The following is a 55,676-nucleotide window of genomic DNA, read 5'->3' as shown; positions in this document are numbered from 1 at the left end:
CAGGCCCTCGGACATTGTGTCCGAGGGCCTGATTTACTTCTCAACCGCCGTGGTGCGGGGGCCGCTGACTGCGCAGCCAGTCGTCGTCCGAGGATCGCGAGGAACCTTCAGGCCCCCGCTCGTCCGACGTCGTCTCGGGAAAGACGTCCCCGAAGATGCGTGCCAGGCGCTTCTTGTCGACTGGCGGCTTCTTCGGGGTATCTGGTTGCTCCGACAAGCTGTCTCAGCCCTCGAGGCTGGACAGCTCGGCGATGACGTGACTCGCCAAAGCCGTCAGGGTTGCCATGCCGTCGCGAATTGCCGGCCTGGTCGACGCCAGATTGGCGACCACGGTGCTTCCCGAAACCCCGACGAGGCCGCGGGACAATCCTGCTTCGAGCGATCCGGCCGACAGACCGGAAGCGCGAAGTGCTTCGGCAATTCCCGGGATCTCGCGATCGAGAACCTCTGCGGTCACGTCGGGAGTGACGTCACGCGGGGATACCCCGGTACCGCCGACCGAGATGACGAGGTCGACGCCACCGATGACTGCGGTGTTGAGAGCGTTGCGGATCTCCACTTCGTCGGCGGCGACGGCGACCGTCGCATCGACGAGAAAACCCGCTTCGTTCAGCAGTTCCGTAACCAGTGGACCGATGGAGTCGGTGTTGTCGCCGTGGGCTGTGCGATCGTCGACGATGACGACCAGAGCGCGGCCGGCCGATGTGGCTTCGAGTTCCATGACACCTACCGTAGTGTCCGATCCCGACGCCGTTGCGATCTGGCCGAAGATCGGGTCGATCGTCTGCTGATCGCCGAACATCATCGGCCGCCCTGCGCTGCCGCGGTTCCCAACGTGACGTCGACGGTTTTGGTCTGCCCGCCGTCGCTGTACGTGATCGAGACCTTGTCGCCGGGAGCATGTGAACGCACTGCCGCGATCAGCGAATCACCATCTGCGACAACACGATCGTCGACTTTGGTGATGACTGCACCCTTCGGGATACCGGCCTTGGCGGCCGGCCCGTCAGCAGTGACATCCATGACGGTTGCGCCGTCGGCGTTGTCCTGCGACGGTACGGTCACGCCGATCATGGCTTGAGTCGCCTTGCCGGTCTTGATCAGTTCGTCGGCGACGCGGCGTGCCTGATCGATCGGGATGGCGAAACCGAGGCCGATGGAACCGCCCTGGGTACCCGACGACGCTCCGAGCGAGGCGATCGCCGTGTTGATGCCGATCAGCTGGCCGTCCATGTTGACGAGGGCGCCGCCGGAGTTGCCGGGGTTGATCGCTGCGTCGGTCTGCAGAGCGTCGATGACGGTGTTCTGGTTGCCGGACTCGCCGCTCGTGGACACCGGGCGATCGAGTGCGGAGATGATGCCTTCGGTGACCGTGCCGGCAAGGCCGAGCGGGGACCCGACGGCCACAACCTGCTGTCCGACCTGAACGTCGCCGGAGTTCCCGAGATCGATGGGGGTGAGGTCGTTGCGGCCGTCGACCTTGATGACGGCGATGTCCGAGACGGGATCGGCACCGACAAGGGTGGCCGAGGCCTTGGTTCCGTCGGAGAACGCGACGCGAAGTTGCGCTCCCTGAGCACCGGCAACGTGGTTGTTGGTCAGGATCAGACCGTCGGAGGACAGGATGACACCGGAACCCTCACCGCCCTGTCCCTGCGCGGTGGCCACCTCGATCTGCACGACGCTCGGCACCACCTTCGAGGCAACGGCCTGAACCGAGCCGGCGGGAGCGTTCGACGTGTTGGTCGCAGTGGGCTTCGGAGCGTTCAGAGAGTTGGTGACCGTCGCGGTTCCACCGTTGCGGTCCGCGACGACGGCACCGACCACGCCACCGACACCACCACTGACCAGGACCAGGGCGAGAGCGCCGGCAACCAGCGCCATGCGTCCCGACTTCGGCTTTGTGGTGGTCGAACCGGAGTTCGGCCCCTGTAGCGGTGCGGGGATCTGGTTGTGGCCGCCCGGGCCGTTCGGACCGCCGGGGCCACCAGGGTTGGGTGCGCCGTACGGGGCGCTCTGCTGGTACGCGGCCTCATGGGCACCGTGCGGGTGGCCGAAAGCCTGCGTGGGCTGCTGCGGCGCCTGCCCGAAGGCTTCGGTGGGTCGGCCTTCGGTGGGTCGGCCTTCAGTGGGTCGGGCAAAGGATTCGGTCGGCTGGTACGGCTGCTGAGGCGCCTGCCCCTGAGGCTGCTGCGGCGGCACGGGAGGCTGCGCCTGAGGTGCTGTCGGCTGCGCTTGGGTGGTGGGCTCGCTGTTGGGCTGCTCGGGCCGGGTCGGCCCGACGTTACGGTCCTCGGTCATCGGCTCGCTTTCGTCTACGGTGACCACCGGACGGGCAGTCACAACTGTTCTGCCGACAATGCTGCCTTGCGCTGCTGAGAAGGCGCTGAGACGTGCCTGTCACTTTACCCAGAGTTCGACGTGAAAATCCGGTGTTGTCGGCTCGGCCCGAAAGACTCTCGGGCCGAACGCATTAACTCGTGACGTCAGTCACCGAAGCACGGGACCAACGGGTCTACAGAACACGCTACTCGGCGCTCGGCCCTGGTTCGCCGGGAAGCACGATACGAACAAGCGCTCCCCCACGATCGGATTCGTCGATCGCGATGGTGCCGCCGTGCTTGACGACGACCTGACGCACAATCGCAAGTCCCAGACCCGATCCCGGCATCGAACGTGCCGCGGTCGACCGGTAGAAACGATCGAACACCAACTCCCGATCCTCCTCCGGAATGCCGGGTCCCGCATCACTTACGGTCAATTCCAACAATCCTTGGCCGACCGGACGCATTTCGACGCGTACCTGTTCGCCCTTCGGACTCCATTTCGCAGCGTTGTCGAGGACGTTCAGCACCGCACGCGACAGGCCCGCTTGATCTCCGTAGACGTACCACGGAGTGGTGACCGCTTCGAACTCGATTTCGTTGCGCCTGCGCCGCGCTCGTTCGAGCGCACGCTCGACGACGTCGCTGACGTCTACGCGCTCGTACACGGTTTCGGGCGCGTCTTCGCGGGCCAGATCGACAAGGTCACCTACCAGAGTCGACAGTTCCTCGATCTGCGCGACGACGTCGGCACGAAGTTCCGCCATGTCCTCGTCGGGAATCTGCGGCGCACCTGGGCGACTGGACGCGATCAGCAATTCCATGTTGGTACGCAACGAAGTCAACGGTGTGCGCAACTCGTGTCCGGCGTCCGCGACGAGGCGCGACTGACGCTCACGGGACTCGGCGAGCGCCCGCAGCATCGTGTTGAAACTCTCTGTCAGGCGCGCTAATTCGTCGCTGCCGGTAACGGGGATCTGCGTCAGATCGTCAGTCCGGGCGACTCGTTCGGTGGCGGCAGTCAGCCTGGCGATGGGCCGTAAACCGGTGCGGCCCACGGTAGTACCCGCCACCGCAGCAAGTATGACGCCACACCCGCCGACCACGAAGAGTACCCAGGCCAGTCGGTCCAGTACCGCAACGGTCGGCGCGAGCCGCTGACCGATCACCAAAGTGCTTCCGTCATGGGTTCGTTGAGCAAGCACTCGCTGACCGTCGACGGTTCGCAGCGAAGAATCCGATTCGCCACGCGCTACGGCATCTTCGGCTTCACCGATCGGCACGTCGGAACCGGGCGGCTGGTACGTGCTCAGGTCCGAGAAGATCAGGGCCACACTGATGTCGGTGGTGTACAGCGTCGCACCGGAGATGTAGCGAGGATCGAAGCGCACGACATTGCTGTCGATGAGCACCGCCGCCCTGGTACGCAACTGGTGATCGACGTCCGCGTAGAGCGCACGCGAAACCACCGCGTACGCCGCGATCGCCATGACTGCGACGGCAATGGCCACCACCGACGCAGCGAGGAGCGTCACACGCCAACGCAATGACACCGAACGGGTCAGTGGCATCGGCGGGCGCATTTCGACGGACGCTTGGGTGGTGGAGGATTTCTTCGGTTCGGCATTCTTGCCGAACGGAGCGGTGATCACGGAGGCGTCTCCCGCAGGACGTAGCCGACTCCGCGGACGGTGTGGATCAACCTCGGTTCGCCGTCGGCTTCCGTCTTGCGACGCAGGTAGCCGACGTACACCTCGAGCGCATTGCCGGACGTCGGGAAGTCGTACCCCCACACCTCTTCGAGAATGCGTCCACGGGTGAGCACGCGGCGCGGGTTGGCCATGAGCATTTCGAGGAGGGAGAACTCGGTGCGGGTCAGGCTGATCGATCGCTCTCCGCGCTTGACCTCACGGGTGACCGGGTCGAGGGTGAGGTCCTCGAAGGCCATCATTTCGGAATCGGCGTCCAGATCGGGCGCGGTGCGACGCAGTAGTGCACGCAACCTGGCAAGCAACTCTTCCAAAGCGAAGGGCTTGGGCAGGTAGTCGTCCGCTCCGGCATCGAGGCCGGCGACTCGCTCGCTGACCGAATCGCGGGCGGTGAGCACGAGGATGGGCAGGTCGTCGCCGGCACTGCGAAGACGACGGCACACTTCGAGTCCGTCGAGTCGCGGCATCATGACGTCGAGCACGACGGCGTCCGGCCGGTTGGCGAGGATCTTCTCGAGTGCATCGAGCCCGTCGACCGCGAGCTCGACCGTGTAGCCGTTGAAGCTGAGCGACCGCCGAAGCGACTCGCGAACCGCCCGGTCGTCGTCGACCACCAAAATACGCATACCGACAGTTTGGACTGAAGTGCTGAGATGCGGCTGAGAGGGTCCGATTCCGGCCTCCGGCGTGTCGCGGTCAGTCCCGGGTTCGCCTGGGCCCGGGCAGGCTCCAATGACGCCATAACGCAAGCAGTCTGAACACCGCGGCGAACGCCGTGCCGCACACCAGCGCGGCGTTGGTGGACAGTCCGGCTTGCGAGACTGTGACCACCAACGCAGCGCCGAGCAGTGCGGGAACCGCGTACAGGTCTTTGTGCAGGAGCAGCGGCACCTCGTTGACGAGGACGTCACGGATCACTCCGCCGCCGATCGCCGCGGTCGCACCGATCAACGTCGCCGCCAGTGAACTGGCGTTGTTGTCCAGCGCGATGACGGCGCCGGTACTCGCGAACAAGCCCATCCCCAGTGCGTCGAGCGCCAGGATTTCACGACGCAGCCGATTGAGCGGCTCGTGTAGGTAGAACACGGCAAGTGAGGTGGCGGCGGCCGTTCCGAAGTACGGCCAACTGCTCAGCGAGCTGGGCGGATGGACGCCGAGGAGGACGTCGCGGACGATACCGCCGCCGATGCCGGTGAACACTCCCACCGAGCACACCCCGAAGATGTCGAGTCGCTTGGTGACGCCCACCAGGGCACCCGAGGCCGCGAACGCCACGATGCCCACCAGTTCGAGGATCCTCAGCAGCACCGGCCAAGGATCGCACGGTCAGATGCGGCTCGGGTCGATCACCCCGAGTCGAACTGCTTTGACCAGTCGCCGAGGAACCCGGTGGGTCTGGCCGAAGGCCGTGACCTCGACCAGATCGGGCGCAATCGCCTTCCACTGGGCGCGGCGACTGCGTGTGTTGGAACGCGACATCTTCCGCTTGGGAACGGCCATCAGAGTGCCTTGCGCTTTCCGTAGCGACGCTCGAACTTCTCGACGCGTCCGGCGGTGTCCATCACTCGTTGTGCTCCGGTCCAGAACGGGTGCGAGTCGCTCGTGACGTCGACGACCAACAGCGGGTATGTGCCGCCGTCTTCCCATTCGACGGTGCGGTCACTCGTCACGGTCGACCGGGTCAGGAAGCTCTTGCCGGTGCTGGCGTCCTGGAACACCACGGGGTGGTAGTCGGGGTGCATCTGCTTCTTCATTCGTTTCCCTCTCGCGTTGATTCGGTTTCGGCATAAGGTGATTCGGATTCGTCGCACGGGTCTTCGTGGAACTCTCCGAACGGGTCTTCCCAGGTGGTCCACGACGCTTCGTCGGCCAACTCCTCGTCGGTGACCAGGGCGTGCTGCAGTGTTCGGTCGATCTCGAGCGGGTTCGCACCGCACGTCAGAACGACCATCGAGGTGTCACGGTCGCCGAAACGCTCGTCCCATTTCAGGGCCGCGAGCGCACGGCGCTCGGCTGGAACGCGCTCGCGTTGCTGCGGCGTCATCGCGGCCAGCCAGGTGTCCGCGCTGGCAACTCGCAGGCCACCGCCCGCCGATTCGAGCCAGAGCGCTTCGCCCGGTTGCGTCGCCACCCAGACGCGCCCGCGGGAATAGACGACACCTTCGAGCAGGACGTCGATCGCCTCGTGCAGACGCTCGGGGTGGAACGGCCGGTTCGCGGTGAACTCGACGAGCATCACTCCGCCGTCGTCGTCGAGCGGCGGCTGACGACGCAACAGCGGTGAGTGAGCGTCGGCCAGCTCACCGCGTCGCGCATCCGCAGGCACCTCGAGGAGCAGTGCCTCGATGTCGTCTCCCTCATCGAAGACGGGTACCCGCGGAGCAATGCGCGCGAGAACCGCGTTCAAGCGGGACCGCTGCCAGCCGTCGAGTCCATCGGACCCGCGCAGTACGAGAGCGTCGGCGAAGTCGACCTGCCCGACGATGACCTGAGCCAGGGTGCGGTCGTCGTCGAGGGCTTCGTCGCCGGTGGCGTCGGCAAGCCACGTCTGGGCGTCGATGCATGTCACGACGGCGTCGACGCGGACGTCACGCTGCGCCGGTCCGTCCACTTGGCCGACGACGCCCGTCACGACGACATGCTCGATCGCCCAGCACAGCGCTTCGGGTTCGAGTTGGCGGTCAAGCAGCAAGACGATCCGCTGGACCGAACTGTGCGAGTGAAGGCGACGCAGCAGCGGCAGCAAGTCTTCGCGCAGGGTGCAGGAGACGCAGCCGTGCGCGAGCTCGAGGATCGTCTCGCGTTCGGACACCGTGCCGGCAGACCCGGTGCCCCCGGTCATCGAGGTGACCGTCCGCCGGACCACCCCTTCACGGACGTGGCTCAGGTCGTGGTGAACCAGAACAGTTCCGGTTCGCAGCAACGCTCGTGCGGTGTGTGGAGTGGATTCGCTCATGCCGGCGACCAGGACCAGCGGAGTCCTGCCGTCCAGGATCGTGTTCACAGCGGGCCTTTCTGGGAATGATTGTCATTACCGAGGTTGAACGCTACATTGATCTCACCGCATTGTCGAAAACGATTGTCATCTGCAAGTTGAAAGGAACACCCATGTCGGCTCACTGCCAAGTGACCGGACGTGTGCCGGGGTTCGGAAAATCCGTCTCGCACTCCCACAAGCGTTCGAATCGTCGCTGGAACCCGAACATCCAGCGCAAGACATACGTATTGCCCAGCGAGGGTCGTCGCATCACGCTCACCCTCTCGACCAAGGGCATCAAGACGATCGACCGCGACGGCATCGAATCCGTCGTCGCCCGGATCCGCGCGCGCGGCGGGAAGGTCTGAGCAGATGGCACGCAACGAGATCCGCCCGATCGTGAAACTCAAGTCCACGGCGGGCACCGGGTACACGTACGTGACCCGCAAGAACCGTCGCAACGACCCCGATCGACTCGTACTGAAGAAGTACGACCCCGTGGTGCGCAAGCACGTCGATTTCCGAGAAGAGAAGTAGGCATGGCCAAGAAGTCCAAGATCGCCAAGAACAACCAGCGACGGGTCATCGTCGAGCGATACGCGGAGCAGCGATCGGCGCTCAAGGAGGCAATCCGCTCCCCGAAAAGCTCACCCGAGGAGCGCGCGAAGGCCCAAGCGACCCTGCAACGTCTACCACGCGACGCCAGTCCGGTACGATTGCGCAATCGAGACGCTGCGGATGGACGTCCGCGCGGCCACCTGCGGAAGTTCGGGCTCTCCCGGATTCGCGTGCGAGAAATGGCGCACCGTGGGGAACTGCCTGGCGTACACAAGTCGAGCTGGTAAGGAAGTCGGATGGCAGTCAAGCGTTCACCGTCGAAGAAGCCACGCCCCGTAGAGGGTCGTAAGCCCAAGAAGAACCCGTTGTTCGCAGCGAAGATCACGCATGTCGATTACAAGGACATCAACTTGCTTCGCACGTTCATCTCGGACCGCGGCAAGATCCGCAGCCGTCGCGTCACGGGCCTGACCCCGCAGCAGCAGCGTCAGGTCGCCGTTGCAGTGAAGAACGCACGCGAAATGGCGTTGCTCCCCTTCACCGCCGCACGGTAATCATACGTGCTCGGTAGTCACACGTAGAAGTACCGAAGAGGTCGCGCAGTCACTCGACTGCGCGGCCTTTTTGTTGCCCGGACTAAGATTTCCCGAAGTCGTTCATTCCAGTCGAGAGGTGCCCGCAGCGTGTCGGGAGTTGTTGCGGGTTTCACCGTCATTTTTGTTGTCATCGCGGTCGGGTATCTGCTCGGCCGTCTCGGCACCCTCGGTAGCCAAGGACAGTTCGTTCTCGGTCGACTCGTCTTCTTCGTCGCGACCCCCGCCCTGCTGTTCACCACCCTCGCGTCGTCCGATCTGTCGGTGATCTTCTCGCCGACGCTCGCGGTTGCGTCGGCTACTGCCTTTGCCGTCGGCGCTCTGTACGTCGTCGTTGCAAAGATCTGGCTCAACCGGCCGCTGCCCGAACTGACCATCGGCGCACTGTCGGCGTCGTACGTGAATTCGGCCAACCTCGGGATCCCGATCGCGGTGTTCGTGCTCGGCGATGCCACGTTCGTCGCGCCGCTCCTGCTCTTCCAGATCGTCGTGTACTCCCCGATCGCCTTGACGATCCTCGATCTCACGGCATTGCGGGGCGAAGCCGAAAAACTGTCACTGATCGACACTGTCACCGCTCCGTTCAAGAATCCGATCGTGCTCGCGGGCGCTGCGGGGTTGATCGTGGCGTTGATCGGTTGGGTACCGCCGAGACCCTTGATGCAGCCTTTCGAATTGATCGGCGCCACTTCGGTCCCCGGCGCACTGCTGGCATTCGGGCTCTCGTTGTACGGCGTACGAGTGCTCGAGAAGGGCTCCAGTCCGCGCCGCGACGTCGCGCTTGCGTCGACCCTCAAGATCGTCGTCCAACCAGTGCTGGCTTACCTGATGGCGCACTTCCTCCTCGGCATCGACGGCCATCAGTTGTTCGCCATCGTGGTCGTCTCGACGCTGCCGACGGCACAGAACGTCTTCATCTATGCAAGCCGATATCGGCGCGGGATGGTCCTCGCCCGAGACAGTGCCTTTGTCACCACTTTGGCGTCGATACCGGCGATTGCGCTGGTCACGGCGCTACTCGCTTGAGCAGGGTTACGGTGGATTCATGCGTGTACTAACCCTCGCCGTTCTGGCCTGCCTTGCTGTGGCCGGATGCTCCGTCGGGGCCCAGACAACGGGGCCGGTTGCTGCGCCGAATCCGATGGCGGCCAACGAAGCAAGTCCCGCCGACTGGTCGCTCGGAACCCCCGTTCCCGACGAGGTCGACGACAGCGAGATGGGCACTGAGTTCGACAGCCGCACCGACATCGTGGGTGCGACGGCCACCATGTTCGAATCGTGGTCCGAGGTCGACGATCACACGGTGGCAGTCCACTTCGTGACCGGCACTCCGGAGTGCTACGGCGCGTACGCAACCGTCGAAGAGACTGATACGACGGTGATCGTCACGCTGCGAACCGGAGCATTGCCGGAGGCCGCGGACAAGATGTGCATCTTGGTTGCCGTGTTCGGCAGCCTGGACGTTCCGCTGAGCCGACCGCTCGGCGATCGTCACGTCATCAACGGCTAGCCGCGCCTAAACGGCACAAGATCAACGATCGAACACTCCGTTTCGTCAGGTGTGGTGTGCGTCTCGTCGGGACAGACTGAAAACCGACACCCGTGCACTCGCTCGTCGGCAGCTTTCGACTCGAGCGGTGCTCAACATGAAGGAGCTCGCAAGTGCCTACTCTCCAGAGAGACGTTGCAATCGTCGGCGCCGGCCCCTCTGGCCTGGCAGCTGCAACCGCGCTGCGCAAGGCCGGTTTGACCGTCGCTGTGATCGAAGCGCGCGACCGCGTCGGCGGCCGCACGTGGACCGACACCATCGACGGAGCAGTTCTGGAAATCGGCGGCCAGTGGGTCTCCCCCGACCAGACCGCGCTGATCTCCTTGCTCGACGAACTCGGCCTGAAAACTTTCGAGCGCTACCGCGAGGGCGAGTCCGTCTACATCTCGTCGGCAGGTGAGCGGACGCAGTACACGGGTGATTCCTTCCCCACGAACGACACCACGAAGAAGGAGATGGACCGTCTCATCGACGAGATGGACGATCTCGCAGCACAGATCGGCGCCGAGGAACCGTGGGCACATCCCCTCGCCCGCGATCTCGACACAGTCTCCTTCAAGCAGTGGCTGATCAATCAGTCCGACGACGCCGAGGCACGTGACAACATCGGCCTCTTCATCGCCGGTGGCATGCTCACCAAGCCCGCCCACTCGTTCTCTGCCCTGCAGGCCGTACTCATGGCCGCTTCGGCAGGCTCGTTCTCCCACCTCGTCGACGAGGACTTCATCCTCGACAAGCGAGTGATCGGCGGAATGCAGCAGGTATCGATCCGCATGGCGGAGGCCCTCGGTGACGACGTCTTCCTCAACGCACCCGTGCGAACGGTGAAGTGGAACGAATCCGGTGCAACGGTGTTGGCGGACGGCGATGTTCGCGTCGAGGCAAGCCGAGTGATCCTGGCCGTACCGCCCAACCTCTACTCCCGGATCTCGTACGATCCCCCGCTGCCGCGTCGTCAGCACCAGATGCACCAGCACCAGTCCCTCGGCCTCGTCATCAAGGTGCACGCGGTGTACGAGACGCCTTTCTGGCGCGAAGCCGGCCTCTCCGGCACCGGCTTCGGCGCGTCCGAGGTAGTACAGGAGGTGTACGACAACACCAACCACGAGGACGATCGCGGCACACTGGTCGCTTTCGTCTCCGACGAGAAGGCCGACGCGATGTTCGAGCTTTCCGTCGAGGAGCGTAAGGCCACGATTCTGGCCTCACTTGCCCGCTACCTGGGCCCGAAGGCCGAAGAACCGGTTGTGTACTACGAATCCGACTGGGGCTCGGAGGAATGGACCCGCGGCGCGTACGCGGCCAGCTTCGACCTCGGTGGCCTGCACCGATACGGCGCGGATTCCCGCACACCCGTCGGCCCGATCCACTTCTCGTGCTCCGACATCGCGGCCGAGGGATACCAGCACGTCGACGGTGCTGTTCGGATGGGGCAGCGAACCGCCGCCGACATCATCGCCCGCAGCAAGGCCTGACGGCCACTTTGCCAAGTCTCGATCATTGCCCGGCAGTCACGACTGCCGGGCAATGATCGAGAGCAGCAGTTCCGCACGAACTCTCGCTACCTCGAGTCGACAGTCGATCAAGCTCTCCACCTTCGCCATTCGGCTTCGCAGCGTGTGCCGGTGGACGCCCATCGTGATGGCTGCCGCTTCCCAGTGCCCGTTGGCCTCGAGAAATGCCCGCAACGACGCCAGCAGTTCGGTGCCGCTGTCACGGTCGTAGTCCTCGATCGGCGTGATCATCGTTTCCGCCAGCGTGTTGAGCACTTCACGCGTCGAATCGAAAGACAGCAGCACACTTCCGGTCAGCGCCGCGAATTCCAAAGGCTCGCCGCCGATTTCCGCCGCAGACGCACACAGCTGGGACTGTTCGACGGCGACCGCCAGCGCTGCGACCACGCGCCGCGCACTCAGGCCCACACGAAGCGCGCGAAGATCCGACCTCGATACCCCGCCCAGTAGCTCTCGGGCGAACTCGACGTCGTCGGTTCCACGCAGCAGCACCGTGACGCGAGTGTCGTTGATCCGCGAGAACAACTGCCGCCCTGCCTTGTTCATGAACTCGGCAATCTCGACTCCGACGCGTCCCGCTACGTCGGACGTGTCGGCAAGAACTGTCAACCCTCGGATCATTCCCTCGCCGTCGGCGGCCTGCCGGATCTGTTGCCACGCCGGTGCCGGGTCGCGGTCTTCGGTGAGCAGCAGCCCGAGGGCATGCGAATTCAACTGATCCTGAGTGGCGCGCAGGCGCGCAGGTTTCTCGAAGTCCAACGCCAGCAACGAGTTCGCGTGACCGAGCAGTATCTGATCGACGTAGCTGAGCGCCGAAGCACTGATCACCGCCAGGTATCCGTACGGCGTTCGCCCGACGCTGATCTGCTGCACCGCGATCGACGCTCCAGACCTTGCAAGCGTCACGCTGCTGGATGCGCCGCCCCCGAGAGTTGCTCGCAGTTCGTCGATCACGTCGTCCGTCGGCAGTTGAGGTGAGCTCTCGAGAACTCGTCCGGCGACGTCGAGAAGAAGCACCGTCGCCGAGGTTGCGATCGCCAGTTCACGCACGGTTGCGGCAGTTCCGCCGGAAATGACGGCACGCGTCATCCGCGGTTGCGCCCGCGACGCCCGGAGGACAGCTTCGTATTCCTGCTCTGCCAACCGGCTCATCACACGCTTGACGACGGCAGCAAACGGCGTCGGCAGCGGCACCTCGATCAGCGGGAGTCCGATCTCGTCGGCGACGGCCACCAGATCGGCCGGGACCTCGGGGTACGACAGCCCGGTTCCGAATCCCACCGCCGCCACACCCGCCGCATCGAGCATCCGGAGATAGCGGCCGCGCTTTTGCTGAGTGGACGGCAATCGGATGCCGGTGGTGAGGATGAATTCGCCGCCCGTCAACCATCGAAACGGGTCGAGCAGCTCCGTGGCGTGCGCAAATGTGATCTCGCGACCGACACCCTGCGCCCCACCTTTGAGTTCCAGCGCGAGATCCGGCTGCGCCAACATCCACCGCACAGCGATCGTCATGGGCAGGACTGTACAACTCGGCGCGTCGGGGATCAAAGATTTCACCTTTTTGGCAGCTGCCTTTACTTGTGAGTCAGCGCACACTTGCTCACACACGCCCCACAAAGTGCGAGTTCCGTGCTGATCACCTCGGCCGGAACTCGTTCGACCTCGAGAGGAACCGGTACCGATGTCGATCGTCGTACTCGAGAACTACATCAACGGTGAATTCGTCGCCTCGGCCGCGACGGAAACACTCGACCTGATCAACCCCGTGGACGAGAGTGTGGTCGGGCGTACGCCGGTCTCCACCAAGGAAGACGTCGACGCCGCCGTCGAAGCAGCACAGCGCGCATTCGAGACCTGGGGTAAGACGACACCAAGCGTGCGGCAGGCCGCACTCCTCAAACTCGCCGACGCCATCGAAGCGCACAGCGACGAAATCGTCGCAGCCGAAAGCGCCAACACCGGCCAGGCCCACCAGATGATCGCCGACGAAGAGGTCAAGGTCGGAGCCGATCAGATGCGGTTCTTCGCCGGAGCCGCACGACTTCTCGAGGGCAAGGCGGCCGGAGAGTACATGGAGGGTTTCACCTCGTACGTCCGTCGTGAGCCGATCGGCGTCGTCGGTCAGGTCACTCCGTGGAACTACCCGTTCATGATGGCGCTGTGGAAGATCGGGCCCGCCCTCGCAGCCGGCAACACGATCGTCCTCAAGCCCAGCGACACCACACCGGGCAGCACGCTGGTCCTGGCGAAGCTCTCGAAGGGCATCCTGCCGGACGGCGTGTTCAACGTCGTGCTCGGCAACGGCGGAACCGGCGCGACGTTGGTGGAGAACCCGGCCCTCGGTCTCGTCTCGATCACCGGTTCGGTGCGGGCGGGCATCGCTGTCGCCGTGTCCGCAGCGCAGCAACTCAAGCGCGCGCACCTCGAACTGGGCGGCAAAGCGCCGGCGATCGTCTTCGGCGACGTCGACATCGAGAAGACCGCCACCGGTATTGCCGAGGCAGCGTTCTTCAACGGTGGCCAGGATTGCACCGCGGCCACTCGCGTGATCGTTCACGAGTCCATCCACGATCAGCTCGTCGAAGCCCTCGTCCGGAACGCCGAGAAGCTGCGCCCCGGCGCGCCTTCCGATCCTGATGCTTTCTACGGCCCGCTCAACAACATCAACCACTTCAACGCCGTGAGCGACAAGATCGCGAACCTGCCGGCGTCGGCCAAGATCGTTACCGGCGGAAAGCGTTCGGGCGAAACCGGATTCTTCTTCGAGCCGACCGTCATCACCGGCGTCGCGCAATCGGACGACATCGTGCAGGAAGAGACTTTCGGTCCCATCCTCACAGTCCAGAGCTTCTCCGACGAGAAGGAGGCGATCACGCTTGCCAACGACGTTCGGTTCGGCCTGGCCTCGAGCATCTGGACCAAGGATCACGGTGTCACGCAACGCGTCTCCGCCGCTCTCGACTTCGGTGCGGTGTGGATCAACTGCCACATCCCGCTCGTTGCCGAGATGCCGCACGGCGGCTTCAAGTACTCCGGCTACGGCAAAGATCTCTCGGCATACGGAGTCGAGGACTACACCCGCCTCAAGCACGTCATGAGTTCGCACGACTGAGTTGCCGCCCCTCCTGCTGTGCGCCTTTATTAACCCCCCGCGGTTAATAAAGGCGCACAGCAGATTCCTCCAATCCGGAAAAGAGCCACCATGCGCCTTATCGTCGGATACCTCGCCACACCCAGCGGTAAAGACGGGCTGGTCCTCGGGGCCCAGCTCGCGCGCAGTCTCGGCGCGCAACTCGACATCTGCATGGTCCTCCCACCGGATCGGACACTGCCGGCCAAGGTTCCCTCGGAAGCCGGCTACGACGACATTCTCGCCGCACGTGCACACGACTGGCTCGCCGAGGCGAAAGCATCTGTGCCCGAGGACATCCAGGTGAAAGTACACCTGAGCTTCCACGAGTCGTTTGCTCAGGGACTGCTCGACGAGGTTGACCGATTGAGCGCGCTGGCGATCGTGGTGGGTGCTTCCGGCGACGGTCTGCTCGGCCGTCACGCGATAGGTTCGGTCTCGACCGAACTGCTGCACTCCGCCCACGTCCCGGTAGCACTGGCGCCTCGGGGAACGCGGCATTCGGCGGCTACCGCAATACGAGAGGTCACCTGCGCGCTCGGTACCCGCGTCGGCGCCGACGTCGTCTTGAGCACCGCCGTACGTACCAGTGAACTGATGCAGGTTCCGCTGCGACTGGTCTCGCTCGTGGCACTCGACCCCCAGAACGATCTGCGCGATCACCGCGACACCGCCGAGTCCGCCAGGGAGCGTGCACGAAATCACGCTCAGGACACGCTTGACATCGCAAGAGCGGCGCTCCCCGCCGAGTTCCCCATCGAGGTCATAATCGCCGACGGTTCAACGGTGGAATCCGCAGTGCGTCAACTGGACTGGCAGGACGGCGACCTCGTGATGGTCGGTTCCAGCCGTCTCGCGCAGCCCCGCAAACTTTTCCTGGGCTCCACCGCCGCCAAGATGCTGCGCGTGCTGCCCGTTCCCATGGTCGTAGTGCCCAAGCACGAATTCACCCAGCCGGAGGCACTGTCATGACCAGCACCGAACTGAGTTCCAAAGGACTCGCTACCGGCAAGATCGGCATGATCTCCGGCGCCGTACTCGGAATCTCCTCCGTGGCACCGGGTTACACCCTGACCGCCAGTATCGGATTGATCGTCGCCGCGGTCGGCCTCAAGATGCCCGCCATCTTCATCGCCGGCTTCATCCCGATGTTCCTCACCGCGTACGCGTACCGCGAATTGAACTCCGACACACCTGACTGCGGCGCGTCATTCACGTGGTCCACCAAGGCATTCGGGCCGTACGTCGGTTGGATGTGCGGCTGGGGCATGGTCATCGCCACCATCATCGTGCTCTCGAACCTTGCTGCCATTGCCGTCGACTTCTTCTATCTGTTCATCGCGCGGGTGGTCGACAATCCCTCGATCGCCGATCTGCCGGGCAACAAATTTGTCAATGTCGGCACCACACTCGTCTTCATCGCCCTGGCCACGTGGATAGCGAGTAGAGGAATCACTACCAGCGAGCGGGTACAGTTCGCGCTCGTCGGCTTCCAGATGGTGCTGCTGGTCGTCTTCGCCGTCGTTGCACTGGTTCACGTTGGCGCCGGCGATGCCCCGGCCGGCTTGTCCTTCGACCTGAGTTGGTTCAACCCGTTCAGCGGACTCGCCATCGGTGCGTTTGTCATCGGACTCACCGGATCGATCTTCGCGTTCTGGGGCTGGGATACCTGTCTCACGCTGGGCGAGGAGTCGAAGAACCCCAAGAAGACCCCGGGCCGCGCCGGTTTGCTCTGTGTCGCAACCATTCTCCTGACCTACCTGTTGGTCGCCGTTGCCGCGATGATGTACGCCGGCGTCGGCGAGGAAGGCCTCGGTCTCGGCAATCCCGACAACTCCGAGAACGTTTTCGGCGCTCTGGCCGACCCGGTCTTGGGCAACTGGGGCGGAATGCTCCTCTTCCTCGCTGTCTTCGTGTCTTCCGTTGCGAGCCTGCAGACCACGTTCCTGCCCGCCGCCCGAACCATGCTCGCCATGGGCGCATACGGAGCTTTCCCCAAGAAGCTCGCCGAGGTCTCGCCTCGGTTCCTGGTGCCGTCGTACGCCACCGTCGTGGCCGGCGCGGTGACGGCAGTGTTCTACAGCGTCGTCACGTTCCTCTCCGAAAGTGCGCTGCTCGACACAATCGCCGCCCTCGGTATCATGATCTGCTGGTACTACGGCATCACGGCATTCGCGTGCGTGTGGTACTTCCGCAAGACGCTCTTCGAGAGCGTACGAAACTTCGTCTTCCGGCTCGCGTTCCCACTCATCGGTGGTCTCATGCTGCTTGCGGTGTTCGTCATTTCGGTTCAGGAGAGTATGAATCCGGACAACGCCAGCGGAGCATCCATCGGCGGAATCGGCCTGGTCTTCTTCCTCGGCTTCGGAATCCTCATCCTCGGCGCGGTACTGATGATGGTCATGCGAGTGCGCAATCCCGAGTTCTTCGAGGGCAAAACCCTCAACCGCGACACAGAGGCTCTGCGCGACGAGAACGACCTCAGCGTGTCTTAGGAGACAGTAGGTTCGGGGGCCTGAGCGATCAGGCCCGCCATCAATACGCGCAGGCCGAATTCGAAGGCGGCGTCGGCACGTTCGGGATTTTTCCCGGATGTTGCCAACGCCGCCTTCATCGCGTCGTTGGCCTCGGGCCCCGATGCCCACTGGACATCCGGCGCCGCCAGATCCAACGCCGAACCGAGAACAAAACTGTCGACGGTTGTGATTGCGTGCAGCGTTTGAGCCGGGTCGAAGCCACCATCGGCGAATGCCTGCGCCAACGCGTTGTACAGGGTGAACGCCACACCGGCCTGCACCGTCTGGGCGGTGAAGAGCGGAATCAGGCGAGGATGTGCTGCGTAGCTTCGCCGGTACTCGGCTGCCAGCGCAGAGACGGTCTCGCTCCAGGATCCCGAGGCCGACTCCACGTCGATTCCCGCCATCAGCTGAGCCCTCATCAGTTCGACGATCTCGGCCCGTCCGGAAACGTGGTTGTAGAGCGACGACGGTCGCACCTTCAGTCGTGCAGCGAGTCCCGGCATGGTGAAGTCGCCGGATTCGTCCACCGACTCGATCGCTGCCTCGGTGATGATCGCCGGTGAGAGCAGTCGTTGCGATGGCCGCGGCATATGTCCTCCTGTAGTGATCCACACCGTTCGGGGCGCCGCAAAAAACAATTCCTCGAAAGTCCTTGATCAATCAGCGCTCACCCACCATACTTAACGAATCACATTCGTTTTACGTTGAACGTCGAATACCCGAGCACCGAGGAAACCCCATGCTGACGATCACCGCCCTCACCCCACCCGAGTCTCTGGCCGCGACTACGCCGTCCACGTCCACACCTCTGCGTGTAGGTCTCGTGCAACATCGCTGGCACGAGGACCAAGACGACCTCTACACCGAATTGAGCGAGGGCATTGCGTCCGCAGCGAAGCTGGGCGCTTCCGTGGTCTTTCTTCCGGAGCTGACGCTCAGCCGCTACCCCGCCTCCACCCCGGCCGGCGACAATCCCGGACGCGAAGCGGAAGACCTGCTCACCGGACCCACTCTCGCCTTCGCCGCCAAAGCCGCCGCCGAGAACCAGGTCCTCGTCCACGCATCGCTGTACGAGCGCAGTGAGGCCGAGGACGGACTGGGATTCAACACCGCGATCCTCGTCTCGCCCGAAGGTGAGCTTCTCGCCAGAACCCGCAAGCTCCACATTCCGGTGACGGCCGGATACTACGAGGACACGTACTTCCGCGGCGGTCCGGCGCAGGACGCATACCCCGTCCACGAAGCACTCGGCGCGAAGTTCGGCCTCCCGACATGCTGGGACGAGTGGTTCCCGGAGGTCGCACGTGCATACTCCCTCGCCGGCGCCCAGGTTCTGGTCTACCCGACGGCGATCGGCTCCGAGCCCGATCACCCGAACTTCGACACCCAACCGCTGTGGCAGCAGGTGATCGTCGGAAACGGTATCGCCAACGGCACCTTCATGGTTGTTCCCAATCGCCACGGCAGTGAAGGTCTCATCACCTTCTACGGTTCTTCCTTCATCTCGGATCCGTACGGACGCATCCTCGTTCAGGCTCCCCGCGACGAATCAGCAGTGCTGGTCGCCGATCTCGATCTTCGGCAACGTGAAGACTGGCTTGCACTGTTCCCGTTCCTGGCCACTCGCCGACCCGACACCTACTCGGCTCTGACCGCACCGGTGAACACTGTGGGAGCCAACCGATGACCTGGCGCATGCCCGCGGAAAGTGAACCGCACGAACGCACTTGGATGGCGTACCCCAGCGCCGGATACTCCCTCGGCGACACCGCCGAGGAACAGCACGAAGCGCGCTCGACGTGGGCGGCCGTCGCCCACGCCGTCGCCGAATTCGAGCCGGTCACCGTCGTCGTCGATCCCGCCGAAGTCGAAGAAGCACGAAAGTATCTGTCCGAGAAGGTCGACATCGTCGAGGCGCCTCTCAACGACGCGTGGATGCGCGACATCGGGCCGACGTTCGTCCTGTCCGACGAAGGCCGTCTCGGCGGAGTCGACTGGGTGTTCAACGGCTGGGGCGCACAGGAGTGGGCGCAGTGGGACAAGGACTCGAAGATCGGCGCATTTGTCGTCGAACAATCCGGTGCCCAGTTGATCGACTCACCAATCGTCAACGAGGGCGGCGGTATTCAGGTCGACGGTCTCGGCACCGTCTTGGTCACCGAAACCGTCCAACTCGATCCGGGACGAAACCCCGACCTGACGAAGGCCGACATCGAGGCCGAACTCGCCCGCACCATCGGCGCCAAGCACGTGATCTGGCTTCCCCGCGGGTTGACTCGCGATCAGGAGACGTACGGAACGCGCGGACACGTCGACATCGTCGCTGCCATCTCTTCCCCCGGAGTGGTACTCGTCCATGACCAACGCAATCCGGTGCACCCCGACTACGCCGTCAGCAAGACGATCATCGAGTTGTTCGAAAGCTCGACGGACGTCGGCGGCCGGCCGTGGAAGGTCATTCGGGTACCCGCTCCCGAAATCCTGCGCGACGACGAGGGATTCGTCGACTACAGCTACATCAACCACCTCGTGGTCAATCGTGGAGTGATCGCCTGCAGCTTCGACGATCCTGCCGACGCCGAAGCAGCCCGGATCCTGTCAGCCGCTTACCCCGGACGCACTGTCGTCACCGTCGACGCCAGACCGCTGTTCGAACGTGGCGGCGGCATCCACTGCATCACCCAGCACCAGCCCGCTGAACAAGACTGACGGCGGGAGAATTAACGGCGACCTCGCATGTAGTCACTCACAACGGCTGCGCCGAGGCCGTCCAGGTCCGGCGCGATGACGCGTCCACCCACCCGGTGCGCCATCCGGTCGACCACCCTGGCCAGACCTGGATCCTCACCGAGGCGGAAGAACGTGACCTTGGCGCCCAGCCTGGCCACGGCGTCGAGTGCTCGAACCGTCAAACCGAGGGTTCGCGCACTCGGCGGGTAGTCGAACCTGGCTTCTCCGTCCGCTTCGAGATGAGCCGTCGGCTCACCGTCGGTGACGATCAACACCACCGGCTGCGCATTGGAATGGCGTCGAAGGTGTCTGGCCGCCAACAACAGTGCGTGGTGCAGGTTGGTTCCCTGGTCCCACGCGCCGTCCAAACCGGCGAGCTCCGACGGGCTCAGTACGTGCGCGTGGCGTCCGAAGGCGATCAACTGCAGCTCGTCGCTGCGAAACCTCGTGCTCACCAGATGATTGAGTGCCAGAGCGGTGCGCTTCATCGGCACCCAGCGATCCTCCATCACCATCGAGAACGACGTGTCCACCAACAGAGCCACAGCAGCCTGACTACGCTGTTCGGTTTCGGCCACCTCGACATCGACGACGCTCAGCCGCACCGGCATTCGGCCCGGGTCACGTAGGACGGCGTTGGTGACGGTTCTCGTGACGTCCCACGGTTCGGTGTCCCCGAACTCCCATTCGCGGGAAGCTCCGGTCGGTTCGCCCATCGCACCTGCCCGACGCGTATCGCGTTGACCGGTTCGCGACGACAGTTGCCCGGCGACGTCACGCAGAGCGGTCTGTCCGAGCTGTCGCATGGCTTTGGGCGACAAGCGCCATTGACCGTCTGGTGCGCGATCGAAGAAACCCTGTTCCTGCAAAGCCTTTTCGAGATCGGCCAGAGTGCGAGCATCAGCGGCGGCTTCGTCGCCGAGTTGCCGCGCGAGTAGCTCGGGGTCGATGTCGTCGAGCGCTGCGCCGGCATACTGCTGCGACAGTTGATCTGCCAGCGATTCCAGCTCGGCGATGTCCTGCAGGGCACCGGTCCCCTCACCCAACCCCATTCCGTTGTCGCCGCGGAACTGTTGCGAACCTTCCCAGTCCTCACCCGGCCGAGCCGCCTGAAGGAACTGGTCGAGTTGACTCAGCTCACTCATCAGGCTCGGATCGCCGAACGCCTGCTGCGCCAACGCATCCAACTCGTCACGCTGCTCCTGCGAGAGCGAGTTACGCAATCGTTGTGCGGCCGCCGCGCGCTGCGCCAACGAATCCAGAAGTTCGTCGACGTTGCGCGGGTTGTCCGGGAAATACTGCCCGTGCTTGTCCATGAACTCCGCAAACTGCTCCGGAGTGTCGACGCCCCGAGAGTGCGCATCGAGCAGTTGATTCAGATCTGCCAGCATCTGGCGAATCTGCTCACGATCCTCGTCGGTAGCGCCCTCGAGTGCCTGCTTCATTCCCGAGAAGCGTTGATCGAGGACCTCACGTCCGAGCAGATCACGAATCTTCTCGTAATCCGCGCGAGCCTGTTCGCTGCGCCAGTTGTAGTCGGCCAGATCTTGCACGGCCTGAGCTGTGGACGGTGGCAACTCCTCGATCCGCATTTCGTTGAATCGTGCGTCGTCGTCGAGAGCACGTGCCAGTTCTTTGCGCTCTTCGAGCACCGCCTTGTCGAGAAGCTTACGAACCTCGTCGAGCGTTCCGTCGAGATTGTTGCGGCGTAGCAGCTCACGTCGACGCCGGTTCGCCTGGGCAGCAAGGTCGTCGAGCCCGCGCATGTCTCGGTTTCCGCGGCGCAGGAGTTCCCGGAGGGCATGGCGCGGCGACGTGCCTGACAACACGTCGTCGCCGATTGCTGCCAAGGCATCGCGCAGATCTACCGGAGGCGCCAGCGGATCGGGACCACCGTCGTACGGCCCGTACCGCGGATTGTGGATCATCACTGCCCCTTACGAATACACCGAGCGGCCGCCCGGGCCTTGATCTTTGGAGATCCGGCGCGCGAGGTAAAGCCCTTCGAGGGCAAGTTCGGCACCGGCGGCACGCTCGCCGTCGGATTGCGCGCCGAGGCGTTCGGCTACTTCGTCCAGGACCTCGAGGTCCGGAAGCTCGTCGAGAAACGCCTTGGCCGTGACAGATTCACCGGTGACGATCGTATTGCCCGTCTCCACAGCAGCAACCAACATCCCGAGGTCGATTCCGCCGAGTCGTACCCGAACCGTATCGGCGGTCGCGCGACGCAGCAGGTGCTCGAGCACCTCCAGTTCCCGTCCCTCTTCACCGGATTCGAACTCGACCTTGCCGCGAAGAACCTCGACCACGGACTCGAGATCGACGGGCCGTGCAACAGGATCGGCCTCGCCGAGCACCGCCGCGCGTCGTACCGCCGCTGCACTGACGGTTTCCGCGCCGGCGACGGCAAATCGTGCCGACACACCCGATCGCTGATCCACCGAGGTGGATTCGCGTAGCAAGCGCGTGAACCTGGCAAGAATTTCGAGAAGGTAGTCAGGCACCTCCGCGGCCAGGTGCGCCTCCTGCTCGATCACCGCGATCTCGCCCGCCAACTCGACGGGGTAGTGGGTGCGGATTTCGGCGCCGAAGCGGTCCTTGAGCGGTGTGATGATGCGCCCGCGGTTGGTGTAGTCCTCAGGATTTGCGCTCGCGACCAGAAGGACGTCCAACGGAAGCCGAAGCGTGTACCCGCGGACCTGGATGTCCCGCTCTTCCATCACGTTGAGCAAGGAGACCTGGATGCGCTCGGCGAGGTCGGGAAGCTCGTTGATGGCCACGATTCCGCGATGCGCGCGGGGCACGAGACCGAAGTGAATGGTCTCCGGATCGCCGAGGCTCCTACCCTCGGCCACCTTGACCGGGTCGACATCGCCGATCAGGTCGGCGACCGAGGTGTCCGGCGTTGCCAGTTTCTCGGAGTACCGCTCGCTGCGGTGTCGCCAGGCGATCGGGAGGTCGTCACCCAGTTCCTTGGCTCGACGTATCGAAGCCGGTGTGATCGGCTCGTAAGGGTGCTCCCCCAGTTCCGAGCCTTCGATGACGGGCGTCCACTCGTCGAGCAGGAGCCCGAGAGTGCGAAGCAACCTCGTCTTTCCTTGACCTCGTTCGCCGAGCAGAACCACGTCGTGGCCGGCGATCAGCGCCCGCTCGAGTTGCGGGGCGACCGTGTCCTCGAACCCGACTATCCCGGGCCAGGGGTCGCGGCCGTCCCGCAACGCGGCGAGAAGGTTCTCTCGTAGTTCTTCCTTGACACTTCGCTGTACGTGTCCGGAGGCGCGTAGCTCTCCGAGGGTTTTTGCGACAGTCACCACTCCACGCTACGAGTGTTTGCGGGGTTTCGCCTCTCGCCGAGGAAGTTCGGTCGCTCAGCCCTCGATGTTCTCGGGATTCATCCAGATGATTTCCCAGATGTGGCCGTCGGGATCCTGGAAGCTGCGGCTGTACATGAAGCCGTGATCCTGCGTCGCGTTACCTTCGGAACCGCCGGTCGCGAGCGCCTTGTCGACGAGGGTGTCGACGGCCTCACGGGTCTCGGCCGAGAGACCGAGCAGCGCTTCCGTCGACGTCGAGGTGTCGGCAATGCCCTTGGTGGTGAAGGTCTTGAAGAAGGGCTCGGCCAACAGCATCACGACGATGGTGTCACTGATGACCATCGACGACGCATTCTCGTCGGAGAACTGCGTGTTCTTGGAGTATCCGAGGCCCTCGTAGAAGGTGGTGGCCTTGCCGAGGTCCTTGACGGGCAGGTTGAGGAAGAACATCGGCTGCGGGTTTGTCGCCATGAAAGGTCCTTTCCGAGACTTTGCTGTGCGCCTTTATTAACCGCCGGCGGTTAATAAAGGCGCACAGTAGACCTAAACTCCACCCATGGATACCTGGGTGTTGCCCGCCATGCTCGGTCTCGGACTCGCCGCAGCGTCCGGAATGCGAACCTTCCTGCCGTTGCTGATGCTCAGCGCTGCCGTCCACTTCGAACTGTTCGGAATCACCGTCGGCGAGTCGATGCGGTGGGTCGGATCCACCGGAGCGCTGGTGGCATTGGCAATAGCCGCGGTGGTCGAACTGGGTGCCGACCTCATTCCCTTCGTGGACAACGCACTCTCGGTGATCGGGAACGTCACCGGACCCATCGCCGGAGTGATCACGGCCTGGGCGGCCTTCAGCCATCTCGACCCTGCGATGGCCGCGTTGGCGGGCATCATCGTCGGAGCGCCGACGGCGCTGACATTCAGCGCCGCCCAGACCGGCACTCGCGCGGTCAGTACGGCCACTACCGGTGGACTGGCGAATCCCGTCGTCTCCGTCATCGAGGATGTGCTGACTTTCTTCACCTCGTTGATCGCGATGATCTTGCCGCTCCTGATCATTCCGCTGCTCGCCGCACTCTTGTGGTTCAGTTGGCGTGGATGGCGACGTGTCCGGAGTCTGCGCACCGCCTGAACCTGTGGACCTGGTAGACAAGTCGTCATGTCCGACACCGAGATCTCGTTCCAATCCGGCGACGTCACCCTGTACGGGAGTCTTCGCCTGGCAGCCTCACCCGACTCCCCGGCGCCGGCCGCGCTGATTCTGGCCGGCAGCGGCCCCACCGACCGAAACGGCGACAGCGCACTCCTCGAAGGCGACATCGGAACTCTGCGGTTCATCGCGGATCTTCTTGAAAATCAAGGCATTTCAAGCCTGCGTTACGACAAGCTCGGCAGCGGCGAAACCGCCCTCGGCGACTACGAGATCGAGGACATCGCCGATCTCGGCTTCAACACATTCGTCGACGCCGCCTCCGACGGACTTGACTACCTCGCCGGACAACCCGGCGTCGATCCCGAGCGACTGTTCGTCGTCGGACACAGCGACGGCGCCGTCGTCGCGCTGGCACTTGCCACGGCGAAAGAGGGCACAAGAGTCAGCGCCCTCGCACTGCTCGAGCCACTGAGTGTCCGGCTTCTCGATCTACTCACGACGCAGATTCACCGCCAGCTCGACGCCGTCGTCGGCGCCGGACAGTTGCCGGTCGAACTGGCTGACGAACTGCGCGTCGCGCTCGCCGACGCCGTCGAGTCTCTTCGGACCGAGGGCACGGTTCCGGATGATCTACCCGAACCGCTGCAGAACGCGGGACTCGTTCACGCCAATGCCAAGGCACTCGCCGAGGAAGACGCACTGGACCCGGTTGCGCTCGTAGCGGCGCTGCCGGCAGGCATGCCCGTTCTCACCAGCTGCTCGGACAAGGACATCCAGGTAATTCCTTCCGACGTCGCGGCACTCGACGCCGCGCTCTCACATACCGCGCTGACTTCAGTGCGGATGCGCAACGCCAACTTCGTACTCAAGGACATCGGCGAAGAACAGTCCACCGGGGCCGACTACGTCGCTCCGCTTCCGTACTCGGCAGAGTTCGCGGAGCCCTTCACAGCGTGGGTCCGCTCGTTCTCCTGATCACGTACAGACCGAACGTCCTCTTTTTCGGGTAGAAAGTTCCCTCCGCGAACCATCGCGGAGGGACTTCTGCTTTCTACGCCTGACCTGCAACGAAGGCTCTCTCAATCCAGCGAACCCGGGGACAGAAGTCACCCGGAGTTTACGTTCGCGGCGGTTTTTATTGGTGCGAACCCTCGATCCGTGCTGTACGGTCATCCATTAACCAGCAACGCCACCCAGAAAGGAACGGACATCATGTCGCTACACCCGAACTTTGCATCCGTACCTTCGTGGCGCAGCTGCACCGCAGGCAAGCACATTTTTTCGGCCGCAATGTCGGCCAAGCACATGGGCAACAAGCGCGGTGTACCCCGAGAATGATCCCCAGTTTCACCGGATTCGTTCTCGGGCACCCAGGGCAAACGCCTCGGGTGCCTTTTCTTTTACCTTTCACACGCAGGAGCACCACATGAAACTTCGAGTCAACCAACTGTCCATCGCGCCGCCGTATGTCGATCTGCCCGGTGACCTCACCGGATACGCCGTCACGCTGGACCTTTCACACTCCGATGCGGCCCACGAAGCCACCCTCGGCGCACTGATCAGCGAAATCCGCAGTCGCGGAGCCTCACGCGTGGTCATCACCGGCTCACCCCGCGAACTCCAGGGCACCCACAGCAGCGCAGCCTGAAAGAACCGGGCCGGCCTGAATGCAGAACGGGCCCCGAACTCCCGTTGAGGAGTCGAGGCCCGCTACCGAGGCAGGGAATCAGTGCGCGAAGTGGCGCGCACCGGTCAGATACAGAGTGACACCGGCTTCCTTGGCCGCGGCAATCACCTCGTTGTCGCGAACCGAACCACCCGGCTGCACAACAGCCTTGACGCCGGCGTTGAGAAGAACCTGCAGACCGTCGGGGAACGGGAAGAACGCGTCCGAGGCCGCAACCGACCCTACGACGCGGTCACCGGCTCGCTGAACAGCAAGATGCGCTGCATCGACGCGGTTGACCTGGCCCATACCGACGCCGACGGACGCGCCGCCGGAGGCCAGCAGGATCGCGTTTGACTTCACCGATCGGCTGGCGCGCCAAGCAAATTCGAGGTCTGCGAGAGTCTCGGCATCTGCAGCCTCACCGTTGGCGAGAGTCCAGTTGGCCGGGTTGTCGCCGTCAGCGTCCAGAACGTCGCGCTGCTGGAGCAAGGTACCGCCAGAGATCGGACGCAGTTCGATTCCGGTAGCGGTCGGAGCCGCAGCCTTCAGAACACGAATGTTCTTCTTACGCTGCAGAACCTCGACAGCCCCGTCTTCGTACGAGGGCGCGATGACAACCTCGGTGAAGATATCGGCGATCTGCTCTGCCAGTTCGACGGTGACCTCACGGTTGGCTGCGATGACACCACCGAATGCACTGACCGGATCGCAAGCATGCGCCTTGCGGTGGGCGTCGGCAATGTCGGTCCCGATGGCGATGCCACACGGGTTGGCGTGCTTGATGATTGCGACGGCCGGATCAGTGAAGTCGTAAGCTGCACGCCACGCTGCGTCGGAGTCCGTGTAGTTGTTGTACGACATCTCCTTGCCGTGCAACTGCTCCGCCTGAGCCAAACCTGCAGGCGCAGCCGGGTTTTCGTACAGCGCGGCGTCCTGGTGCGGGTTCTCGCCGTAGCGAAGGACAGCGCTGCGGTTCCAGGTAGCACCGACCCAGGCGGGGAACAGCGAACCGTCCTCGTCAGCTGCGATCGTGCTCGTCATCCAGCTTGCAACAGCGACGTCGTACGACGCAGTGTGCTGGAACGCCTGCGCCGCAAGCACAGTGCGCTCACGCAAGGTGAATCCGCCACCGGCAACGGCAGTCAGGACATCGGCGTAACGAGCCGGATCGACCACGACGGCAACCGACGGATGGTTCTTGGCTGCAGCACGCACCATCGACGGGCCACCGATGTCGATCTGCTCGACGCACTCGTCCGGGCTAGCGCCCGAGGCAACCGTCTCGGTGAAGGGGTACAGGTTCACGACGACCAATTCGAAGGTCGCGATGCCGAGTTCCTCGAGCTGAGCGAGGTGATCCGGCTTGCGGGTATCGGCGAGAACGCCGGCATGGACGCGCGGATGCAGCGTCTTCACGCGGCCTTCGAGGCATTCCGGGAATCCGGTCAGAGCCTCGACCGGCGTCACGGGGATTCCGGCGTCGGCGATCTTCGACGCGGTCGAACCGGTCGAGACCAACTCGACACCGGCCTCGTGCAGGCCCGTGGCCAGCTCGATCAGACCACTCTTGTCGTAGACGCTGACAAGTGCACGGCGCACAGCCTTGCGTTCACTCACTGGGGATCACGGCCTTTCGTCCATCGGAAACCACTCCGCGCGTAGCAACAGCGGCGATGACGTCCGCCAACAACCGTCGCTCCACAATTTTGATGCGTTCATGCAACGAAGACTCGGTGTCGTCGTCATGCACCGGCACAGCTTCCTGCGCCAAGATCGGCCCGGTATCAACTCCGCCGTCGACGAGATGCACCGTGGAACCGGTGACCTTCACGCCGTACGCCAGAGCGTCGGGAACCGCGTGCGCGCCGGGAAAGGCAGGCAGCAACGCGGGATGAGTGTTGATGATTCGGCCGCCGAAACGCGCGAGAAAGCTGGGGCCGAGGATTTTCATGAAGCCTGCACTGACCACGAGATCGGGTTCGTGCTCGGCCACCGCTGCTGTCAGCGCCTCGTCCCAGGCGGCACGATTTTCATAAGTCTTGATCGAGACCTTGAAGGACGGGATCTTCGAATCCGCAGCGTGCTCGGCGGCGAGGCAGTCACGATCTACACCGACGGCAACGATCTCGGCGGGGTATCCCTCGGCGTGCGAAGCGTCGATCAGCGAAGTCAGCAGGGTTCCCGAGCCGGAAGCGAGTACGACTACCCGCGCGATCGAGTCGCGAAATTGGACCCCGTCGGGCATTGTCGGCTGCGGATTGTCGGCCGAGGCAGTCAGCGCACTACTCCTGAGAACTGGAAGATGATGCGGCCGGAGTATCGGCCGCATGACAGCCTAGTCGCTGGACTTCTGAGGCTTCGAGGGCAGGTCGGTCTCCGGCTCGGCCCCGGCTGCGGAGTCGGCTGTGGGGTCCGCCTCGGGTGCCGCGACAACCTCGGCGTCGACTACTTCGATCTCGACGGTTTCCTCTGTCACTACCTGCACGGGTTCGCCTGATTCCTCGACGATTTCCGCTTCGACGACCTTGGTGACAACGACCGCAGATTCCTGGGCCAGCACTTCGCCCGTGTTCTCGTCGTCCTCGTCTTCCGGTGTGGCCGCAGCCGTGATCGCAAGTTCGGGCTCGACTGTTCGAGCCGGTTCAGCCGTCGGGGGCGCAACCTCGTCCTTCATGTGTCCGCGGTGTGAGAACCACATCGCGAACAGCGCCGAGACCGTTCCGAACAATCCCAGCCACGCAAAAGTCAGAAGACCGAAGCCCCACCACAGGACCTCCACGGTGCCGAACTGCCCGAGGTCTCCCCCGGCAGCAAGAGCGAGCAGCGCCATGACGACGCCGGCACCGGCAGCTGCCGTCAGCACTGCGAGCACGCTGTCCTGCCCGGCGATGCGTCGAGCGCAATCACGGCCGAGCATCATGCCCACCGCTGCCGGAACAATCAACAACACGGGCCAGATTCCACCGGCGACGCCTTCCGGAATCGCTCCGAGAAGGGGTAAGGGTGGCAGGTCACCGCCGATGTTGCCGAACACGCTGATGGAGACATTGCCGAAATCGGCCGTCGATCCCGTCATCACCGCGGCTGCGCCGACCACGAGGTTCGGCAGATAGAGCAGCGACAACACCGTTAATCCCAGTACGCCGACAAACCCGTTGCCGCGCGCGAGTAGGTCACCGACCGTCGACCACGACACGAGTAGTGACACCACGACGGCCACGGCGCCCGCAGCCAACAGCGCTGCCGACGCAGCCGTTGCCGGTCGAACAGCAGCAGATGCCCACGGCGGAATCTCGGCGACGACCCGATCCCAGTGCGCAGCAGCAACACCGACGGACGCGGCGATCAGGTGAATCCCGGCGACCCAGCCGAAAGCAGCCAACGTGTTGGGGCTAGACAGCGGAATGGCTGCGGAGGCGTCGGCAACCACGGCGAGAGCGATTGCCGTGATAGTCAACGGTCCGGCTACCGCGGCCCCCACCAGGCGGAGGGTGTCGTCACGGGAGTCGGTGTGCACCGCAGTCGACGCGCATCGGCGTGCAACCACCCACATCATGACGGCCGTCGGAAGCAATGGCAGTACACCGAGTTGGACGCCGCTGATAGTCGCCGGCACCTGGTGGATGACCAACCATGTGGTGGCAATGGCGCCGAAGGTTCCGGTCAGGTCGCTGCTCGCCGATACCAAGGTGACCACAACGACAGCCGCGATCAGCAGCATCGTCAGACCCGACGGCCGGAAGGCGACCGTCAGCAGCTTGCGCGCCAGGTCCGGGTTCGGTGCCGGGCGACCGCCGCCGACGCGGCCGCCGCCAGTACGACCACGTCCGGGTCGTGAGGACGCGGGACGGGACCGGGTGCCATCAATCAAAGAACTCATCCCCTCGAGGGTTTCACTCGATAGTGCGCCGCGCACTCAGGCGCGCCGTCGGGCTCACGGAATGTGGCCTCCACCCGCAGCGGGTCGGAGGCCACATTCATGTTCGTGAAACGAAGTAGTACTACTGCTGACGCTCGTCGGGGTTCTGCGACCCGAAGACCTTGGTCTCGGCCGCGGAATCGCTGCTGCCCTGGTCAGGCTCAGCAGACGGCGTCGGCGCTTCGAAAGTGGGCGGCTCGAAGCCCGTCGGCTGCTCGGTCGAGCCAGTCTGCTGCTGGTTGTACGGCTGGCCGTAACCGCGCGGAGCGGTGAACTGATCCGACGAGTAACTCGGGTTCGGCTGACTCGCGGGCTGCGAGGTCAGCGGATAGTAAGACGACGTCGTCGCGGCCGAGTCGGTCTGTGCGGGATTCTGCACCGGGTTCTGACCGTAGGGAGACGCAGTCTGGCCGTAAGGCGGCTGCGAAGCAGTCGGGTCGGCGGGGGCGGCGTGCGCTCCCCCGTATCCCTGCTGCTGCGCCTGCCCGTACTGCGGGTTCTGCTGGTACTGGCCCGGCTGCTGAGCCTGCTGCGGCTGGCCGTACTGAGCCTGTCCGTATCCCTGCGGCTGACCTGGCGCCTGCCCCGGCGCCTGGCCCTGGGGCTGGCCATAGCCCTGCGGCTGACCGTACTGCTGAGCTACCGGACGCGGCGCGGGAGCCTTCAGGATTCCGATCTCGAACAACAACGCGGCGACTGCGACGACCGTCTGCACGAACGAGAGGATCAGCACGATGATCAGACCCCAACCGAGGCTGATGTCGACGTAGTCGCTGGTACCTACGGAGAACGCGGCGAACACCAAAGCGAAGAAACCCGTGAGGGTGAGCGCTGCGGCAATGCCTGCATACGACTGCTTCGGGAGGAGCGATACGCCTGCGACCACACCGCCGGCGAAAACGAATCCGAGGCCGTAGATGCTCGACTCGAAGAAGCTCGAACTGGTGTCCAGACCGCTACCGATGCCGCTGCTGCTTCCACTGATCGACGTGAAAGGCGCAAAACCGAGTAGGAAATTGATCAGGCCGAGTGCCGCGACGGCGATGAGCAGGATGAATCCGAGATTCTTGGTTCCACCGCCCGCTGCCGGCTGATTCGGTGGCCCGAAGCTGGGCCCTTGCGGCGTGAACGTCATGACTTCTCCTCGTAGACGGTCTTCGATGGTTACCAGCGTATGTGTCTCGACTTCGCACGCTAACACCGACAGGAGACAATGGGCAGATGCCCTTCACCCTCGCGCCCGGCGCCGACCATGTCGTCGAAACCGAGGTGAAGCACTCACGATTCATCGCCGCGCTTCGCCGGATCGACGACGCCGAGGCCGCCACGGAGTTCGTCGCGGAGCAGAAGTCGCTGTATCCCGATGCGCGCCATCATTGTTCGGCTTTCGTGATCGGATACGAAGCGAACTCACGCGTCGAGCGTGCACACGACGACGGCGAACCAGGCGGGACAGCTGGGGTGCCGATGCTTCAGGTTCTCAAGTCTCGAGATCTGGTCGATGTGATTGTTGTCGTCACGCGCTACTTCGGCGGAATCAAGCTCGGCGCCGGTGGATTGGTCCGCGCGTATTCGGGAGCCGTCTCGGTTGCTCTCGATTCGGCCGAGCTTGTGGCCAGGGAGAGGAGGATCCTGCGCACTTTGGCGATCCGGCACTCAGAGGCCGGTCGGGTGGAAGCGGAGCTGAGAGCGCGGGGCGTCTCGGTGCTCGGAACTGCGTACGGATCGAAGGCGGTGATGACGCTCGCCGCCGGTGACGCCGACGATCTCGACTCGATCGTCGCATCCATCACATCCGGTGCCGGGCAGTTGGAACCTGCCGGGTCGATGTGGGTCGATACCACTGTGCGTGGTTAAGGAGTCCGGAGACTCCCTAACCACGCACGGGGGCGAAGCCCCTTACAGGGACTGAAGAATCTCGCGAGCGAGAGCAGCAGTGGCGGACGGCGTCTTGCCGACCTTCACGCCTGCAGCTTCGAGAGCTTCCTGCTTTGCCTGAGCCGTTCCCGAGGAACCGGAGACGATGGCGCCTGCGTGGCCCATGGTCTTGCCTTCGGGAGCGGTGAAGCCAGCCACGTAGCCGACGACCGGCTTGGTGACGTTGGCCTTGATGTAATCGGCTGCACGCTCTTCCGCGTCGCCACCGATTTCACCGATCATCACGATGACCTTGGTCTCGGGATCCTTCTCGAACGCCTCGATGGCGTCGATGTGGGTGGTTCCGATGACCGGGTCGCCGCCGATGCCGATGGCGGTGGAGAAGCCGAAGTCACGGAGTTCGTACATCATCTGGTAGGTCAGGGTGCCCGACTTGGAGACCAGGCCGATGGGGCCGGTGCCTGCAATGTTGGCGGGCGTGATGCCGACGAGGGCCTCACCCGGGGTGATGATGCCGGGGCAGTTCGGTCCGATGATGCGCGTCTTCTTGCCCTTGGACTCGTTGTACGCCCAAGCGTAAGCGGAGTCCTGAACCGGGATGCCCTCGGTGATGACCACGAGGAGCGGGATCTCCGCGTCGATGGCCTCGACGATGGCGTCCTTCGAGAAGGCCGGGGGAACGAATGCGATGGAGACGTCTGCGCCGGTCTCCTTGATTGCCTCTTCGACCGTCGCGAAGACGGGGAGCTCGACAGGGGAACCGTCAGCAGCAACGTGCGAGACCGTGGTGCCGGCCTTGCGAGCGTTGACGCCGCCGACGACCTGGGTGCCGGCCTTGAGCATCAGAGCGGTGTGCTTGGTGCCCTCGCCGCCGGTGATGCCCTGGACGATGACCTTTGAATCCTTGGTGAGGAAGATTGCCATTGTTCTGTGAGTCCCTTACTTCGCTGCGTGAGCGAGTTCGGCGGCCTTGTCGGCGGCCTCGTCCATGGTTGCGACGACCGTGACCAGCGGGTGGTTGGCCTCGGCGAGGATGCGACGACCCTCTTCGACGTTGTTTCCGTCCAGGCGAACGACGAGCGGCTTGTTGGCCTCGTCGCCCAGGGTCTTCAGTGCGCCGACGATGCCGTTGGCAACTGCGTCACACGCGGTGATGCCGCCGAAGACGTTGACGAACACGCTCTTGACCTGTGCGTCGTTCAGGATGACGTCGAGGCCGGCAGCCATGACTGCAGCGGAAGCTCCGCCGCCGATGTCGAGGAAGTTGGCGGGCTTGACGCCACCGTGGTTCTCGCCGGCGTATGCGACGACGTCCAGGGTGGACATGACCAGGCCTGCGCCGTTGCCGATGATTCCGACCTCACCGTCGAGCTTGACGTAGTTGAGGTCGTTTTCCTTGGCCTTGAGCTCGAGGGGATCGGTAGCGTCGCGATCCTCGAATGCCTCGTGGCCGGGCTGACGGAACGCTGCGTTCTCATCGAGGGTGACCTTGCCGTCGAGGGCGAGGATCTGATCGTCAGGCGTGCGAACGAGGGGGTTGACCTCGACGAGGAGTGCGTCCTCGTTGATGAAGACCTCCCACAGCTTCTGGATCGTGACGGCCGCTGCGTCGAGCACCTCTGCGGGCAGCTTTCCTGCCTCGGCGATGCTGCGCGCGAACGCGAGGTCGACGCCCTTGACTGCGTCGACGGGGATCTTGGCGAGGGCGTCGGGGTTCTCCTCGGCGGTGACCTCGATCTCGACGCCACCCTCTACCGAGCACATGGCCAGGTAGGTGCGGTTGGTGCGGTCGAGCAGGAAGGAGATGTAGTACTCCTCGGCAATGTCACTTGCCTCTGCGACCAGCAGCTTCTTGACGACATGGCCCTTGATGTCCAGGCCCAGGATTGCCTCGGCGTTTGCCACTGCGGCATCCACGTCGGGCGAGTACTTGACGCCACCGGCCTTGCCGCGGCCGCCTACCTTGACCTGTGCCTTCACCATCACGGGCTTACCGATTTCTTCGGCAATCTCGCGTGCGCCGGCGACTGTGTCTGTAACACGTCCAGCCGAAGTCGGCACTCCGTGCTTGGCGAAGAGTTCCTTCGCCTGGTATTCGAAGAGATCCATCTGCTCACCGTCTCGTCTGCGTTGTCACCCGCTCGAGGGGTAGGAGCGGGTCTGTTCTGGACTTTAACCAGTTGCCGCGTTCGGTTTGCGCCCGCACTGATGCTATGTGGCCCAAGTCACGCGCAAATGCGCAATGAGGCACGCCTCACCGATCGAGCAAGGTGGCCACACCGAATTTGTCAAGCATCAGTCTCACTGATTCTTGCGCTCGAGAACGCTGCAACGAGAAGCAACACTATGCCCGTGGCCGCTGTGATCGCACCCACCCCCACGGTTGCGTCCGATATGCGCGATGACGTGAGCGGCCACTCACTGACGTACACCAGAGCTGCCACGGCAGATCCGATCAGCAATGCCGCGCCTCGAGCCGGCCGCGCAGACGCTGCGATCACAGCGGCGATCACGACGGTGACGCCGACGAGCAGTTGCCCCCAGACGTCAATTCCCCACGGCCACTCCAGAACTGACGCCGCTGTGTAGGCGTCACCCCGATAGAGGGGAAGCGCGGTCCCGATCAGGACTGCGACTGCGCCGATCCCACCGACGAGAAGCACCAGCCCTCTCGAACCGCCGTCTACCGACGTGTCGACGTCTTCACGTTCTGCGCTTCCCGCCAGCCAGACGAGCAGTCCCGTCGCCACAGCGAGGAAAGCCGCGCCGCAGAGCACGAAGGCGCCGGCCCCCAACCCGACGCCCGGCACGTCCGTCGCGATGACCGCCGACTGCATGACAGCGGCGACTCCCATCACGACCGTGGTCCACAACACTCCGACGGCCGGACGCACCACGGCGGCGCGGCCCGGGGCAAACAGGCCCAGCGCGGCGACCAGCAGTACAGCAGCCGCGAGCAGGACAACTCGAGACGACAGCATCGACGGCTCCGGGATTCCGTCCGGCAACGACAGGACAGGCAAAGCCGAGCCGACGCCCGCAACAGCCGCAGTGATGATTGCGGCGGTACCGGCGACGCGGTGAAGTCTGTCGACCCGCGCTTGCGCCGCCCGGGACTGAGCCACCATCGCTGCTTTGAGCGCACCCTTTGTTGTCTTCGCAGGTGCGCGGACCACACTTTCAGCGGGAATCGCATCTGCTTCACGCCTGGATGCGAGGTAAGGCGCTGAAACTCCGATCACGACGATGACCACGGCGGCCAGCGCCCCGACCACGGATCCCGAACCGACGCCGATCCGATCGCCGGCCGCGAACCCAGCCACCACCCTGGTTCCACTGACTGCGAGCGCGCCGAGGCCGACACCGATCAGAGCGCCGCAGCCCACCGGCAGCGAGATGGACGTCAATGCCGCCGCGACCGCAACGAGCACCGCGACGCCGACCAATCCTGTACCGACGGCGGTGGCCGACGCCGAGTCGACGAGCGGTTTGACCAGAAAGATCGGATCCTGCGAACTGAAGGACGGCCCGAACAGGGAGAGCACGAACACCACTGCGGCCAGAATCAGCAGCGCTGTCGGCCACGCGCCGATCCGTCCGCCAACCGATCGCCCGTCGAATTCCGCGGCGCGAGCGCTGCCGTATCCGTCCCGTTCCGATTCACGATGGACGGCGACAAGTCCGAGCACCCCGGACAGGACAAGAATGCCGTGTCCCGCGAGCGCGAGATAAGCGCCAGGACCCGCATCGATCGAACCCGCCGAAATCGGACGGAAAAGGTCCAAGCGGTTTGCATCGATTGCGTCGACGAACAACTGGACGTCGAGAATTGCCGCTCCGAGCGACACCGCCCCGATACCGGCCAGGAGTCCACCGGCCAAGGCGGGCCTGCGGCCCGAGGTGAGCACTGCAACCAACGGCACGATGATCGTGCAGACGGCCGCGAAGAGAGCGGCAGAAGCAAGAGCCCCCGTCGTGTCGACCCCGCGGCCACTCCCGACTCCGACGACGGGACTGGCCGCCACTCCGACGGCACCGAGCAGTCCGATTACCGCCGCGAGTGGCGCCCCGGACTTCACTCCGGGGTCGTCGAAACGCGCCTGCGACGTAGTTCCAGGTGTTGTGGACACTCGATCGACGGTAGTGCCTGAATGGACCGGTGATCCGGTTGTGACACGCGTGATCACGAAACGAGATGATTCGTCCGTTTTGCCCGTATCGACATATTCCCAGGTCAAGCTGTGAGGCACGTCACATAATCGGACAGGTTTCCGCTACGGCTTGCGCCCATCGCAATCATTTCGTTACCGTCAGTCGGTCTAAGTCACGGGCTGATCACGAACTCGAGGAGAGAACCGGCATATGCATCACCGCAGCCAGTTCACCGCTAGTAGGTTCTCGAACTCAGCTCCAGACGAGGTCACGACCACTTATCCAACGCACTCGGCCAGGCGTTACACCGAGACCAAAAGTTCTGAGATCTCTACCGATATGTTCACTCGAAATTCATCCTCCACGTCGTCAGATTCCGACTCTCACGAGTTCGTCGAGTCCGACGTGATCAGCACCCCCACTTACGCCTCTTCCGCACCGACAGTCGATGTCGAATCTCCGGTTCGCCGCAGCGGTGCTCACCGACTCCCCACCCCTCCCTCTGCTCTCAAGGGCCGCGCCGCCGTTCTGGCAGTTGCAGCCGGCGCAGTTGTCGCCGCGGGCCAGGCAGTTGTCAACGACGGTTCCTCTTCCGCCGCCGACCACTCGGAAGTTGCACTCGCCAACGAGTCCTCCGCGATCGGCACCACCGCAGAACCGCAGGCCGCTCAGTTCGCTCCGGCCACCTCCACGGCAGCCACCACCGAGGCCGACGCTCCCCAGGTCCTCAACGTCGCAGCACCGACCGACCTCTCCCAGTTCAGCAACCTGCTTGCCAAGGGCCAGCGTTTCAGTGACGAGCGCGCAGCACGCGAAGCAGCTGCCCGTCGCCCGCTGTTCGTCCTGCCGGCAGTCGGCACGTTCACGTCCAACTTCGGCACCCGCTGGGGCACCCTGCACGCCGGCGTCGACATCGCCGCCCCGATCGGGACGCCCATCGTCGCAGTCGCCGACGGCAAGGTCATCGATTCAGGTCCGGCTTCCGGATTCGGCATGTGGGTACGCCTACAGCACGCAGACGGAACGATCACCGTCTACGGCCACATCGACACGTCCACCGTCACCGTCGGTCAGCAGGTCATGGCCGGCGACCAGATCGCCACTGTCGGCAACCGCGGCTTCTCCACCGGCCCGCACCTTCACTTCGAGGTTCACCTCGCCGGCGAGAACAAGATCGACCCCCTCCCTTGGCTCGCATCACGCGGCATCAGCCTCGGTATCGAGCAGGACTGACCGCAAGCCCAACGCTTCTGACAAAAAACTTCCGGCCCGCACCTTTCCAGGTACGGGCCGGAAGTTTTTTGTCTGTCTTCTACAGCTTGACCATCGGCACACCGCCGATGAGCATCAACCGCACCTTGCCCGCGCTACCGAAGTCGATGGTGACCGTCGCGGTGGGTCCGGTGCCCTTGGTTTCCAACACGGTGCCGAGACCGTACTTGTCGTGACTGACGCGGTCACCCGTGGCAAGGACCAGAACGTTGTTGCGGCCACGCGCGGCACCGAAACTGGGACTCGACGCAGCCTTGCCGGACCCTCCCCCGTAGTTCTGCCCGCCACCGTATCCCTGGCCGCCCTGGCTGCCGTATCGGCTTCCGCTGCCGTAACCCGGCCTGCCGCTTCCGAATCCACCACCGGTGCCCGGATCCTCACGGCGCCAATTGATCAGGTCCTCCGGGATCTCCTGGATGAACCGCGACGCCGGGTTCTGGATCGGTTGTCCCCAAGCCGAACGCATGATCGCGCGCGTCAGGTACAGGCGCTGCCTGGCACGGGTGATGCCGACGTAAGCGAGTCGACGCTCTTCGGACAGCTCTGCCGGATCACCGAGGGCGCGCATGTGCGGGAACTGCCCGTCCTCCCAACCGGTGACGAAGACGACCGGGAACTCGAGGCCCTTGGCGGTGTGAAGCGTCATCATCGTGACGACGCCGTCGTCGGAGTCCGGCAGTTGATCGGCGTCGGCGACAAGTGATACCCGTTCGAGGAAGGCGGCGAGCGAACCCGGATCGGGTTCGCCTTCACGCATTGCTGCGGTTTCCTCGTCGTCCGGATCGATCAGTCCGGCCGCGTTTCGTGCGTCGGAGCTGAATTCTCTTGCCACGCTGACGAGTTCGTTCAAGTTGTCGAGTCGCGCGCCGTCCTGTGGATCGCTGCTGGCCGCAAGCTCGGCGCGGTAGCCGGTTCGCTCGAGCACTGCCTCGGCGACCTCACCGATGTCACCGAGTTCGAAGGGTTCGTCCTCGTCGGCGGCCGGTGTCGGCAGCAGGGCCCGCAGCCCGTCCATCATCTCGAGGAACGACGCGATGGCCTTCTGTGACCGCGTATTGAGCAGCGCCACTTTGCCTTCCGCGCCGTCGCGCAGTGCGGCGGCGAAGCTGATGTTGCGATGCTCGGAGTGCACAGCGACGCAGGCTTCGGCTCGATCACCGATACCGCGTCGTGGCGTGTTGAGAATGCGTCGCAGGCTCACGGTGTCGTCTTCGTTGGCGAGGACGCGCAGATACGCGACGATGTCCCGAACTTCCTTGCGCTCGTAGAAGCGAACGCCGCCGACCACCTTGTACGGCACTCCGAGTCGAATGAAGATCTCCTCGAGCGCGCGTGAGGAGTTGTTGGTCCGGTAGAACACCGCGATGTCGGCGAACTTGGTCTCGCCCTGGTCCACCAGCCGATCGATCTCCGAGGCGACAAAAGATGCTTCGTCGTGCTCGTTGTCTGCAACGTAGCCGACGATCAGTTCACCTTCACCCGAATCGGTCCACAGACGCTTTTCACGTCGGCCGGTGTTCTTGGAAATCACGGAGTTGGCCGCAGACAGAATGTTCTGCGTCGAACGGTAGTTCTGTTCGAGAAGGATGGTCCGAGCGTCCGGGTAGTCGCGTTCGAACTCTTCGATGTTGCGGATAGTGGCTCCGCGGAATGCGTAGATCGACTGATCGGCGTCACCGACGACGCACAATTCGGCCGGGGCAACGGCATGGTCGGACTCTCCGGCACCGCCGACCAGTTCACGCACCAGCATGTACTGCGCGTGGTTGGTGTCCTGGTACTCGTCGACGAGCACGTGACGGAAGCGGCGGCGGTAGTACTCGGCAATCTGGGGAAACGCCTGGAGAAGCGCAACGGTCTCACCGATGAGATCGTCGAAGTCGAGTGCGTTCGCCGCACGCAACCGCTGTTGATAGTGGCCGTAGACCTTGGCGATCAGTCGCGGCAGCTCGGCCGGATCCTGATCGGCTGCGACAACCGCCTCTTCCGGTCCGACGAGTTCGTTCTTCAGGTTGGAGATGTGAGTGGCGAGAAGCCGCGCGGAGAATCGTTTGGTGTCGAGCTCGAGGTCCTTCGAGATCATCGTCAGCAGTCGACGCGAATCGTCGGAATCGTAGATCGAGAAATTCGAGTTCAAACCGGGCAGGAGCGCCGCCTGTGCTCGCAGGATGCGCACGCAACTGGAGTGGAACGTCGATACCCACATGGCGTTGGCACGCGGTCCGACAAGAGCGGCCACACGCTCGCGCATCTCGGCCGCAGCCTTGTTGGTGAACGTGATGGCCAGGATCTGACCGGGGGTGACACCCCGTTCGGCCAGCAGATAGGCGATGCGACGCGTCAGCACTGCCGTCTTGCCCGAGCCGGCGCCCGCGACGATCAGCAACGGCGAACCGGCATGGACCACGGCCTCGCGCTGTTGCGGGTTGAGACCCTCGAGGAGGGCGTCCGAACCCGCGCCATGTCCCCGCGCGCCGCCCCCGTCGTGCTGGGAATGTCCGTCGTGCTCACCGAGTGCTGGGTACGTGTTCATCGCCTGTCCACGCTACCGGCGTCCACCGACACGGTCGTCAGTGCGTCCACCTGCTGGTAGAGGCACTTGGATTACCTGTGTCGAGCATGGCAAACTGGACGCCATGTTCAGCATTTCCGTTCGCGACAACACGGCCGACCCCGTCGGCCCGCTGTGGCGTTACTTTACGTGCCCCGGACCTCGGTGCACGTGATCTGAACAGCTCACCCGCCCCTGGTCCGAATCGGATCCGGGGCATTTTCGTCAGTGTGCCTGGATCGGTAACGACCCGAGCCGAGACCACGATCCACGCAGTAGGAAGAGGAGACGAATAGCAATGAGCACCCAGGCTGCAGCCCCCAATGGAAATACTGTAAATACTGCTCCGACAGACGTCGAGATCCCCCAGAGTGAGGCGGAGATCGACGAACTACGGAAAGAAATCGACCGTCTCGACGCCGAGATCCTCGCGGCCATCAAACGCCGCTCCGAGGTCTCCCAGATCATCGGCCGTACCCGGATGGCATCGGGTGGTCCGCGTCTGGTGCACAGCCGAGAGATGAAGGTCCTCGAACGGTTCAACGAGCTGGGCCAGGAAGGCCACACCCTCGCGATGCTGCTCCTGCGCCTGGGCCGCGGACGCCTGGGCCACTAGCGCACACCCAGATCACTTGCGAACGGCTACATCGGATGCCTCTGGCAGTCCCGATGTAGCCGTTCGTGTGTGTATCAGTTCTCGAGCGCGATGTACTTCGTGTTCAGGTATTCCTCGATCCCCTCGGTCCCGCCCTCGCGGCCGAATCCGGATTCCTTCACACCGCCGAACGGCGCTGCCGCGTCCGAGATCACTCCTCGGTTGACGCCGATCATTCCTGATTCCAGTGCGTCGGAGACCCGAAGCGCACGGTCGAGATCCCTCGTGAAGATGTACGCAGCCAATCCGAACTCGGTGTCGTTGGCGGCCGCGATGCCTTCGGCTTCGGTGTCGAAGCCGGTGATCGCGGCAACGGGTCCGAACACCTCTTCCTTCAGTATCCGCGCGCTCGCCGGAACGTCGGCCAACACCGTGGCCGGATAGAAGTAACCCTCACCACCTGGCGCTTTACCGCCCAGTCGAACCTTCGCCCCGGCATCCACCGCATCTGCAACCAACTCTGCGACCGTGTCGAGCTGGTTCTGGTTGATCAGCGGGCCGAGCTTCGTCTCCGGGTCGGTACCCGGTCCCATCGTGAACGCCGCCATCTTCTCGGTCAGCTTGGTCGTGAACTCCTCACGCACGGCGTTGGCGACATGGAACCGGTTGGCGGCGGTGCAGGCTTCGCCTCCGTTGCGAAGCTTGGCCAGTACCGCACCCTCGACTGCCTTGTCGACGTCCGCGTCGTCGAACACGACGAAGGGCGCATTGCCACCCAATTCCATCGACGTGCGGAGCAATCGCTTCGCGGACTTCTCCACCAGCATCTTGCCGACGCCGGTGGACCCGGTGAAGGTGAGCTTGCGCAGTCGAGGGTCGTCGATGAGAGGGCCGGTCACTTCACCGGATTTCGATGTCGGCAACACCGAGAGGACTCCGTCGGGCAGCCCTGCTTCGGCCATGAGCTGAGCGAGCAGCAGCATCGTCAACGGGGTCTCCGAGGCGGGCTTGACGATGATCGTGCAGCCGGCGGCCAACGCCGGTCCGATCTTGCGGGTGCCCATCGCCAACGGAAAATTCCAGGGAGTGATGGCCAGACACGGTCCGACCGGCGCCTTGGTGACAAGGATCCGGCCGTTGCCCGCCGGCGCCGGCGTGTAGCGCCCGCCGATGCGAACGGCCTCCTCGCTGAACCACCGGAAGAACTCGGCGCCGTATTTGACCTCGGCACGGCTCTCGGCGAGTGCCTTGCCCATTTCGAGGGTCATCAGCAGCGCCACATCCTCGGCGCGCTCGGTGATCTTCTCGAAGACGGCTCGCAGAATTTCACCACGCTCGCGCGCAGGTGTGCTCGCCCACTTCGACGAGACGGCCACGGCTTCGTCGAGAGCGCGCAGCGCGTCCGCGGGGCTCGCATCGGCGACGTCGGTCAACGATTTTCCGGTCGCCGGATCCGCCACCGGGAAGGTCGCGTTGTTCTCCGCGGGCACGAACCGGCCGCCGACGAACAACTGGGTGGGAACTGATCGAATGAATTCGAATGTGTCCATGGGTTCCATGATGCTCGTCGGAGCCGCGTCCGTCTGCCCGCCAGCGAGACTCACGCGGAAGTTTCCAGCTTGTGCCACTAAAGTCGATGATCGTGAGCACTGACATCACCGGAACCTCAGCCTGGCAGAAACTGCGCGCTCATTACGCCGACATCGAAGGCGTTCACCTGCGAGAACTCTTCCAGGACGATCCAGCCCGCGGGCGAGAGCTGACGATCGACGCCGGTGATCTTCACATCGACTACAGCAAGCATCGCGTCAGCCGCGAGACTCTCGCGCTACTCGTCGAGCTGGCCCGCGAGGCCGGCGTCGAGGCACGACGCGACGCGATGTTCGCGGGCGATCACATCAACAGCTCGGAAGACCGAGCCGTGCTGCACACAGCACTGCGTCTGCCGAAGGATTCTGCTCTGACCGTCGACGGTCAGGACGTCGTCGCGGACGTTCACGAAGTTCTGGACGCGATGGGCGCTTTCGCGGATCGGGTGCGCAGTGGCGAGTGGACCGGCGCCACCGGCAAGCGCATCCGCACCATCGTCAACATCGGCATCGGCGGTTCCGACCTCGGGCCCGTGATGGTCTATCGCGCGCTACGGCACTACGCGGACGCCGGGATCAGCGTTCGGTTCGTCTCCAACATCGACCCGGTCGACCTGGTCGGGCAGCTCGACGACCTCGATCCGGAGACGACGCTCTTCATCGTCGCGTCCAAGACGTTTTCCACCCTCGAGACGCTCACCAACGCGACGGCGGCAAAGCGTTGGCTGTTCGCCGGTCTGGGCAGCGAAGACGTCTCGGCCGTAGCCAAGCATTTCGTCGCAGTCTCCACCCATGGTGATCGCGTGGCGGAGTTCGGCATCGACACCGCGAACATGTTCGGATTCTGGGATTGGGTCGGCGGGCGCTACTCCGTCGACTCGGCGATCGGACTGTCGGTCATGTGCGCCGTCGGACCCGTTCGTTTTGCCGAATTCCTCGACGGTTTCCACCAGATCGACACGCACTTCCGAAACCAACCGCTCGAGCAGAACGCGCCGGTTCTCCTCGGGCTCATCGGGCTCTGGTACTCCAACTTCTTCGGCGCTCAGTCCCGCGCAGTGCTGCCCTACTCGAACGACCTGTTGCGCTTTCCCGCGTACCTGCAGCAGCTGACCATGGAGTCCAACGGCAAGTCGGTTCGCGCCGACGGCTCACCGGTGACCACGTCCACCGGTGAAATCTTCTGGGGCGAGCCGGGAACCAACGGCCAACACGCGTTCTATCAGCTCCTGCATCAGGGCACGTGGCTCGTGCCCGCCGATTTCATCGGCTTCGCGGAATCCACCGACGATCTGCCGACGGCGGACGGCACCGGATCCATGCACGATCTGCTCATGAGTAACTTCTTCGCTCAGACAAAGGTTCTCGCGTTCGGCAAGACTGCCGAAGAGATCGCTTCAGAGGGCACTGCACCGGAGTTGGTGCCGCACAAGGTGATGCCAGGCAACCGGCCTTCGAGCACCATCCTGGCCAAGGAATTGACGCCCTCGGTCGTCGGTCAGTTGATCGCACTCTACGAGCACCAGGTATTTGTCGAAGGTGCTGTGTGGGGTGTCAATCCGTTCGATCAATGGGGCGTCGAACTCGGCAAGACGCAGGCACTGGAACTGGGACCTGCACTCTCCTCCGAAGAGGCACCCGGCGACCTCGGCGACACGTCCACCGATGCACTCGTGCACTGGTACCGCAAGGAGCGCGGACGGGCCTGATTCACGCGGCAGCAGGGCCGAACCAACTCTCCGTCGCGTACACACGTCCGGATCGGTCGACGAGCCGAGCGCGAAGCTCTTGCTGTTCAACCCATTTGATGGCGCTGATACCCCGGATCAACGCTGCTTCGCTCGCTGCGTACGCCCACACCGCGTCGTCCGCTATCACCGAGACTTGCGCCCATTCCGTGGAGGGACGCTCCTGGTTCGGCTCCCAGGAGGGCAGCTCTACCGCCCGCGCCGTCGCCATCGCGGTTCCGTTGATCAGTTCGACTTCTTCGCTGCCCGGCACCGGAATCTGCCAGCCACCGGCCGGTGCATGGCCGGCCGTGGCGATCACGTCGCCGATCCGTACGGCAACACCACATTGCAGTTCGGCAGCCACGATCTGCGCGGCGCGATCGACGGTGTCTGCCTTGGCAACTCCGGTGATGTCGAACGACGCACCCCAGGGCGCGTACACCACGTCGCCGTCGAGCTGTACGTCCTCGAACGTCGGGGTCGGGTGGACCGGAGGGATGGACTCGTCCTCGGAGTAGTTGTCGGCAAGCGGATTGACTGCGCCGCCGGTCATACGAGCCGCCCACAGCGCCGACCGCAAGAGAGCAGACATACGCCGAGTCACTTTGACCGGAGTTCCCTGAGCGAGGTTGACGGCGTGAATCTCGGCGTCGCCCCGGCGAAGGTCGCACACCGCCTCGGTCTCGTCGATGGCAGCTGCGATCAACGCGTGCGCAGTGGGCAGCGCAGCGCCTTCGGTGACATCCACCTCCACGGCGGAATCCCACATCGCCCACTTCTCGACACTGACCATGTCAGTCCTGCCCTTCGAACACACCGCGTTGTAACCAGTATGCGCCGGTCAGCAAGCCCCGTGCCATAAGCCGCTTCCGAGGCCGAGGCACGCTTCCTGCAGGAGGAGCAGCGCACGGCAGGGGCTGATGGTAGATCTGTGCGACAGAATTGCCGCCCTCCCTGTGCAAGCCGCGTAGTCCTTCGAAGGGTCCTGACACGCACCCGATGTCGACGGACGTCGACTACTACCGGCGCAGCGGGCTATTCCGATCCGAAAGACGCAGAGGCGACGCTCGACATGTCGTGCCGGGACGCTGCGCCTCGAGCTCGGTCTGCCGCAAAACACGTCCGGGCGACGCTGATATCACCGCAGGAGATAGCGGCGACTGACGAGAAGCACTGTGTTCCAACGTCGATGACATACCAATCGGCCGCTTTCGACGCGCGCCACTTTCGACAGGTCGACACACCTGCCCGCTCACTCTCGACTGCCGAGAAAAATACGCGCCCATCACTACGCGCGAGCGTCGAGCAGAGCACCGAGAAAGAGTTCCGAACACGCGGCGCGCCAACCGCCGGAGAGAGTGACGTCCGGCGCCCGGCGGCAGCGCTCGCACGTTACAGACAGGGTCACAATGCATCGACGCAGCTACATAGGACCGGCCGAAAGAACCTGCAGCGCAACGGCGTAACCACCGACATTTTGCTTATACGCCACCCGCACGCCCGTTGGCAAAACGAACGGTCAGTACGCGGTGTAAATCACATACTTTACAAAGTCTTTGGAATCTCTCCGCGCCAAATATCCGCAGGTGAAAGGACTTTCGACCAGAGTCCAGAATAACCGTGTCGTCTACTATGTGAAAACTGCGAAGTAGCTGTGACGCTGGGTCACGCTCGAGGGAGGAATTGTGACCGATTCATTCAAGGACCGCTTGAACGCCTTGTACCCGGCCACAGCACCGAGACTCACCAACGCACAAGTTGTGGAAGCCCTTTCACAACGCGGATGCAAGATTTCGACACCGTACCTCTCTCAGCTCCGGAGCGGTGTGCGCACAAATCCGTCAGAGCAAGTCGTTTTGGCATTGGCCGATTACTTCGGCGTAGCAGCAGAGTACTTCTTCGGCCCGACGCCTCGCCAAGATCCCGAACTGATTCCCGAAGAAGACCGTTCGGTTGTCGAAGAGTTCCACGACAGCGAATTGCGTTCTCTGGCTATGAAAGCGGTCGATCTCTCCCCTGAATCGCAGGACTTACTCTCGTCGATTGCGGAGAAACTTCGCTCGTCCGAAGGACTCCCGGCCGTACCTCCGGATTGCAGCACGTACGCCCCACCGTTCACTCGTGACTGATCCAGTGCGAAGATCAGCGAGTCAAGCGGCCCAATAGTGCCGAGGCTGTGACGATTCCGAGCAGCGCTGCCCCGATCAGCACGCCGAAGTCGACGACATAGTTGGTCGGCATTCCGATGAGTAGACCGCGTAGTGCTGACACCTCGTAGCTCAGCGGGTTGATGCGGCTGAGCCACTGAACCCACGTCGGCATGAGTTCGACCGGGTACAGCGCGTTGGACGCAAAGAACAATGGCATGGTGATTGCCTGCCCGATGCCCATCAATCGATCTCGTTTGAGCACGATTCCCGCGATCGCGACCGACAAGCAGGCAAAGAACGCGGAACCCAGGACAACGACCAATACGACCCCGAGCAGTTTGAGCGGGTTCCACGTCATACTCACCCCCAACAGCGCCGCCACAATGACGACCACCATTGCCTGGGCGACTGCGCGGATCCCGGCGGCGAATGCCTTGCCTGTCACCAATGCAGCGCGCGGCGTCGGCGTGACCATCAATTTGGTGAGGACTCCCGCGTCACGCTCCCAGATGATCTGGATTCCGTAGAAGATCGCAACAAAAAGAGCGGACTGCGCAATGATGCCCGGCGCGAGAAAGTCGAGATACGGTACGTCACCAGTCGGGATCGCTCGGATATGACTGAACGTCTGGCCGAAGATCACCAACCAGAGGATCGGCTGGATTGCGCGCGTGACCAATTCAGATCGGTCGTGCCGCAACTTCTGAACTTCCACGAGGCAGAATGTGTAAATTCTCGAGAGCAATCGAGCGAAACCGTTGGTAGTGGGATCAGCCCAAGCGGCGCGCTGTGCGACGGGCACTGCGGACATCGCGGAGACCTCCTGACTTGTCGCCGGTGAGATCGTCGCCGGTGTAGTGACGGAACACGTCTTCGAGAGTGGCCTCCGGCCCCAGTTCGGCGGCCAACTCGCTCGGCTCGCCCACCGCCCGAAGTTCACCGTGATGCATCAACGCAACACGATCACACAGCTCCTCGGCTTCTTCCATGTAGTGCGTCGTCAGCAGCACAGTCATGCCGTACTGCTTCTGCATCTCCGCCACTCGCTGCCAGACGGATTCGCGGGCAATGGGATCCAGCCCCACCGTCGGTTCGTCGAGTACCAGCAGCGACGGTCGGTTCACCAGCGCCTGCGCAAGTTCGAGCCGTCGCACCATACCGCCGGAGAAACTCGACGCCAGGCGATCGCCTGAATCGAGCAGGTCCACCATCTCGAGCGCCTGGTCGACGCGCTCGCGTCGTTCGGACCGCGGAACGTCGTACAGTCGCGCGAACCAGGTCACGTTCTCGCGCGCGGTCAATGCGCTTTCGATCGAGAGCTGTTGTGGCACGTATCCGAGGTAGCGCCGAATGGTCATCGCCTCGGTACGAACTGAGCGACCGAGAATCCGAATATCACCGTCTTGCAGAGGAAGTAACGTGTTGAGCAATCTGATCGTCGTAGTCTTTCCTGCACCGTTGGGACCGAGCAGGCCGAAACACTCCCCCGCATTGATGACCAGACTCAGCTTGTCCACCGCGCGGTGGTCGCCGAACTTGTATGTAACCGAGTCGATCTCGACCGCGTGTGCGCCAGGGTCGGGTGAACCTGCCGCTCGGCTCTTCCACCACTGTGTCAGCATCTCACTGCCCCTCACCTTCTGATCCGGCTGCTGCCAGAGCGCTCGCCAATCGCGACAGGGCTGGTAGCGCAGCCTCGATCCTCGCCCTGTCTTCTCCGGTCAGACTCGACAATGCCTGGCCGACAATCACGCTCCGGCGATCACGCCACACTTCGACGCGGGCGCGCGCCTCGTCCGAGAGCACCAATCGCGCGACGCGTCGATCAGCCTCGTCGGCAACCCGTTCGATCACTCCATCGTCGACGAGCTGCCGAACCAGGGTGGACACCGTGTTTGCCGCGACACCCAATCGCCCGGCAGCCTCAGCCACCGACAGACCCGGGTTGCGCCGTAGCAGCCTGACGAGTTCGATTTGGGCGCCGCCGAGCGGTCGTTCTGCAAACGGTCGCCCCGATGCCTTCCTCGTGCCTCGACGCAATTGCCCGAGCGTCTCCAGGACATCATCCGAAAGCCTGTGATCTGCTCCGATTTCATCCACACCTCACAATAGCTCTGTAACAGAGCTATTGTCGAGGAATCCGGACGCCCGGCGTTTTCAGCTCGTCCGCAAAGGGTATCCCCGATTGCTTGTCCCGAGCACTCCCGCCCAGAACGGAGACGTCATGCGCAGACAGTGGTTGTTCGCGACGGTTGCGAGTAGCGCCCTGATCCTCACCGGTTGCTCGCCCGACGCCCTCGATTCCGGGGACAGCGCAGACAACGTCACTGCCATTGCGACGTCGCTGTCGCCACCCGCCGCCGCTGATGTACCCCTGCTGAAGACCGCCGACTCCCCACTCGGGACGATCGCCGTCGACGGCGAAGGCATGACCGTCTACGTCTACAACCCGGACGAGGAGAACTCACAAGCCGGGTCGTGCGACGAAGCGTGCCTGCGGTACTGGCCGGCAGTCACCTCGGTGACCGATTCACCCATCGTCGAAGGAATCGACGCCGTCATCGACACTGTCGACGGGCCGGAAGGATCTTTCCAGATCACCGTCAACGGCAAGCCCGTCTATCGGTACCTCGACGACAAGGTTCCCGGCGACATGCTCGGACAGAGCGTCGGCAGCCTGTGGTGGATGATCGACGCCGCCGGAAACCCCGTGTTCAAGACTGAGTAACCCTCAGTTGTACGGCTGCCGCGCGGTTTCGGGGTCGCCGTACGTGATTGCCCGTTCCCGACGCGTTTTCGACGCCAGGGTTGCGCCCCAGTTCAGCACCGTGCTGGCGCGATTGCGGAACCCCGCGAGGAACGCGATGTGGATGATTCCCCATGACACCCATCCGATGAACCCGGACAACTGGACCGGCCCTGCCTGAAGCAACGCGTGGCGTCGCGAAATGTAGGCCGCGGTTCCAAGATCGCGGTACTTGAACGGTTTTCGGCTGGGCACTCCGTTTTCCACGGTTGCAGCGATCCGGGCACCGGCGTGCCGACCACCCTGCATCGCGACCTCGGCCACCCCGGCAAGTTTGTCCCGCGACATGAGGTCGCCCACCACGTAGACGTTCGGGTGGCCGGGAACGGTCAGATCGGCTTCCACCTCGATGCGGCCACCGCCGACCTGCTTCACACCCAGCGCCGTGGCCAGTGCCTCGGCGAACGGCACTGCTTCGACGCCCGCGGTCCACAGAATCGTGCGGGTCTCGTACTGCCGCTTCTCTTTTGTCTTCTTGTCCGTCGTCTCGATGCTGGTCTCGCACACGTCGGTGACGTGCACGCCGAGGTGAGTCTCGACGCCGATCCCGTCGAGAGTACGTTTGGCGGCGGCCGAGAGCTTGCGACTGAACGAAGGCAGCACCCGATCATCGCCGTGGAAGAGCAGTACCCTTGCCTCGTCCGGGTCGATGGACCGGAACTCGTTTGTGAGCGCGTGCATTGCCAATTCGCGGATCTGTCCGGCTAATTCGACGCCGGTGGGTCCGCCGCCCGCCACGGCGAATGTCAGCCACGGTCGACGTTCTTCCGCTGTCGGGAGCGATTCGGCCATCTCGAACGCAGCAATGAGACTGCGTCTGATCGCCAAAGCGTCGTCGAGGGTTTTCATGCCGGGCGCCCATTTGATGAACTCGTCCTGACCGTGGTACGACTGGCGCATTCCAGCCGCCACGATCAGGTAGTCGTACGGCAATTCGAAGGTCGACCCGTCGAAGCGACTGGCAGTCAGTATTCCGGCGTCCGCGTCCACCGACTTGGCCTCGCCCAGAACGACGTTCGTGTTCTTGTTGTCCTCGAGCAGATGTCGCAGCGGACTTGCGATCTGCCCTTCGGAGAGCAGACCCGTGGCGCACTGGTAGAGCAGTGGCTGGAAGACGTGGCTGGTCCCTCGGTCGATCAGAACCACCTCGACGTCGGCCTTCTTGAGTCGTCTCGCTGCGTACAGTCCACCGAAGCCGCCACCGACGATCACTACGCGGGGCTTACCGTTCGAGATGTGGATGCTCATCAGACAAACCTCGCTGTCACGGAGTTGGGCAGGAATCGTAGGGCCGCATCTATCCCTTGCCACTTGAGGCCGGGTAGCGCCGCTCGGGTGGTTTCCTTCTCGATGGCGTCGACCATGGCACTGACGCCTTCGTCCAAACTGGCCATGAGCGCTGCGTCGTCGCCGGCGCCGGCGGACATGTCGGTCTTGATGAAGCCCGGCAGCAGGGTGGTGACGCGAATAGGTGTGCGCGCCAACTCGATACTGAGCGCCTCACCCAGAGCCGCTACCCCGGCCTTGCTTGCCGAATAGGCCGCTTTTGGCCCGGGTAGCCCCCGATCCGCGCTGATCGAGGACACGAGAACCAGGTGTCCGGAGTCCTGCGCGCGGAAGATCTCGAGCGCGGCTTCACACTGCGACAGCGCGCCGACAAAATTCGTCTGCGCTGTTGCAAGATTCGCGTGCGCTTTTCCGGTTCCGATCTTGGCGCCCTTGCCAAGCCCGGCGTTCACGATCACCCGGTCCAGGCCACCCAACTCGTCGCGCAGCTCACCGAAAACCCGGACGACGGAATCGTGTTCGGTCACATCGAGTTCGCGCACTGCGACGCTGATCGACGGGTACTGCGCCACCAGCTCCCCACGCAGCGTGTCGAGACGATCCGTCCGCCGGGCACACAACGCGAGGTCGCGACCGGCCGCGGCGAATCTCCTGGCCATCTCCTCACCCAGACCCGAACTGGCACCGGTGATCAAAATCTTCTGCCGCGTCATGGGTGCAACTGTAACCATCATCGAGTTCTCGTACCCGGCGGTAACCGAGCGAACTCGGACCGATCCGACATACCGTGGAGGCATGACCGACGAATTCGATGTCATCGTGATCGGCGGTGGGCCCGCCGGCGAGAACGCCGCCGCGTACGCCATCGCCGGAAGTAATCGCACCGCCGCAATCGTGGAACACGAACTGGTCGGCGGTGAATGCTCGTATTGGGCCTGTATGCCCAGCAAGGCGCTACTGCGCCCGGGGCAGGTCCTCGAGGCGGCCGACGCTTTGCCCGGGATCCCGGCCGGACCGCTGGACGTCGAGGCCGTCCTGAAACGGCGCGACTCGTTCACCCACAACCACGACGATTCGTCCCAGGTCGACTGGGCCACCTCCGCGGGAATCACCGTGATCAAAGGCCACGGGGTGATCGACGGCGAGCGCGCTGTGACCGTCGACGGGACCCGTAAGCTCCGCGCCCGCCAAGCCGTTGTACTCGCCACGGGCACAACTGCCACTGTCCCGAAGACGCCGGGGTTGCGTGAAGCACTCCCGTGGACGTCGCGCGATGCGACCAATCTCCACGAGGTTCCGTCGCGGGTGGCGGTCATCGGCGGCGGAGTCGTCGCAACGGAGTGCGCAACGTGGTTGTCGTCGTTCGGCGCTCACGTGACACTGCTCGTGAGAGGCGATGCTCTGTTGAAATCGGCAGAACCGTTTGCCGGAACGATGGTTGCCGAAGCACTCGGCGCCCGCGGCGTCGACGTTCGACTGAGCACCGCCGTCAACTCGGTGTCGCGACCCGACGCCAAGGACACCGGTGAGGGCCACATCCACGGTGGACCCGTCAGCATCGAGACCTCTTCCGGTGTGATCGAGGTCGACGAGGTCATCGTCGCGGCGGGCCGCGGGCCGACATCTGCCGATCTCGGCTTGTCCGTCATCGGCCTCGAGGACGGCAAGTACGTCACCACTGACGATCACCTCTGTGCCCAAGGTGAGTGGCTCTACGCCGTCGGAGACATCAACGGTCGCTCTCCCCTCACCCACATGGGCAAGTATCAGGCGAGAGTCTGCGGAGACGTCATCGCCGCGCGGGCCGAGAGCCGCGGACTCAGGGGACCTCGGTACACGGCGTCGGCGGACAACGGACAGGTCCCCCAGGTGGTGTTCACCTCACCCGAAATCGCCTGGGTGGGACGCACCGAGAAGAAAGCTCGCGACGACGGCTACGACGTCGAAGTCGTGGAGATCGAATTGGCCGTCGCAGGATCCTCGCTGTTGCGCGACGACTACTCCGGGCGCGCGAAGTTAGTCATCGACAAGGCCACCGAGGTGATCCTCGGCGCTACTTTTGCCGGGCCCGAAGTATCCGAACTGGTGCACGCGGCGACAATCGCGGTCGTCGGCGCCGTCCCACTCGAAACTCTCTGGCATGCGGTGCCCTCGTATCCGACGGTCAGTGAGGTCTGGCTTCGATTGCTGGAGGCTCGCCGCTGACGCGATCCCGAAGTACGTATAGTCGCGACATGGCGTCCGACATACTTGTGACCACGGCCGACGGCACCCTACGCGGCCGCCGGGTGGGAAAACTTCGTGCCTGGCGCGGAATTCCCTACGCCCGGCCGCCGGTCGGAACACTGCGTCTGACGCGGCCACAGCCGGTCACACCATGGACCGGAGAACGCGACGCGACCAGGTTCGGCGACGCCTCGGTCCAGCACAAGAAGGGGCTGCTGCTTTCGCCCGGGAAGTACCAGCCGAGCAGCGAGGACTGTCTGACACTCAACGTGCTCGCTCCAGCGAACGCCGGTAACACCCCGCTTCCGGTCATGGTCTTCATCCACGGTGGGGCAAACACCATCGGGACCTCGGCTACCGGCTTGTACTCCGGTGCGTCCCTCGTCGAACGCGGCGACATCGTCTACGTCTCGATCAACTACCGCCTCGGTGCTCTGGGGTACCTCGATTTCACACCCTTCTCCACGGCCGAGCGGGCATTCGATTCCAACCTCGGACTGCGCGATCAGGTCGCGGCCCTGCAATGGGTGCAGCGCAATATCGCGGCCTTCGGTGGGGATCCTGAAAAAGTCACGATCTTCGGTGAATCCGCCGGAGCCACTGCCGTCACCACCTTGATGGCTACTCCGGCTGCCAAGGGACTGTTCGCTGGTGCGATCGCCGAGAGTTCGGCTCCGGATCTAGTCTCGAGCACGCAGCGATCGCACGCCTGGGGTGCGCGTTTCGTCGAGATCCTCAATTCCGGTCTACCGCCCGCGAAGGCTTTGACCTCGGCGACTGCCGTCGAATTGGGCCGAGCAGGCAGCAGACTCGGTGCCGAGGTACTGGCGAACACGCCTGGACTACATCCCTTCGGTCCAGTCGTCGACGGCGACTTCCTGCCGCGCTCCCCCTTGGACGCATTCAATGAAGGATCGGCACACCAGGTTCCGATGATCATCGGCACCAACAGACGGGAGGGAACGCTGTTCCCGAAGGTGCTCGACGCACTCCCGACCAACCCGTCGCGCATCGACACCATGTTCGCTCTCACCGATCCCGAGGCCGGAAAGCGCATCCTCGCAACCTATCCCGGCTATCCCGACGAGCAGTCCGCGACCGATGTCGGTGGAGACGTCACGTTCTGGCACCCTTCAGTGGAGTTGATGCAGGCTCACGCACAATCGGCGCCGACGTACGCCTACCGATTCGACTTCGCGCCGACGATGATGCGTTGGCTCGGCCTCGACGCCACTCACGGTTTCGAGATGTTCGCGGTCTTCGGTATCGGCGACACCCTTGTCGGGCGCGGCCTCACCCTTCCCGGCGGTCGGCGCGGACTGCGCGCAGTCACCGAATCTGTTCAGGGACACTGGCTTCACTTCGCCAAGCACGGCTCGCCGCGTGGGTCGTGGCCGCGTTACGACGCGCAGGAGCGTAGGACCATGATCTTCGACGAGATCGTCCGCGTCGAGAACGATCCCAGACGTGAACAACGCTTGGCCTGGTCGGGATACAGCGGTTACCGTAGCCACGGCACCGACATCTCCCTACCGTGACGAGCCCCCTCGAGATCACTCTCGATTCCGGGGTCGTACGCGGGCGCCTCGATCGAGGACTGCGCACCTGGCGAGCAATCCCCTACGCAGCGGCCCCGACCGGCCGCTGGAGATTTCGCACACCACAGCCGGTCGAGGCTTGGAATGGTGTCCGCCCGGCGGAAGCATTCGGCTCTCCGTCTCCGCAGCGCAAGAGCAACTTCGACGAGAACTCACTCTTCGTCAATGTCGTGGCCCCGCAGGTACCGTCGGATTCGTTGCGACCGGTCATGGTCTTCATTCACGGCGGCGCGTACAACGGCGGGAATCCGTCGACGCCCATGTACCGCGGAACGAGCCTGGTCGAACGTGGCGACATCGTCTACGTCTCGATCCAATATCGTCTCGGCGCGTTGGGCTACCTCGATTTCAGTGAGTATTCCACTGCTGAACAATCATTCGACACGAACCTCGGATTGCGCGATCAGATCGCCGCGCTGACGTGGGTCCAGCGCAACATCGCCTCCTTCGGTGGCGACCCGAACGCCGTCACCGTCTTCGGTGAATCGTCCGGCGCCAACGCTGTCACCACTCTGATGGCAACGCCCGCGGCCCGAGGGTTGTTCGCTCGGGCCATTGCTCAAAGTCCGCCGGCTGCTTCGGCATACGGAAAGGATCGAGCGCAGCGATGGGCGCGCGAGTTCCTCGAGATCGCAGACGCACCGGAAACCGATCCTGCCTCGTGGCTGCGCTCCGCTTCGGTGAAGGAACTGGTCGACGCCGGCGAAGAACTTGCGCGACGCGGCGCGGACGAAGAACCCGGAACACGGGCATTCGCCCCTGTAGTGGGTGACGACATTCTTCCCGAACACCCGCTCGACGTGTTCGCCGCCGGACGGGCCCACCCCGTTCCGCTGCTCGTCGGTTCGAATCTCCATGAGGGGCGGATCTTTCCGCGCGTTCTCGACATCTTGCCTACCAACCCGGTTCGGATCGAGAAGATGTTCTCCCACACCACCCCTGAAGTGAAAGCACGTGCGCTCGCGGCGTATCCCACGTATCCGCATCGTTTCGCTGCCGCCGATCTCGGCGGCGACATCACCTTCTGGGAACCGGCAATACTGTGCGCACAGGGCCATTGCCAGGTAGCTCCTACCTACAGTTACCGCTACGATTTTGCGCCTCGCCTGCTCAGACTCATCGGCATGGGCGCTACCCATGCCACCGAATTGCTTGCGGTCTTCGGCCGTTCGGATGCACTCACCGCGGCCTTGACCGCGGTCGGTGGACGTCGCGGACTGGCCGCGGTGACCTCCACCGTGCAGCGCCACTGGATCCATTTCGCCCGACACGGAGTGCCGGACCAGGATTGGCCCGCCTACTCCGTCCCGGAGCGGCAAACGATGATCTTCGACGAGACGTCCAGAGTGGAGAACGACCCGATGGGTGAGCGTCGACGCGCCTGGATCGGCTACGAGCACCGACGCTGAAGCCCGGTCAGAAGAACTGGCCTTTCACGAAACCTGCGAGCAGGACCGCGAATCCGCCCACCTCACCGAGAATCAGCAGGAACATTCCGAGGTGCAGGGGCGGACCGGCGGACTCGAACTGATTGTCGGTGTCCTTCATCGCACCGTGAGCGATGTAGCTGAAAATCGCTGCGAGAAAGAAGAACACGACCACTGCGGCACTGGTCAGGTTGATCCACGTCGGCCACGCACTGAGTTCGACGAACACCGCGATCAGCAGCGTCGCAAACGAGTACATCAGGGCAGCGCGGTGGGCGATGTCGACATACGGATGGGCGAGGTGATTATCCGAGGTGGCCATCTGTCGGTACTTCCAGATTCCCAGGCACAGGGAGAGAAGGAAGATCAGACCGGCCGCGAGCAGCGTCAGTGTCGTGTCGATCCCCAGGGTCATCTGCTCACCCCGCAGTGCGCTTCCAGTGAGTCACCGCTGGGTGATCCAGTCGAAGGCTTGTCGTAGACGACAACCAGCACCACCGCACGATCTGCCGACACCGATCGCATCCGGTGTGGCGTATTCGCGTCGAAATACAGGCTGTCGCCGGCGTCGAGGTGCATCGTCTGTCCGGGGATTTCGAATTCTACGGATCCGGAGTGCACGAACACGAACTCCTCTCCCGTGTGGTCCATGAACTTGGGACCCATCACCGACGCCGGATGAACCACGAACGGCTGCATGGCCTTTCCGACCATGGAGGGCGCGATCGGATCGTAGACGGAAGACTGCACGGAGGAA

Annotated in this window: 55 protein-coding genes (1 of these 55 only partly in view); 24 read left to right on the top strand and 31 right to left on the bottom strand. The window is 63.7% G+C overall.

Features of this window, described 5'->3' with window-relative positions:
- Positions 1–40: 40 nt before the first annotated feature.
- The 9 genes from B0E55_RS31845 to mrf form a co-directional block, all read right to left on the bottom strand.
- The gene (locus B0E55_RS31845; RefSeq protein WP_019744729.1) at positions 41–217 is read right to left on the bottom strand and encodes a hypothetical protein; all 177 of its coding nucleotides are present in this window, start codon (positions 215–217) and stop codon (positions 41–43) included.
- Positions 218–223: 6 nt separating this feature from the next.
- A complete protein-coding gene (locus B0E55_RS04620) occupies positions 224–721 on the bottom strand; it encodes a MogA/MoaB family molybdenum cofactor biosynthesis protein (protein ID WP_176720912.1) in 498 nt (165 codons plus the stop codon).
- 80 nt (positions 722–801) lie between these two features.
- Positions 802–2,301 (bottom strand): S1C family serine protease, encoded by a 1,500-nt coding sequence (locus tag B0E55_RS04615; RefSeq protein ID WP_241896005.1) that lies wholly within the window; start codon positions 2,299–2,301, stop codon positions 802–804.
- A gap of 226 nt (positions 2,302–2,527) precedes the next feature.
- Entirely contained in the window at positions 2,528–3,907 is a 1,380-nt protein-coding gene (locus B0E55_RS04610; protein WP_020908630.1) for a HAMP domain-containing sensor histidine kinase, read from the bottom strand.
- Positions 3,908–3,972: 65 nt separating this feature from the next.
- The gene (locus B0E55_RS04605) at positions 3,973–4,659 is read right to left on the bottom strand and encodes a response regulator transcription factor (protein ID WP_003946387.1); all 687 of its coding nucleotides are present in this window, start codon (positions 4,657–4,659) and stop codon (positions 3,973–3,975) included.
- Between the two features lie 70 nt (positions 4,660–4,729).
- Positions 4,730–5,341, bottom strand: a complete 612-nt coding sequence (locus B0E55_RS04600) for a trimeric intracellular cation channel family protein (protein ID WP_003946409.1) — start codon at positions 5,339–5,341, stop codon at positions 4,730–4,732.
- A gap of 18 nt (positions 5,342–5,359) precedes the next feature.
- A complete protein-coding gene (gene rpmF, locus B0E55_RS04595) occupies positions 5,360–5,533 on the bottom strand; it encodes a 50S ribosomal protein L32 (RefSeq protein WP_080909173.1) in 174 nt (57 codons plus the stop codon).
- Positions 5,533–5,787 carry a type B 50S ribosomal protein L31 gene (locus B0E55_RS04590; RefSeq protein ID WP_019744731.1) on the bottom strand — a complete coding sequence of 85 codons (255 nt, stop codon included), beginning with the start codon at positions 5,785–5,787 and terminating at the stop codon, positions 5,533–5,535. The genes rpmF and B0E55_RS04590 overlap by 1 nt, the downstream gene beginning before the upstream one ends.
- The gene (gene mrf, locus B0E55_RS04585; protein WP_080909172.1) at positions 5,784–7,037 is read right to left on the bottom strand and encodes a ribosome hibernation factor-recruiting GTPase MRF; all 1,254 of its coding nucleotides are present in this window, start codon (positions 7,035–7,037) and stop codon (positions 5,784–5,786) included. Before mrf ends, B0E55_RS04590 begins: the two co-directional genes overlap by 4 nt.
- A gap of 104 nt (positions 7,038–7,141) precedes the next feature.
- On the opposite strand from mrf, the gene rpmB reads away from it, so the two are divergent.
- The 7 genes from rpmB to B0E55_RS04550 all read left to right on the top strand — a co-directional run bounded on the left by rpmB (position 7,142) and on the right by B0E55_RS04550 (position 11,185).
- Positions 7,142–7,378, top strand: a complete 237-nt coding sequence (rpmB, locus tag B0E55_RS04580; protein ID WP_031330895.1) for a 50S ribosomal protein L28 — start codon at positions 7,142–7,144, stop codon at positions 7,376–7,378.
- A 4-nt stretch (positions 7,379–7,382) separates the two neighbouring features.
- On the top strand, positions 7,383–7,547 hold the full coding sequence (gene rpmG / locus B0E55_RS04575) for a 50S ribosomal protein L33 (RefSeq protein ID WP_019744734.1): 165 nt from the start codon (positions 7,383–7,385) through the stop codon (positions 7,545–7,547).
- A 2-nt stretch (positions 7,548–7,549) separates the two neighbouring features.
- Positions 7,550–7,855: a 30S ribosomal protein S14 gene (gene rpsN / locus B0E55_RS04570; protein ID WP_019744735.1), complete on the top strand. Its 306-nt coding sequence runs from the start codon at positions 7,550–7,552 to the stop codon at positions 7,853–7,855.
- A gap of 9 nt (positions 7,856–7,864) precedes the next feature.
- Complete coding sequence (gene rpsR / locus B0E55_RS04565; RefSeq protein WP_003946414.1) at positions 7,865–8,122, top strand: 30S ribosomal protein S18; 258 nt, start codon at positions 7,865–7,867, stop codon at positions 8,120–8,122.
- Between the two features lie 129 nt (positions 8,123–8,251).
- A complete protein-coding gene (locus B0E55_RS04560; RefSeq protein WP_019744736.1) occupies positions 8,252–9,187 on the top strand; it encodes an AEC family transporter in 936 nt (311 codons plus the stop codon).
- 19 nt (positions 9,188–9,206) lie between these two features.
- The gene (locus B0E55_RS04555) at positions 9,207–9,671 is read left to right on the top strand and encodes a hypothetical protein (protein ID WP_007727550.1); all 465 of its coding nucleotides are present in this window, start codon (positions 9,207–9,209) and stop codon (positions 9,669–9,671) included.
- A 152-nt stretch (positions 9,672–9,823) separates the two neighbouring features.
- A complete protein-coding gene (locus B0E55_RS04550) occupies positions 9,824–11,185 on the top strand; it encodes a flavin monoamine oxidase family protein (protein ID WP_020908634.1) in 1,362 nt (453 codons plus the stop codon).
- Between the two features lie 36 nt (positions 11,186–11,221).
- Here the strand turns inward: B0E55_RS04550 and B0E55_RS04545 are convergent, their stop codons facing one another.
- On the bottom strand, positions 11,222–12,739 hold the full coding sequence (locus B0E55_RS04545) for a PucR family transcriptional regulator (RefSeq protein WP_080909171.1): 1,518 nt from the start codon (positions 12,737–12,739) through the stop codon (positions 11,222–11,224).
- A gap of 169 nt (positions 12,740–12,908) precedes the next feature.
- Here B0E55_RS04545 and B0E55_RS04540 point away from each other — a divergent pair, with 169 nt between their 5' ends.
- The 3 genes from B0E55_RS04540 (at position 12,909) to B0E55_RS04530 (ending at position 16,852) form a co-directional block, all read left to right on the top strand.
- Positions 12,909–14,339: a gamma-aminobutyraldehyde dehydrogenase gene (locus tag B0E55_RS04540; RefSeq protein WP_003946421.1), complete on the top strand. Its 1,431-nt coding sequence runs from the start codon at positions 12,909–12,911 to the stop codon at positions 14,337–14,339.
- Between the two features lie 90 nt (positions 14,340–14,429).
- Positions 14,430–15,329: a universal stress protein gene (locus B0E55_RS04535; protein WP_080909170.1), complete on the top strand. Its 900-nt coding sequence runs from the start codon at positions 14,430–14,432 to the stop codon at positions 15,327–15,329.
- Positions 15,326–16,852, top strand: coding sequence for an APC family permease (locus tag B0E55_RS04530; RefSeq protein ID WP_007727566.1), 1,527 nt, complete (start codon positions 15,326–15,328; stop codon positions 16,850–16,852). The genes B0E55_RS04535 and B0E55_RS04530 overlap by 4 nt, the downstream gene beginning before the upstream one ends.
- On the opposite strand, the gene B0E55_RS04525 is transcribed toward B0E55_RS04530, so the two are convergent.
- Positions 16,849–17,466, bottom strand: coding sequence for a TetR/AcrR family transcriptional regulator C-terminal domain-containing protein (locus B0E55_RS04525; protein WP_019744741.1), 618 nt, complete (start codon positions 17,464–17,466; stop codon positions 16,849–16,851). The genes B0E55_RS04530 and B0E55_RS04525 overlap by 4 nt on opposite strands.
- A 149-nt stretch (positions 17,467–17,615) precedes the next feature.
- Here B0E55_RS04525 and B0E55_RS04520 point away from each other — a divergent pair, with 149 nt between their 5' ends.
- Positions 17,616–18,563 carry a nitrilase-related carbon-nitrogen hydrolase gene (locus B0E55_RS04520; RefSeq protein ID WP_029536861.1) on the top strand — a complete coding sequence of 316 codons (948 nt, stop codon included), beginning with the start codon at positions 17,616–17,618 and terminating at the stop codon, positions 18,561–18,563.
- Complete coding sequence (locus B0E55_RS04515) at positions 18,560–19,585, top strand: agmatine deiminase family protein (protein ID WP_070385515.1); 1,026 nt, start codon at positions 18,560–18,562, stop codon at positions 19,583–19,585. The genes B0E55_RS04520 and B0E55_RS04515 overlap by 4 nt, the downstream gene beginning before the upstream one ends.
- Positions 19,586–19,596: 11 nt before the next feature.
- Here the strand turns inward: B0E55_RS04515 and B0E55_RS04510 are convergent, their stop codons facing one another.
- Genes B0E55_RS04510 through B0E55_RS04500 form a run of 3 tightly spaced genes read right to left on the bottom strand, consistent with a single transcriptional unit; the run spans position 19,597 to position 23,391 of the window.
- Positions 19,597–21,534 carry a vWA domain-containing protein gene (locus tag B0E55_RS04510; RefSeq protein ID WP_080909169.1) on the bottom strand — a complete coding sequence of 646 codons (1,938 nt, stop codon included), beginning with the start codon at positions 21,532–21,534 and terminating at the stop codon, positions 19,597–19,599.
- 9 nt (positions 21,535–21,543) lie between these two features.
- A complete protein-coding gene (locus B0E55_RS04505) occupies positions 21,544–22,920 on the bottom strand; it encodes an ATP-binding protein (RefSeq protein ID WP_020908640.1) in 1,377 nt (458 codons plus the stop codon).
- A 54-nt stretch (positions 22,921–22,974) separates the two neighbouring features.
- On the bottom strand, positions 22,975–23,391 hold the full coding sequence (locus B0E55_RS04500; protein WP_019744746.1) for a VOC family protein: 417 nt from the start codon (positions 23,389–23,391) through the stop codon (positions 22,975–22,977).
- Positions 23,392–23,476: 85 nt separating this feature from the next.
- Here B0E55_RS04500 and B0E55_RS04495 point away from each other — a divergent pair, with 85 nt between their 5' ends.
- The 3 genes from B0E55_RS04495 (at position 23,477) to B0E55_RS04485 (ending at position 25,718) form a co-directional block, all read left to right on the top strand.
- A complete protein-coding gene (locus tag B0E55_RS04495; protein WP_080909168.1) occupies positions 23,477–24,049 on the top strand; it encodes a DUF4126 domain-containing protein in 573 nt (190 codons plus the stop codon).
- 27 nt (positions 24,050–24,076) lie between these two features.
- The gene (locus tag B0E55_RS04490; RefSeq protein ID WP_080909167.1) at positions 24,077–25,045 is read left to right on the top strand and encodes an alpha/beta hydrolase family protein; all 969 of its coding nucleotides are present in this window, start codon (positions 24,077–24,079) and stop codon (positions 25,043–25,045) included.
- 451 nt (positions 25,046–25,496) lie between these two features.
- Positions 25,497–25,718, top strand: coding sequence for a hypothetical protein (locus B0E55_RS04485; RefSeq protein ID WP_003946391.1), 222 nt, complete (start codon positions 25,497–25,499; stop codon positions 25,716–25,718).
- Positions 25,719–25,796: 78 nt separating this feature from the next.
- Here B0E55_RS04485 and purH read toward each other — a convergent pair whose 3' ends face one another.
- The 4 genes from purH to B0E55_RS04465 form a co-directional block, all read right to left on the bottom strand.
- A complete protein-coding gene (gene purH / locus B0E55_RS04480) occupies positions 25,797–27,356 on the bottom strand; it encodes a bifunctional phosphoribosylaminoimidazolecarboxamide formyltransferase/IMP cyclohydrolase (RefSeq protein WP_003946407.1) in 1,560 nt (519 codons plus the stop codon).
- Positions 27,349–28,068 carry a phosphoribosylglycinamide formyltransferase gene (gene purN, locus B0E55_RS04475; RefSeq protein WP_080909166.1) on the bottom strand — a complete coding sequence of 240 codons (720 nt, stop codon included), beginning with the start codon at positions 28,066–28,068 and terminating at the stop codon, positions 27,349–27,351. The genes purH and purN overlap by 8 nt, the downstream gene beginning before the upstream one ends.
- A 6-nt stretch (positions 28,069–28,074) precedes the next feature.
- Complete coding sequence (locus B0E55_RS04470) at positions 28,075–29,619, bottom strand: cell division protein PerM (RefSeq protein ID WP_020908646.1); 1,545 nt, start codon at positions 29,617–29,619, stop codon at positions 28,075–28,077.
- A 121-nt stretch (positions 29,620–29,740) separates the two neighbouring features.
- Complete coding sequence (locus tag B0E55_RS04465; RefSeq protein ID WP_021332301.1) at positions 29,741–30,793, bottom strand: DUF5336 domain-containing protein; 1,053 nt, start codon at positions 30,791–30,793, stop codon at positions 29,741–29,743.
- A gap of 86 nt (positions 30,794–30,879) precedes the next feature.
- On the opposite strand from B0E55_RS04465, the gene B0E55_RS04460 reads away from it, so the two are divergent.
- Complete coding sequence (locus B0E55_RS04460; RefSeq protein WP_047888486.1) at positions 30,880–31,515, top strand: IMPACT family protein; 636 nt, start codon at positions 30,880–30,882, stop codon at positions 31,513–31,515.
- Positions 31,516–31,557: 42 nt separating this feature from the next.
- Here the strand turns inward: B0E55_RS04460 and sucD are convergent, their stop codons facing one another.
- From sucD to B0E55_RS04445, 3 genes are all read right to left on the bottom strand, one after another.
- Complete coding sequence (sucD, locus tag B0E55_RS04455) at positions 31,558–32,460, bottom strand: succinate--CoA ligase subunit alpha (RefSeq protein WP_003946432.1); 903 nt, start codon at positions 32,458–32,460, stop codon at positions 31,558–31,560.
- Positions 32,461–32,475: 15 nt separating this feature from the next.
- Complete coding sequence (gene sucC, locus B0E55_RS04450; RefSeq protein ID WP_019744753.1) at positions 32,476–33,645, bottom strand: ADP-forming succinate--CoA ligase subunit beta; 1,170 nt, start codon at positions 33,643–33,645, stop codon at positions 32,476–32,478.
- A 179-nt stretch (positions 33,646–33,824) separates the two neighbouring features.
- Entirely contained in the window at positions 33,825–35,666 is a 1,842-nt protein-coding gene (locus B0E55_RS04445; RefSeq protein ID WP_241896003.1) for a hypothetical protein, read from the bottom strand.
- A 232-nt stretch (positions 35,667–35,898) separates the two neighbouring features.
- Here B0E55_RS04445 and B0E55_RS04440 point away from each other — a divergent pair, with 232 nt between their 5' ends.
- Entirely contained in the window at positions 35,899–36,921 is a 1,023-nt protein-coding gene (locus B0E55_RS04440; protein ID WP_020970357.1) for a M23 family metallopeptidase, read from the top strand.
- A 79-nt stretch (positions 36,922–37,000) separates the two neighbouring features.
- Here the strand turns inward: B0E55_RS04440 and pcrA are convergent, their stop codons facing one another.
- Positions 37,001–39,493, bottom strand: coding sequence for a DNA helicase PcrA (pcrA, locus tag B0E55_RS04435; protein WP_046378991.1), 2,493 nt, complete (start codon positions 39,491–39,493; stop codon positions 37,001–37,003).
- 316 nt (positions 39,494–39,809) lie between these two features.
- On the opposite strand from pcrA, the gene B0E55_RS04430 reads away from it, so the two are divergent.
- Positions 39,810–40,127 carry a chorismate mutase gene (locus tag B0E55_RS04430; RefSeq protein ID WP_020908651.1) on the top strand — a complete coding sequence of 106 codons (318 nt, stop codon included), beginning with the start codon at positions 39,810–39,812 and terminating at the stop codon, positions 40,125–40,127.
- A 74-nt stretch (positions 40,128–40,201) separates the two neighbouring features.
- Here B0E55_RS04430 and B0E55_RS04425 read toward each other — a convergent pair whose 3' ends face one another.
- Positions 40,202–41,656 carry an NAD-dependent succinate-semialdehyde dehydrogenase gene (locus B0E55_RS04425; RefSeq protein WP_024487185.1) on the bottom strand — a complete coding sequence of 485 codons (1,455 nt, stop codon included), beginning with the start codon at positions 41,654–41,656 and terminating at the stop codon, positions 40,202–40,204.
- Positions 41,657–41,748: 92 nt separating this feature from the next.
- Between B0E55_RS04425 and pgi the strand changes: the two genes are divergently transcribed.
- Positions 41,749–43,404, top strand: coding sequence for a glucose-6-phosphate isomerase (pgi, locus tag B0E55_RS04420; protein ID WP_021345178.1), 1,656 nt, complete (start codon positions 41,749–41,751; stop codon positions 43,402–43,404).
- Position 43,405: 1 nt separating this feature from the next.
- Here pgi and B0E55_RS04415 read toward each other — a convergent pair whose 3' ends face one another.
- The gene (locus B0E55_RS04415) at positions 43,406–44,218 is read right to left on the bottom strand and encodes an FAD:protein FMN transferase (protein WP_020970361.1); all 813 of its coding nucleotides are present in this window, start codon (positions 44,216–44,218) and stop codon (positions 43,406–43,408) included.
- 892 nt (positions 44,219–45,110) lie between these two features.
- Between B0E55_RS04415 and B0E55_RS04410 the strand changes: the two genes are divergently transcribed.
- Entirely contained in the window at positions 45,111–45,554 is a 444-nt protein-coding gene (locus tag B0E55_RS04410) for a helix-turn-helix domain-containing protein (protein WP_019744761.1), read from the top strand.
- A 13-nt stretch (positions 45,555–45,567) separates the two neighbouring features.
- On the opposite strand, the gene B0E55_RS04405 is transcribed toward B0E55_RS04410, so the two are convergent.
- The 3 genes from B0E55_RS04405 to B0E55_RS04395 are packed head-to-tail and all read right to left on the bottom strand — an operon-like array spanning position 45,568 to position 47,675.
- A complete protein-coding gene (locus B0E55_RS04405; RefSeq protein ID WP_019744762.1) occupies positions 45,568–46,386 on the bottom strand; it encodes an ABC transporter permease in 819 nt (272 codons plus the stop codon).
- A complete protein-coding gene (locus tag B0E55_RS04400) occupies positions 46,346–47,197 on the bottom strand; it encodes an ABC transporter ATP-binding protein (RefSeq protein ID WP_080909164.1) in 852 nt (283 codons plus the stop codon). The genes B0E55_RS04405 and B0E55_RS04400 overlap by 41 nt, the downstream gene beginning before the upstream one ends.
- A 1-nt stretch (position 47,198) precedes the next feature.
- The gene (locus B0E55_RS04395; RefSeq protein ID WP_020908655.1) at positions 47,199–47,675 is read right to left on the bottom strand and encodes a MarR family winged helix-turn-helix transcriptional regulator; all 477 of its coding nucleotides are present in this window, start codon (positions 47,673–47,675) and stop codon (positions 47,199–47,201) included.
- Between the two features lie 124 nt (positions 47,676–47,799).
- Here B0E55_RS04395 and B0E55_RS04390 point away from each other — a divergent pair, with 124 nt between their 5' ends.
- The gene (locus B0E55_RS04390) at positions 47,800–48,303 is read left to right on the top strand and encodes a COG4315 family predicted lipoprotein (RefSeq protein ID WP_080909163.1); all 504 of its coding nucleotides are present in this window, start codon (positions 47,800–47,802) and stop codon (positions 48,301–48,303) included.
- Positions 48,304–48,306: 3 nt separating this feature from the next.
- Here the strand turns inward: B0E55_RS04390 and B0E55_RS04385 are convergent, their stop codons facing one another.
- Both B0E55_RS04385 and B0E55_RS04380 read right to left on the bottom strand, forming a co-directional pair.
- On the bottom strand, positions 48,307–49,629 hold the full coding sequence (locus tag B0E55_RS04385; RefSeq protein WP_003946361.1) for an NAD(P)/FAD-dependent oxidoreductase: 1,323 nt from the start codon (positions 49,627–49,629) through the stop codon (positions 48,307–48,309).
- Complete coding sequence (locus B0E55_RS04380; protein WP_007727631.1) at positions 49,629–50,381, bottom strand: SDR family oxidoreductase; 753 nt, start codon at positions 50,379–50,381, stop codon at positions 49,629–49,631. Before B0E55_RS04380 ends, B0E55_RS04385 begins: the two co-directional genes overlap by 1 nt.
- A gap of 82 nt (positions 50,382–50,463) precedes the next feature.
- Here B0E55_RS04380 and B0E55_RS04375 point away from each other — a divergent pair, with 82 nt between their 5' ends.
- From B0E55_RS04375 to B0E55_RS04365, 3 genes are read left to right on the top strand one after another with little or no spacing between them, the layout of a single operon-like run.
- The gene (locus B0E55_RS04375) at positions 50,464–51,873 is read left to right on the top strand and encodes a dihydrolipoyl dehydrogenase family protein (RefSeq protein WP_030244277.1); all 1,410 of its coding nucleotides are present in this window, start codon (positions 50,464–50,466) and stop codon (positions 51,871–51,873) included.
- 29 nt (positions 51,874–51,902) lie between these two features.
- Entirely contained in the window at positions 51,903–53,432 is a 1,530-nt protein-coding gene (locus B0E55_RS04370; RefSeq protein WP_080909162.1) for a carboxylesterase/lipase family protein, read from the top strand.
- Positions 53,429–54,901, top strand: coding sequence for a carboxylesterase/lipase family protein (locus B0E55_RS04365; RefSeq protein ID WP_080909161.1), 1,473 nt, complete (start codon positions 53,429–53,431; stop codon positions 54,899–54,901). The genes B0E55_RS04370 and B0E55_RS04365 overlap by 4 nt, the downstream gene beginning before the upstream one ends.
- Before the next feature lie 7 nt (positions 54,902–54,908).
- On the opposite strand, the gene B0E55_RS04360 is transcribed toward B0E55_RS04365, so the two are convergent.
- Together B0E55_RS04360 and B0E55_RS04355 are read right to left on the bottom strand one after the other, a co-directional pair.
- A complete protein-coding gene (locus B0E55_RS04360) occupies positions 54,909–55,334 on the bottom strand; it encodes a hypothetical protein (protein ID WP_003946354.1) in 426 nt (141 codons plus the stop codon).
- Positions 55,331–55,676, bottom strand: partial view of a helix-turn-helix domain-containing protein gene (locus B0E55_RS04355; RefSeq protein WP_019744771.1) — the 3' portion only. It continues 245 nt past the right edge of the window; 346 of the gene's 591 nt are visible here — the last part of the coding sequence; its start codon lies off the right edge, out of view; its stop codon occupies positions 55,331–55,333. Before B0E55_RS04355 ends, B0E55_RS04360 begins: the two co-directional genes overlap by 4 nt.

Source organism: Rhodococcus sp. 66b (genome assembly GCF_002076325.1).
Lineage (GTDB): Bacteria > Actinomycetota > Actinomycetes > Mycobacteriales > Mycobacteriaceae > Rhodococcus_F > Rhodococcus_F erythropolis.
The sequence above is the reverse complement of the archived record's forward strand: the minus strand, read 5'-3'. Positions and strand labels throughout refer to the sequence as shown.

Excerpts from the sequence above, each read along its gene's own strand:
- B0E55_RS04620 (WP_176720912.1), bottom strand. The coding sequence starts at position 721 with ATGGAACTCGAAGCCACATCGGCCGGCCGCGCTCTGGTCGTCATCGTC.
- B0E55_RS04615 (WP_241896005.1), bottom strand. The coding sequence starts at position 2,301 with ATGACCGAGGACCGTAACGTCGGGCCGACCCGGCCCGAGCAGCCCAAC.
- B0E55_RS04610 (WP_020908630.1), bottom strand. The coding sequence starts at position 3,907 with ATGCGCCCGCCGATGCCACTGACCCGTTCGGTGTCATTGCGTTGGCGT.
- B0E55_RS04605 (WP_003946387.1), bottom strand. The coding sequence starts at position 4,659 with ATGCGTATTTTGGTGGTCGACGACGACCGGGCGGTTCGCGAGTCGCTT.
- rpmF (WP_080909173.1), bottom strand. The coding sequence starts at position 5,533 with ATGGCCGTTCCCAAGCGGAAGATGTCGCGTTCCAACACACGCAGTCGC.
- B0E55_RS04590 (WP_019744731.1), bottom strand. The coding sequence starts at position 5,787 with ATGAAGAAGCAGATGCACCCCGACTACCACCCCGTGGTGTTCCAGGAC.
- rpmB (WP_031330895.1), top strand. The coding sequence starts at position 7,142 with ATGTCGGCTCACTGCCAAGTGACCGGACGTGTGCCGGGGTTCGGAAAA.
- rpmG (WP_019744734.1), top strand. The coding sequence starts at position 7,383 with ATGGCACGCAACGAGATCCGCCCGATCGTGAAACTCAAGTCCACGGCG.
- rpsN (WP_019744735.1), top strand. The coding sequence starts at position 7,550 with ATGGCCAAGAAGTCCAAGATCGCCAAGAACAACCAGCGACGGGTCATC.
- rpsR (WP_003946414.1), top strand. The coding sequence starts at position 7,865 with ATGGCAGTCAAGCGTTCACCGTCGAAGAAGCCACGCCCCGTAGAGGGT.
- B0E55_RS04555 (WP_007727550.1), top strand. The coding sequence starts at position 9,207 with ATGCGTGTACTAACCCTCGCCGTTCTGGCCTGCCTTGCTGTGGCCGGA.
- B0E55_RS04545 (WP_080909171.1), bottom strand. The coding sequence starts at position 12,739 with ATGACGATCGCTGTGCGGTGGATGTTGGCGCAGCCGGATCTCGCGCTG.
- B0E55_RS04540 (WP_003946421.1), top strand. The coding sequence starts at position 12,909 with ATGTCGATCGTCGTACTCGAGAACTACATCAACGGTGAATTCGTCGCC.
- B0E55_RS04535 (WP_080909170.1), top strand. The coding sequence starts at position 14,430 with ATGCGCCTTATCGTCGGATACCTCGCCACACCCAGCGGTAAAGACGGG.
- B0E55_RS04530 (WP_007727566.1), top strand. The coding sequence starts at position 15,326 with ATGACCAGCACCGAACTGAGTTCCAAAGGACTCGCTACCGGCAAGATC.
- B0E55_RS04525 (WP_019744741.1), bottom strand. The coding sequence starts at position 17,466 with ATGCCGCGGCCATCGCAACGACTGCTCTCACCGGCGATCATCACCGAG.
- B0E55_RS04520 (WP_029536861.1), top strand. The coding sequence starts at position 17,616 with ATGCTGACGATCACCGCCCTCACCCCACCCGAGTCTCTGGCCGCGACT.
- B0E55_RS04515 (WP_070385515.1), top strand. The coding sequence starts at position 18,560 with ATGACCTGGCGCATGCCCGCGGAAAGTGAACCGCACGAACGCACTTGG.
- B0E55_RS04510 (WP_080909169.1), bottom strand. The coding sequence starts at position 21,534 with ATGATCCACAATCCGCGGTACGGGCCGTACGACGGTGGTCCCGATCCG.
- B0E55_RS04500 (WP_019744746.1), bottom strand. The coding sequence starts at position 23,391 with ATGGCGACAAACCCGCAGCCGATGTTCTTCCTCAACCTGCCCGTCAAG.
- B0E55_RS04495 (WP_080909168.1), top strand. The coding sequence starts at position 23,477 with ATGGATACCTGGGTGTTGCCCGCCATGCTCGGTCTCGGACTCGCCGCA.
- B0E55_RS04490 (WP_080909167.1), top strand. The coding sequence starts at position 24,077 with ATGTCCGACACCGAGATCTCGTTCCAATCCGGCGACGTCACCCTGTAC.
- B0E55_RS04485 (WP_003946391.1), top strand. The coding sequence starts at position 25,497 with ATGAAACTTCGAGTCAACCAACTGTCCATCGCGCCGCCGTATGTCGAT.
- purN (WP_080909166.1), bottom strand. The coding sequence starts at position 28,068 with ATGCGGCCGATACTCCGGCCGCATCATCTTCCAGTTCTCAGGAGTAGT.
- B0E55_RS04470 (WP_020908646.1), bottom strand. The coding sequence starts at position 29,619 with ATGAGTTCTTTGATTGATGGCACCCGGTCCCGTCCCGCGTCCTCACGA.
- B0E55_RS04465 (WP_021332301.1), bottom strand. The coding sequence starts at position 30,793 with ATGACGTTCACGCCGCAAGGGCCCAGCTTCGGGCCACCGAATCAGCCG.
- B0E55_RS04460 (WP_047888486.1), top strand. The coding sequence starts at position 30,880 with ATGCCCTTCACCCTCGCGCCCGGCGCCGACCATGTCGTCGAAACCGAG.
- sucD (WP_003946432.1), bottom strand. The coding sequence starts at position 32,460 with ATGGCAATCTTCCTCACCAAGGATTCAAAGGTCATCGTCCAGGGCATC.
- sucC (WP_019744753.1), bottom strand. The coding sequence starts at position 33,645 with ATGGATCTCTTCGAATACCAGGCGAAGGAACTCTTCGCCAAGCACGGA.
- B0E55_RS04440 (WP_020970357.1), top strand. The coding sequence starts at position 35,899 with ATGCATCACCGCAGCCAGTTCACCGCTAGTAGGTTCTCGAACTCAGCT.
- pcrA (WP_046378991.1), bottom strand. The coding sequence starts at position 39,493 with ATGAACACGTACCCAGCACTCGGTGAGCACGACGGACATTCCCAGCAC.
- B0E55_RS04430 (WP_020908651.1), top strand. The coding sequence starts at position 39,810 with ATGAGCACCCAGGCTGCAGCCCCCAATGGAAATACTGTAAATACTGCT.
- B0E55_RS04425 (WP_024487185.1), bottom strand. The coding sequence starts at position 41,656 with ATGGACACATTCGAATTCATTCGATCAGTTCCCACCCAGTTGTTCGTC.
- B0E55_RS04415 (WP_020970361.1), bottom strand. The coding sequence starts at position 44,218 with ATGGTCAGTGTCGAGAAGTGGGCGATGTGGGATTCCGCCGTGGAGGTG.
- B0E55_RS04405 (WP_019744762.1), bottom strand. The coding sequence starts at position 46,386 with ATGTCCGCAGTGCCCGTCGCACAGCGCGCCGCTTGGGCTGATCCCACT.
- B0E55_RS04400 (WP_080909164.1), bottom strand. The coding sequence starts at position 47,197 with ATGCTGACACAGTGGTGGAAGAGCCGAGCGGCAGGTTCACCCGACCCT.
- B0E55_RS04390 (WP_080909163.1), top strand. The coding sequence starts at position 47,800 with ATGCGCAGACAGTGGTTGTTCGCGACGGTTGCGAGTAGCGCCCTGATC.
- B0E55_RS04385 (WP_003946361.1), bottom strand. The coding sequence starts at position 49,629 with ATGAGCATCCACATCTCGAACGGTAAGCCCCGCGTAGTGATCGTCGGT.
- B0E55_RS04380 (WP_007727631.1), bottom strand. The coding sequence starts at position 50,381 with ATGACGCGGCAGAAGATTTTGATCACCGGTGCCAGTTCGGGTCTGGGT.
- B0E55_RS04375 (WP_030244277.1), top strand. The coding sequence starts at position 50,464 with ATGACCGACGAATTCGATGTCATCGTGATCGGCGGTGGGCCCGCCGGC.
- B0E55_RS04370 (WP_080909162.1), top strand. The coding sequence starts at position 51,903 with ATGGCGTCCGACATACTTGTGACCACGGCCGACGGCACCCTACGCGGC.
- B0E55_RS04360 (WP_003946354.1), bottom strand. The coding sequence starts at position 55,334 with ATGACCCTGGGGATCGACACGACACTGACGCTGCTCGCGGCCGGTCTG.